Origin of the sequence: Bacillus cereus group sp. MYBK5-2 (assembly GCF_051915685.1) — a bacterium.
Classification (GTDB): domain Bacteria; phylum Bacillota; class Bacilli; order Bacillales; family Bacillaceae_G; genus Bacillus_A; species Bacillus_A cereus.
In genome coordinates, this window is the sequence record NZ_JBQAFE010000002.1 from 346,030 (window position 1) to 403,700 (window position 57,671).

Below are 57,671 nucleotides of genomic sequence, written 5' to 3' on the forward strand. Positions count from 1 at the left end.
ATAAGATAATTTATTCAATTACAAATGTAATAACATGTATGAAAACACATGAAGACTTAAGGGGCTTCGTGTGTTTTTTTATTGAATAATGTATGAAATAATATTGGATCATTTCATGGTATTTCAAAATTTTTGGTTTTATATTCATATATGCAAAATTACATATATTTAATGATTGATAATCACGAGTTAATGTAACTATAATAATTACACTGATAAATAACTTACTGACGACAGTTATAAGTGAAGAAGGAGGGTTTTATTGTATTTTGTATATGAAAAATAGAAAAGGAGATATGCAAATGAAAAGGTTACTTGTTATAGGCCTAATGTATACAATGTTTTTCCTCATAGGAAATATACACCTGCATGCTGATGAACGAACAAATGTAAAAGAAATTACTAGTTTAGAAGAGCCTACTTGGATATTTCAGGCGGGCATAAGTAAGGGGAAATATCACGATCGACAAGATTTAGGATTTATTTTGAAGAGAAATACACCATTAAAGGTAAGACAAACGAATCCTAATTTTAAAGACAAATTAACATTACGTTTATTGTCTAATGACTCAAAAAATGAAAAATCCATACAAGTAGGAAATGAATGGGTTACTATCCAAGGTGATACGCCTTTAGTTCCTTTCATAGATACTCCGTATGGTGAAGAGCACGCTGTACTTGAGTACCAACTAGGGAATGAAAGTGTTACTAAACCTCTTCCGATTTATAAACAACAAGGAAGTGTATCTCAATTTTTTAGTACATGGGATCAATTTGATGGAGAGTATGCGTTAATTCAAGGGGAGAGTTTTCAATTATTTGTACCTAAAAAAGATAAAGAGTTAGTAAGATCTTTAAAAGATTTTCAATCGTTGGATGAGTTAATTGCATATTATGAAGATATTTTTGCGATGTATGATTCAATTATTGGTTTAGATGGCTCAACGGTTGAAAATAAAAAAAGTCAAAATCGTTATTTCTTAAAAGCAGATATATCTGGTGCTGGCGGTGCCTATTATGGCGTAAATTGGACAGCCAATAGTACAGATAGTACAAAGATGTGGTTAGATAAACTAAGTTGGGGAACTTTACATGAAATCGCTCATGGATACCAAGCTGGTTTTGATAATCAAGGAATATTTACAGGAGAAGTTTCTAATAATCTATTTGGTGTTCAATATCAATATAGTAAATACGGCAAAAAAGCAGATCAAGTTGGTTGGTTATTTAATTTTGGGAAGAAGGAACAGGTAGAACGGAATTTATACAATGCTTTAATGAAAGAAAATAAAAATTATGATGACTTAGATTTACGACAAAAACTTATTCTTTTAACGATGGCGAAACAAAAAGCTGGCAATGAAGCTTTTGCAAAAATGTATCAAGGTTATCGAAAACTAGCTAGTAATGCTACTTTTAAAAAAGGTGACCATTCTTTACCAGATTTAATGAATCAGTATTATAGCGAGAATGTACAAGTTGATTTTACACCCGTTTTTGAAAGATGGGGCTTTAAGCTTAATCATAAACAAATAGAGATGAATAGGGCGAAAGGTTATCCGGCAGTTACTTCTTTAGCGTATATAGTGCCTGAATCACAATTAGCTAAGGCGAGAGCTCTAATTGATCCTGATATTCCGATAAACTCTAACTTTGAAATAGTTACGAATCAGCAAATTGCTTCACTTGGGTTAAAAGGGAATTTGCATATCCATTTAAATACAAATGAAATAGATACATTGAAAGGAGGAAAGATTAAATTAAAAGAAGGGAATACAGTTATTCAAGAAAAAACAATTGAAACAGCAGATATCAATTTACAAGACGTACCAAATGGAATCTATACGGTTGAGATTTCAGGTGGGAAAACGGATAGTATGTACCATTTCAGTACGTATTATGCCTATGTAAAGGAAAAGGATAATAGTTTAACGATTGATGTTAACGAAATGAAAGTGAGCAATTTGGTAAATGAAACGATTCAATTCCTAGGATTAGGAGATGATCAGTTTGCCGAATTAAATACAGACTTAGAGCAAAAGCGAGCTGTTTTTACGGTTACTACTAAAATGCCTCATAGCTATTATGCAGGTGAAAAATATGCATCAATAGAGGTGTTTAATGAGAAAGGTGAAAAAATTTATACGAAGGAAATGGAAGGAACAAATGTAACCGTTGTAAAAGATATCATCCCACTAAAAGAAGGATATAGAATTAAAATCTATCATGATGAAGTAAAAAAACGATTAACTAGTAAAGCTACTATTATTAATCCTATGAATAAAACAAATGAATTTATAATGACAAAATGGGGATTGAAAAATACTTATTTGCAAAATAATCCAGAAAAAAATCTTATACAAAGAATTGATGAAGAAATGGAAGCGATTATAGGCAATCCGTTTTTAAAAGAGATACCAATGCAAAAAGTAGAAATGAAAAAGAATGTGTGGATGGCAATAAATATGTTATCAGAACCACAAAAAATAACGTATATAAATAAATATAAAGATAGCTTATATAATGAGTAATTTTTGAGAAATGAATTGAATCTAAAAAGTAGCAAACCAATCTATTAGCCTATGTATATAGAGGTATGTAAAAACGATTGGCTATAGTTACAATTTTTATCTAAGCTTAAAATTGTAAAATACATTTATTTAATTCGATAATACGATTATAAAGGAGTAAAAATATGAAGAATTTCGTAAAGGTAGGTTTAACTACAGGAGTGGTGTTATCGGCGATTATGCCTTATGGAGGAGTACATGCGGCAAAAGAAGATTTAAAAATGGAAACAAAGGAAGATACGTTCCGAACAGGTAATTTAACAGCACCTTCTCAAAAATCGGCAGAAAATGTAGCAAAGGATGCACTAAAAGGAAAAACAGAACAAGCATTATCATCAAAGCAAGTTAATACGGAATCCAAAGTTAATTATAATGTTACGCAAAGTCGTAAATCTTATGATGGTACTACATTGGTACGTCTTCAACAAACGTATGAAGGACGTGATGTATACGGATATCAACTAACAGCACATATTAATGATGATGGTGTACTTACGAGCGTTTCGGGGGATAGTGCCCAAGATCTACAACAACAGGAAGATTTGAAACAACCTATTACTTTATCAGAAGAGGATGCAAAGAAACAGCTTTTCAACATCTATGGAAATGATCTTACATTTATTGAAGAACCAGAAATTAAACAAGTAGTATATGTAGATGAAAATACAAATAAAGCTACAAACGCATATCAAATTACTTTTAGTGCATCTACACCTGAATATGTATCTGGTACAGTATTAATTGATGCTTTTGGTGGTACTCTATTAAAAGAACTCGTTCAAAAATTAGGTATACAAGTAGATAGTAGTATTGTCCAATCTGCGACAGTAAATAAATCACAAGATCCTTCAAAATTAACAGGTACAGGAAAAGATGACTTAGGTATTAATCGTACGTTTGGAATTACGCAGCGAAGTGATGGAACGTACATGCTTGCAGATTATTCTCGTGGTAAGGGAATTGAAACATATACTGCTAATTATAAAGATTATAATAATTATAGAAGAAATGTATGGGGTTATCTCGATGATTTAGTAACAAGTAATTCTATAAATTTTACTGATCCTAAAGCAGTTAGTGCTCATTATTTAGCAACGAAAGTATATGATTTTTATCAAGAAAAATATGGCCGTAACAGCTTTGATAATAACGGACAAAAAGTAATTTCTGTCGTTCATGGTTGGAACACAAATGGTACGAATAAAGGAAATCCTAAGCAGTGGTTTAATGCATTTAGTAATGGAGCTATGCTAGTATACGGAGATCCAATTGTTAGAGCATTTGATGTGGCAGGACATGAATTTACACACGCGGTTACAAGAAATGAGTCTGGACTTGAGTATGCAGGAGAAGCTGGTGCAATTAATGAGGCTCTATCTGATATTTTAGGAGTAGCAGTTGAAAAGTATGCTAATAACGGAAAGTTCAATTGGACAATGGGAGAACAATCAGGTCGTATTTTTAGAGATATGAAAAACCCATCATCTATCTCTTCTAGATATCCGGAGGACTATAGACATTATAATAACTTACCTATTGATGCTGACCACGATCATGGTGGTGTACACACGAACTCTAGCATTATTAATAAAGTAGCTTACTTGATTGCTAGTGGTGGAAACCATAATGGAGTAAACGTACATGGCATTGGAGAAGATAAAATGTTTGATATTTTCTATTATGCAAATACGGATGAATTAAATATGACTTCTAACTTTAAAGAATTAAAAGAAGCTTGTATTCATGTAGCAACGAACTTATATGGTAAAGACTCATTAGAAGTACAAGCTGTCCAACAAGCCTTTAAAGCAGCTTATATTTAATATTATTGTGATGAATTATAAATTCTTTCATTTTAATATAGTGATTAATTTGTATATATAGACAAAAACCTTGTAGAATTTTTCTGCAAGGTTTTTTTGAATGTTATCCCGCTATTTGCCGGGCAGTAAGACCCCGCCCTAAAATTCAGCGGAAGAAAAGAAGTTAGGTGGGGGTCGGGCTGATTAAAGTTTCACTTTATGTTATATGGTTTTTAGTTAATTAGGATAAAAATAATCCTATAACTGTATGTAAGAATGTGTGATTTTACAACCTTTTCTATGATAAAAAAAGATACTACTTTAGCAAATATAAAGAGTTAGAAATTATAGTTTATAGGGCACTTTTTTGTTCCTATGGAACTTTAAAGTGCGTAATTTTCTTTATCGTTAATATATATCATAATGGTATTTATTAGTTGGTTTTAGCTTTACTCTGCTGTTGATGTGATTTTTTAATATGACAATGATTAGAATCAGAATTATCGAGTAGATCTAAATGCTGATAATTTCGATTTTTAATTCCGTACAGAGTGCAATAGCTACATAATTTTCGTTTATACTCTTTTGAAAAAAGGGTGGATCAGCTTATTTTCTGTTAAAGATAAGAGAAATGAACCAAAATATAAACGTAATTATTTATTCCAACGTAAGTCAATCATGTAGCACATGAATTTGGAGGGATCTATATGCATATGCAATTAAAAGGAAAAACAGCACTGGTTACTGGATCTACGGCAGGCATTGGAAAAGCAATTGCCACTTCATTAGTAGCGGAAGGAGCTACTGTACTTATTAATGGACGCCGTGAAGAAAATGTTAATGAAACGATAAAAGAAATTCGAATGCAGTATCCAGATGCTATCCTTCAACCCGTAGTAGCTGATTTAGGAACAGAACAAGGGTGCCAAAATGTGATTGAAAAGTACCCTGAAGTAGACATTCTTATTAACAACCTAGGAATTTTTGAACCTGTAGAATATTTTGATATCCCTGATGAAGATTGGTTTAAATTGTTTGAAGTCAATATTATGAGTGGTGTTCGACTTACTCGCTCGTACTTGAAAAAAATGATTGAAAGAAAAGAAGGAAGAGTCATCTTTATTGCTAGCGAAGCAGCTATTATGCCATCTCAAGAAATGGCTCATTATAGTGCGACTAAAACGATGCAACTCTCACTTTCTCGTAGTTTAGCTGAGCTGACGACAGGAACGAATGTGACTGTTAATACTATCATGCCTGGTTCGACTTTAACGGAAGGAGTGGAGACTATGTTAAATAGTCTTTATCCTAATGAGCAATTGACAATAGAAGAAGCTGAGAAGCGATTTATGAAAGAGAATCGACCAACCTCTATTATTCAAAGACTTATTCGACCAGAAGAAATTGCCAATCTTGTCACGTTCTTAAGCAGCCCACTTTCTTCAGCAATTAATGGTTCCGCGTTGCGAATAGACGGGGGATTAGTACGTAGTGTATTTTAATAAATTAAAAACAACATAGTATTCTGTAGAAAGTAAAGATGGTAAGACAAATAAGTTGTATTTTACTTATTAATAGAAATATACAAAAAGTAAATTGTGATATGAAAACAGCCGGATTTTCTACTATAAGAAAAATTCGGCTGTTATTTTTTTACTTGTTGTAAAGGTTGGAAAGCTTTTAGCGTTGTGGCATCTCTCATGTTAAATTGGTAATCAAGAAAAAGGTATGCTCCATTTGAAGCATACCTTTTTCGTTTGCAATTTTATTTATTTGTATCTCGCTCGTCTTGATTATCAAATTTCTCTAAAACCTTTAATAAAATAGTTAAGATAATTGTGGATACGATTGCTATAATTAAAATGCCATGAGGTGATAGTTGAACCGAAGTTAATCCAACTTTAGCTATGCCAAAATATCCTACATAAATAGCTAAGAATGATGTAACCACTGAAATCGTAAATCCTAAAAATCCTAATTCATCTAATTTCTTTTCAGGTAATCCACAAACACTTAAAATCTTAGTAAAAATAGCAGCTACTATGAATAACTCAATGGACAGAATAAATAATGACATGACTCCAGAATATACAATTTCATCTGGCATCCATTTCCCTAATGCTAGCATTAGAAGAGCAGGAAGGAAGAGTGGTAAAAATAGTCCTAAAATCATGACTACGATTTCCATTTTATTTGGTGCTTCATTATTATTTTGATTGCTCATAAATCCTCCTAAATAGTAATATGAATGATAGTCTCATGAAGAGTTCAATATATACTATCACATTAAATTAATGAATTTAATATTATTTTTTATTCAGAAAATGGGGTACGATTGAGGTCCTTAGAATAGGGTTATTTTCGTATTTTAACTGTAAGAAATTATATAGTTGGATTCAGCTGGGGTTTTCAAGGATTACATAGTTCAACAGTAAATTTTAGATATGTAGGTACTTATGGAAGAGGGACAGCAATTTGGAGTTTTTATAATTCAGATATATCAATAATCTTTCCGTTAGATATGTATGTAGCATATATGTAGAGGGAATTAAAAACTATAATAAATAAAGTTGCATAAATTGACCTTTATGCAACTTTATTGTTCTTCCTACAATCACTGGCATCATGAAATTTGATAAATGATGTTAGCAATAAAGGAATCTTATTTATTCTGTTACTTTCTAGCAACGAGCAATCATTATTTTTATCGGACTATAATTACCAAACGTTTTTCAACACTATTTTTCCTATTGCTTTATTGGATTCCAAATAATCATGTGCTTGTGCGACTTCATCAAACGTAAAAGATTTAGAATCTAGCAATGGACGAAGTTTTCCTTCTTCTACAATTTGCGTTATTTTCGTTAAGATTTCTCCGCAATCATTACGCTTATCTGTATGTAATATTTTTAACGCCATAAAAGTAACGTGTAGCGAGAGTCCTTTTGCGTGTAAAGGAGAGAGGTCATGGGTTGAACGAGCTGCAATTGTTACGACGGTTCCATTGACTGCAGCAGCTTCAAAAGAATTATCGAGATTCTTGCCACCTACTGTATCAAATATAACTTCAAATCCGTTTCCGTTCGTATGTTTTTGTACATATTCTTGAACAGATTCTTCTTTATAATTAATAGCTATGTCGGCTCCTAGACGATGGGCGATGTCTATTTTGCTTTGCTGAGAAGCGGTTGTAAAAACTTTAGCGCCTGCCCATTTAGCTAGTTGAATGGCTACGTGTCCTACGCCACCAGTAGCTCCATGAATGAGAATATTTTGACCAGGTTTAATATTTGCACGATCAAATAAAGATTCCCAAGCTGTAATTGCAACTAATGGTAGAGCAGCTGCTGCTTCCATTGTTAAATTTTTAGGTTTGTGAGCAATTAATCGTGCATCAGCAAGCATAAATTCTGCAAGTGCACCTCCAGTTTCTTTAAAACCTCCGGCACATCCGTATACTTCATCCCCACATTTAAATTTCGAAACACCTTCTCCTACTTCAATAACAATACCAGCTACATCGCTGTGTAGTATAGCTGGAAACTCAGGAGCGACTGCTGAAACGGCACCACTACGCATTTTTGTATCGATTGGATTTACACTTGTTGCTTTTACATCGATTAGAACATGACCTGGTAAAAGTTTTGGTTTTGAAACTTCTTCTAATTGAAATACAGATGAACCCCCAAAAGAATGGATAATTTGTGCTTTCATAGTTTATACCTCCTGTTTGTGGTTATAGCATAGCAAAGTACGAAAAATAAGTATAATATTTTGAATTTGGTTAGTAACAATTTTATATAAAGAAAGGGAAAGTACGTGAAATAATGAAACGTATTTGCAAAAGCAACAGTACAGCTTTTTGAAGAAAGGATAGATGTTATTTTTGCAGCACGATTTATTCATTATGTTTATTACTACTCACTTAGTATAGGTACTTTAAAGTGCCTACATCACTTTAAAGTACGTACTGTTATTCATGTTATGGCCGATTTATAATAACACTCGTAGCACAAAGAAAGTTATAACGATTACAATCGGCAACAATGTGGTGTTGCAGTGTTGCTTATAAATTTTGAGAAGAAATATGAAAAGTATAGATTTATATGAATGAGGGAAAGTGAGTGAAACACATGGAAAAGTTTGCGAACCATTTTGGATATAATCGTATGTTTGCGAAAGATCAACTTACGTTAGGAGTTCACATTCCGATTGAAAATTATCAGTTTCATGCTCCAACGATGGAAAAACAAGTAGAGTTAGTACAAAAAGCGGAACAATACGGTTTTACAGGTGTATGGCTTCGCGATGTATTGCTGCAAGACCCTGATTTTGGTGATCCTGCAACAGGTCAAATTTACGATATGATGATTTATTTGACGTATTTAGCAAGCAAGACAGAGAAAATCGCATTTGGAACGTCGGCAACAGTGTTGTCACTTCGTCATCCATTGCGTGTAGCAAAAGAAATTGCTACATTAGATCAACTATTTCCAGAAAGAATTATGCTTGGCGTTTCATCCGGTGACAGACGTGCCGATTTTAAAGCGTTAGGTGTTAGTCATGAAACACGAGGTGAAAAGTTTAGAGAAGCATTTGCTTACTTGGAAGAAATTTTGTATAAAAACTTCCCGTCTATCCAGTCGACACTAGGAGAAGTGCATGGTGCGAATTTAGTTCCAAAACCGTCTAAACGTGTTCCAACCTTTATTACAGGTTTTAGTCAGCAAAATATGGAATGGTTTGCTGAACATGGAGATGGATGGATGTATTATCCACGTAGTCCGGTGCATCAGGCGGGAGCAATTGGACAATGGAGAGAACTAGTAGAGGATTATCATCCAGATGTATTCAAACCATTTATACAACCGATGCATTTAGATTTATCTGAAGATCCAAATGAACGTCCTACACCGATACGTTTAGGTTACCGTACAGGGCGTAAGGCACTAATTGAATTACTTGATATATATAAAAGTATTGGTGTGAATCATTTATTCCTTGCTCTATTTGATGGTCAACGTCCAGCTGACGAAGTATTGGATGAGCTAGGAGAAGAAGTGCTGCCGCATTTCCCAGCCTTGTAAAGGAGTGAAAAGAATGAAAGCAATAGGACTTATGCAATATGGAGATAAAAGTGTACTACAAGAGATTGAAATGCAGACACCGCTATTGGGAGACAACGATGTACTGATTGAAGTATATGCAGCTGGTGTAAATCCTGTGGATTGGAAAATACGTGAGGGTTTACTTCAAGACGTAATTTCTTATGACTTCCCGCTCGTTTTAGGATGGGATGTTGCAGGTGTAGTTGCTGCTATAGGAAAAAACGTTACCGCATTTAAAGTGGGGGATGAAGTATATAGTCGTCCAGATATTGAACGAAACGGCACGTACGCAGAGTACGTGGCTGTAGATGAAAAATATGTGGCGGAAAAACCGAGAAATCTATCTTTTGAAGAAGCGGCATCAATCCCTCTAGTAGGTTTGACAAGTTGGCAAAGCTTAGTGAAGTTCGCAAATGTTCAAAAAGGTAATAAGGTTTTAATTCATGCTGGATCTGGCGGGATTGGTACGTTTGCTATTCAACTAGCGAAAAGTTTCGGTGCACATGTTGCAACTACGACTAGTACGAAAAACATGCAATTTGTAAAGGATCTAGGCGCTGATACTGTCGTCGATTACAAAACGGAAGACTTTTCTTTGCTTTTGCATAATTACAATATTGTATTTGATGTGTTAGGTGGGGATGTACTAAAGAATAGTTATAAAATACTTGCACCAAATGGAAAGTTAGCGTCTATCTATGGTCCGAAAGGTATGAAAATTCCGCAAACCGAGATATCAAGAGAGAAAAATATTGAGAGTGACCATATATTTACTGAACCTAACGGATATGAACTTTCTCTTATTACAGAATTAATTGAGAGCGGGAAGATTAAACCTGTTGTCACGCATGTGTTGCCTTTACATGTAGAAGGTGTAAAAAAAGCACACCACATAAGTGAGTCAGAACGTGCTCTTGGGAAAATTGTATTGAAGAAACATTGGTAAAGTATGAGGTTTTAGAGACAGTATGGTGCTAAGTAGCGAATGAACTTATATATTCTATTCTAGCAATTGTTTTAAAAGGGAGAGAACAAATGGATTCAATGACATTTCTTTTACCACGCATTAACAGGCAGTAAGACCCCCACCTCAAAATTCAGCGATATCATAGAAGTTAGGTGGGGCAACTGCCTGTAAAAGCTCGATTGGTTCAACTAATAATCAGTGGGGATGAACAAAACCCCCACTGATTAAAGTTTCACTTTATCCGGAGCGACAGGGGGATTTAGCGAAACGCAAAATTTATCCTGCTTTATATAAGCTATTTAGTAATCAAAATATACCGCAATCTATTTCGATTATCGGTATCGGCAGAAGGGTAATGTCAGATGTGGAATTTCAAACAAAGGTAGAACAATCCCTTGCTACATTTTCTAGAATATCTACTGATGACGAATCAGGAGTAGAAGAATTTATTAGTACATTTCGTTATTGTCAATTAAATACAGCGAATATAGAGGACTATCCAGATTTGTTGCGCCTTGTAAAGATGCGTGAAACAGAATTAAACATTCCTGAAAACCGTATGTTTTATCTATCTGTTATACCAGAAGTATTTGATGTGATTGCTTTAAATATTAAAGAGAGTGGATTGTGGGCTACAAAAGGATTAAACCGTCTTATTATAGAGAAGCCTTTTGATTATAATGTAACGTCTGCTCGCGAGTTTAACGGAAAATTAATTGAAGATTTTGACGAAACTGATATTTATTATATCGATCATTATCTTTGAAAATGAATGGTAATTAGGAATACACTTAGAAAAGCATTACGAAATAAATAGTATGTAATGCAAGACATTTTTATTGACGATAATAATTTATATGGTTAATATACTAGACATAAGATTATTTAATTACTAAAAGTAATCGAATATATATTTGTTTGTTAGGTTCGATAAATAAGTAATCTGTGGTAGAAATGCTTTGAATTGCCACTATTAATATTGGGGACAATTAGAAAGCGAAAGGTATAAAAGGAATTGGAATTTGATAACTCTTTGTTTTTTTATAAAAACAGGGGATTCTGTACAATTCATTTTTAAAATATTGACAAGGATTATACAACAAGAGGGGGACTGAAATTGGAATCAATGACCTTTGTTTTATTTGGAGCGACAGGGGACTTAGCGAAACGCAAAATTTACCCCGCACTATATAACTTATATAGAGATCAAAAGCTTCCAAAGCAAATATCTGTTATCGGGCTTGGGAGACGTGAAGTATCTCATGTAGATTTTCAAAAAAGAATAAAAGAATCAATAGAGACGTTTTCTCGCCATAGAGAAGAAGGGACTTCAGATCTCGAAGGTTTTTTAGATAACTTTCGCTATTGTCCATTAGATGTGAGTAAGCCGGAAGACTATGAGAGATTATTACAAGTCGTTCGCGAAAGGGAAGAAGAACTACATATAAAAGGTAATAGAATGTTTTATCTTTCCGTTGCTCCTGAATTTTTCGAGACAATCGCTTTAAATATTAAGGAAAGCGGACTTGATAAAACGGATGGATGGAAACGCCTAATGATTGAGAAACCGTTTGGGCACGACCTTACATCTGCTCGTGAGCTGAATGATAAGCTTAGTCGCACGTTTGAAGAAGACGAGATATACCGTATTGATCATTATTTAGGTAAACCGATGATTCAAAATCTTGAAGCACTAGAATTTGCAAATCCTGTTCTCCAGTCTATTTGGAATAAAGAACATATAGCGAATGTACAAATCACAGCTAGTGAAACAGTTGGGGTTGAAGAAAGAGCAGGATATTATGATCAGGCAGGAGCCATTCGAGATATGGTTCAAAATCATATGTTACAAATATTAATGATGACTGCTATGAATCTGCCGGAAAAGGTTAATGCATGTGAAATTCGAGAGGAAAAGCGAAAGGTAATGGAGACGCTTCGTAAAGTGAAAAAAGAAGACGTTCAAAACCATATCATTCGCGGACAATATGCTTCAGGAGAGATAAAAGGCGAGCAAGTTGTAGCATATAAAGAGGAACCAGGAGTAAATCCTTCTTCTAACATAGACACATTTGTTGCTGCTCGATTGTGGATCGATAATCCGTTTTGGACTGGCGTTCCATTTTATATACGAACAGGTAAACGAATGAAAGAAAAGTCTACTCGTATTGTAATCGAATTTAAAAATACGTTAAAACAGCAATATCAAGATAGTAATCCAAATGCAGCACCTAACTTATTAATAATTGAAATTAGCCCAGGTGAGAATGTTTCATTACAGTTAAATAGTAAAAATCCATTGAAAAATGGAGAAATTGAACCGATGCGTATTAACTTTACTTGTGAGCAAGCGGATGTGGGAGTACCTGAAGCGTATGAAAGACTCATTCATGATGCTGTGAGTGGAGACGCTACATTCTTTGCACATTGGAGAGAAGTTGAATTGTCATGGGAATGGGTACAACCAATTCTTGAAGCATTCGAGGAAAACTTATTACCACTTCATGAATATGAGTCTGGTTCATATGGTCCAGATGCGTCGAATGAATTATTGCAAGAAAGTGGATTTAAATGGTGGTTAGATCAAGAGACGGAAAAATAAGTACTTTCTTTCATGAAAGCATTTAAGGGGACGATTACTATGACACAAAACATAAATCAATTAGCAGTGAATACACTTCGTACGTTATCGATTGATGCTATTAATGCGGCAAATTCAGGTCATCCAGGTCTTCCAATGGGAGCAGCACCGATGGCTTATGCATTATGGGCGAATCATTTAAGTCACAATCCTAATCATCCGAAATGGTTTAACCGTGATCGATTCGTTTTATCAGCGGGACATGGATCGAGCCTACTGTATAGCTTACTTCATTTAGCTGGATATGACGTTTCAATTGATGACTTGAAAAGCTTTAGAAAGTTAAATAGTAAAACACCAGGACATCCGGAGTTTGGTCACACTTCTGGAGTTGAAGCGACGACAGGCCCGTTAGGACAAGGAATTGCGAATGCTGTCGGAATGGCAATGGCAGAAGCTCATTTGGCAGCGAAGTTCAATAAGGATGGTCACTCTATTATAGATCATAATACGTACGCTTTAGTTGGAGACGGTGACTTAATGGAGGGTGTCGCTTATGAAGCGATGTCAATGGCAGGACATATGAAACTTGGCAAGTTAATTGTACTGTATGATTCAAATGAAATTTCACTTGATGGTGAATTAAACATTGCTTTTTCTGAAGATATTCAGAAAAGAGTAGAATCTGCACATTGGCAATATGTAAGAGTTGAGGATGGAAACGATGTTGATACGATTACAAAAGCGATTCAATTAGCGAAAGACAATACGGATCAACCTACTCTTATAGAAATTAGAACCATTATAGGTTATGGAAGTCCAAAAGTTGCTGGAACGAACAAAGCACATGGTAATCCGCTTGGGGTAGAAGAAGCGACAGCGACAAAACAAGTGTATGGTTGGCATTATGAGGAAGACTTCTTTGTACCTCAAGAAGTAAAAGCTCATTTTAATGAACTGAAACAAAAAGGTATTGAAAAAGAAAATGACTGGAATGAGCAGTTCAACTCATACAGAGAAGCGAATCCTACACTGGCAGATGAATTAGAAAAAGCGATTACAGGTGAGGTTTTAATTGAAGCGAAAGACATTCTATCCTTTGATACTGAAAAAACGATTTCTACTCGTGTTGCAAGTGGGGAAGCTATTAATCATTATGTGAAATCGATTCCTTCTATTTTCGGTGGAAGTGCAGATCTTTCTCATTCTACGATGACAGATATAAAAGGTGAAGCAGTATATGCAGTAGAATCATATGCTGGACGAAATATATACTTCGGCGTACGTGAACATGCAATGGGCGCGGCAGCGAATGGATTGGCGCTTCATGGAGGAGTAAAACCTTTCGTAAGTACATTCTTTGTATTTAATGATTATCTTCGTCCATCGATTCGACTGGCTGCACTGCAAAAGTTACCTGTTACTTACGTATTTACACATGATTCGATTGCTGTAGGAGAAGATGGTCCAACGCATGAACCAATTGAACAATTGGCAGCGCTTCGAGCAATTCCTGGTCTAACAGTTATCCGTCCGTCAGATGCAAATGAAACAGCAAGTGCGTGGGCGTATGCTTTACAGCAAACGGATGGTCCAGTCGTTTTAGTACTGAGTCGTCAAAATTTACCGGTGTTTAATGAAACGAAAGCGAACATAGATAATCTCTCTAAAGGAGCTTACGTATTAACACAAACAAATGAAAATCCGGATGTAATTTTAATTGCGACAGGTTCTGAAGTATCCTTAGCTGCTAGTGCGAAAGCAAAATTAGAAGAAGATCAAGTTTCTGTTCGCATCGTTGCAATGCCGAGCTGGGAGTTATTCGATCGCCAATCGAACGAATATAAAGAATCCGTTCTTCCGTCTTCTATAACGAAACGAGTATCTCTTGAGATGGGTGTATCTCTAGGTTGGGAACGTTATGTAGGACAAGAAGGAAAAGTACTAGCAATTGAAACATTTGGAGCTTCAGGAACTGGAGCTGAAGTCATGAATCTATTTGGATTTACGACAGAAAATGTTGTTCAAATTACAAAAAATGTGTTGAATTCTTAAGCTATGACTGTGAATACCTTTCTAGATTTATCAATACTGAAGGGTATTCAAAATCGTAGTGATATGAATTTTTAATAAAAGATAATCTGAGGAGGAATTATATTATGCAAGTAGGATTAATTGGGTTAGGTAAAATGGGATTAAATTTAGGGAAAAATTTAATGGATCATAAACATGAAGTAGTAGCATTTGATTTAAATGCAAGTGCAGTAGAAGAAATGAAAGAGTACGGGGCAACGGGTACATCTAGTTTAAGTGAACTTGTTCAGTCATTACAATCACCAAGAATTCTTTGGGTAATGGTACCACACGCTGTTGTTGATTCTGTTATTGATGAGGTTACACCACTTTTATCAAAAGGAGATATTTTAATTGAAGCGGGTAATTCACATTATAAAGAGTCAATTCGCCGATATGAGCAATTAAAGAAAGATGGCATTCACTTTATGGATGCAGGAACTTCTGGCGGAATGGAAGGCGCTCGTAATGGTGCTTGTTACATGATCGGAGGAGATCAAGAAGCTTGGGACATCGTTGAACCTATCTTCCGCGATACTGCTGTAGAAAATGGATTTTTATATGCTGGAAAAGCTGGTAGTGGTCACTTCTTAAAAATGGTTCATAACGGAATTGAATACGGTATGATGGCTGCTATTGGTGAAGGATTTGAGATTCTAGAGAAAAGTGAATTTGACTACGATTATGAAAAAGTATCAAGAGTATGGAACAACGGTTCAGTCATTCGCTCTTGGTTAATGGAATTAACAGAAAATGCATTTTCTAAAGATGCAAAACTGGATGAAATTAAGGGTGTTATGCATTCTTCTGGTGAAGGAAAATGGACAGTAGAAACAGCATTAGACCTTCAAACAGCAACTCCTGTTATCGCAATGTCTCTATTAATGCGCTACCGCTCATTAGACAATGATACATTTACAGGAAAAGTAGTAGCAGCTCTGCGCAATGAATTTGGCGGACATGCAGTAGAAAAGAAATAAAGTGAAACTTTAATAAGTAGGGGCTTTATTCCACATCAATCGGGCTTTTACGGGATAAGCATATTAAACATGTAACTCATCAACGTTTAAAAACTGGAGGGAATTGATCATGAAATTTTTTATTGATACTGCAAATCTTGAGGACATAAAAAAAGCATATAAACTTGGAGTTTTAGCTGGTGTTACAACAAATCCTTCTTTAGTAGCAAAAGAGGGCATTAAGTTTGAAGACCGTATTGCAGAAATTTGTCAGGCAGTGCCGAAAGTTGAATCTGTTTCGGCAGAAGTAACGCCAGATGCTGTTACAGCTGAAGAGATGATCGCTCAAGCAGAGGAACTGATTAAGATTAACGGCGGCGATGAAAAAGTTACAATAAAACTTCCGATGACGCTAGCAGGATTAGAAGCTTGTCGCTATCTTACTGAAAAAGGTGTAAAAACGAACGTTACACTTATTTTCACCGTGAACCAAGCACTTTTAGCAGCTCGAGCAGGTGCAACGTACGTTTCTCCATTTTTAGGGCGCTTAGATGATATTTCTGAAGATGGCGTATTATTAGTTGCTAAAATTGCTGAATTATTCGATGTTCATCAATTAGATACACAAATTATTGCGGCTTCTGTTAGACATCCAGATCACGTAACTCGTGTAGCGATGGCAGGTGCTCACATTGCAACAATCCCTTATAAAGTAATTGAACAACTTGCTATGCACCCATTAACAGACCAGGGTATTGAGAAGTTTGCTGCGGATTGGGCGAAAGCTCCTAAATTATAATGCATAAAAGTGAAGGGGCTTTCCGAAAATTGCTTTTCATGAGAGGACAAATCCTAAGTAACTTCATCGTTTAAACTGGATCCTGAGTTTGTAGTCTTACTACGTGAAAACAGCAGAGAAGAAAGTGTCATTTACTTTTGAAGAAGGAAAATATGCTCGTATGAAGCATGTATAAAATAACATTATAATTATGAAAGAGAAATCCCCTTATCAGAGAGAGTAGTTAACATGTATCTCTGATAAGGGAGATTCTTTTTGTATAAATTATTATTTTGTGAAGATGATTTGTATATCGATATATAAATTCTTACTCATGAAAGAACTATATAGGTTCTCTTAATTGTATAGTAATTTTGAAAGGGTTTACATAAAGGGGTGGAACTGAGTATGAATATGTACCTTTTAATGATTACATTATTATCAATCGTAATTGTTATTTTAGGGGTGTCGTGGTGGAGATGGCATGCGTTTATTAGTTTAACGGTTGCAAGTTTGTTTTTAGCAATTATGTCTGGAATGCCAATGGATAAAATAGTGAGTGCTTATGAAACAGGAGTGGGGAGTGTTCTAGGGCATTTAGTAGGTATTTTAGTATTAGGTACAATTTTAGGGAAAATGATGGCAGAGTCAGGTGCTGGAATGCAAGTGGCAGAGTTCTTTATTAAATCCTTTGGGATAAAAAACTTACCATGGGCTATGTTAATTGCAGGTTTTATTATTGGAATCCCGGTGTTTTTTGAAGTAGGCATTTTAATATTACTGCCGTTAGTAATTTCAATTCATAAAACAACGAAACAAAATATTTTATTAATAGCATTACCAGCAATTGCTGGGCTATCTGTCGTGCACGGTCTTGTTCCTCCGCATCCAGGGGCCATAGTTGCAATTGGTATTTATAAAGCGAATCTTGGGAAGGTACTAATGTATTCACTCATTATTACATTTTTTGCAGCGATTATTGCAGGTCCTATATTTGCGAAATGGATTCACAAACGTGTAATTCCTGAAAATGAGCCAGAACTGATTCGTGTAAATACAAAATCAACGAAATTACCAGGAATAGGAGTTTCATTTTTAGTTATATTGTTACCTGTTATGTTAATGGTTTTAGCTGCAGCAGCTCCTTATGTGCCTCTTTCTAATACTTTGATGAAGATTATCACATTAATCGGTAGTCCTATCATTGCACTATTGATTGCATGTTTTGCAGCGTTTTATTTTCTTGGATTTCGCCAAGGTATCGATAAAAAGGCTATTAAGAAGGTAACAGAAGATAGCTTATTACCAATCGGTTCAATTGTTGCGATTATTGGTGCTGGCGGGGGATTTAAGCAAATTCTTATCGATAGTGGTGTAGGCAATGCTATTGCTCAAATGTCTGAGCATTTAGCTCTATCCCCAATTGTATTAGCATTTATAGTAGCAGGACTAATTCGAATTGCGACAGGGTCAGCGACAGTCGCTTTAACAACAGCAGCGGGTATCGTTTCGCCAATCGTTGAAAATACAACAGGTGTGAACTTAGAATTACTCGTTATTGCAACAGGTGCAGGAGCATTAATGTTTTCACACGTAAACGATGCTGGTTTTTGGATGGTAAAAGAATACCTAGGTTTAACAGTGAAAGAAACATTTAAAACATGGACAGTATTAGAAACGTTACTTTCATTTATCGCTTTTGGAGGCGTTTTACTACTCGATATGTTTGTTTAAGATAAAGATGTTTCTATTTAGATAATTGTGGCATACAACGTTATCAATAGATAAAAGGAATGTATTTTTATGGTGGGATACTGTAACAATTTTTTGTTAGGAGGAAGAAATGGTGAGCTCAAAATATATGATTGGTGTAGACATTGGGACAACTAGTACAAAATCAGTTCTATTTTCTACTGATGGATCTGTTATTGCTAGTCATGGAATTGAATATCCTTTATATTCTCCTACGCCTGAAACAGCAGAACAAGACCCAGAAGAAATTTTTCGTGCAGTAATACATACGATTAAAGAAACTGTACGATCAAGTAGTGTACAGCCAAGTGATATTCTTTGTGTCTCTTTTAGTTCGGCAATGCATAGTATCATTGCTGTAGATGAAAAGGGAAAGCCGTTAACGAGATGTATCACTTGGGCAGATAATAGAAGTGCAAGCTGGGCGGAGAAAATAAAGAATGATATGAATGGTCACGAGATTTACCTTCGTACTGGGACACCAATTCATCCGATGTCACCACTTTCGAAATTAGTTTGGCTACAGAATGAGAAGGCAGAGTTATTCGCAAAAAGTTATAAATTCATTTCTATTAAAGAATATGTTTTTTACAAGTTATATAAAGAGTATGTAATTGATTATTCTATAGCATCAGCAACAGGGATGTTTAATTTGAAATCTTTAAAATGGGATGAAGAGGCTTTACATGTTGCGGGAATTACAGATGAAAAGCTTTCAAAGCTTGTTCCAACAACGCACAGTTTAACAGGATTAGATGAAGAGCTTGCCAAAGAGATGAATGTACTTGTTTCTACGCCTTTTGTAGTAGGAGCGAGTGATGGAGTACTATCTAATTTAGGTGTAAATGCAATAGATCCTGGCGTTGTGGCTGTTACAATTGGTACAAGCGGTGCGATTCGTGCTGTAACAAATCGTCCTGTAACAGATCCAAAAGGGAGAATCTTTTGTTATGCGTTAACTGAAGACCATTGGGTAATCGGTGGTCCAGTTAATAACGGTGGTATGATTTTCAGGTGGGCTCGTGACCAATTGGGTACTTCAGAGATTGAACTTGCGAAGCGTTTAGGAAAAGATCCATATGAAGTACTTACTGAAATAGCAGCAAAAGTGAATCCTGGATCTGACGGTTTATTATTTCACCCGTATTTAGCAGGGGAAAGAGCTCCTTTATGGAATGCAAATGCACGAGGATCTTTCTTTGGACTCGGATTGCATCATAAGAAAGAACATCTGATCCGTGCTGTTTTAGAAGGAGTAATTTATAACTTATATACAGTTCTTCTCGCTTTAAAAGAGCTAATTGGTGAACCGAAAAAAATTCAAGCGACAGGTGGTTTTGCAAGATCGGAACTTTGGAGACAGATGATGGCAGATATTTTCCATCAAGACGTATATGTTCCGGAAAGTTTTGAAAGTTCTTGCTTAGGAGCTGCAATCCTCGGTTTATATAGTTTAGGTGAAATAGATACGTTGCATGTAGTTTCTGAAATGGTAGGTGCAGATTTTCATCATGAGCCAAATATGGAAAGTGTGGAAAAATATAAAGATTTAACGCCAATCTATATCCGTTTGTCCCGTCAATTGGAAGAAGAATATGAAAGTATAGCAGCGTATCAAAAAAAGTGGGTTTAAAAGCTATTTACCAAGAAAATATGGTAACGTATAAAGAGGTACTCCGATTTTTTAGGATACTCTTTCAACATAAAATATTTTAAGAAGTATGATGAATGAAAAATATAGGGAGAGAGGGTTATGAAAATGAAGGATAACAAAGAGTTTATCGGATATGTTGGAACATACACGAAAGAAAATAGTGAAGGAATATATAAGTTTACTTTAGACACAGAAGCAAAAAAAATTAGTAATGTAACACTTGCCGCTAAGCTGGATAACCCTACATATGTAACGATTAACCGAAATAATGAATATCTCTATTCTGTTGTTAAGGAAGGCGAATCTGGCGGTGTAGCTGCTTATTCCATTGATAGTCATACTGGAGAACTAAAAGCGAAAAATAGACAAGTAGTAGAAGGTGCTTCTCCTTGTCATATTAGTGTTGATAGTGGGAATCATACAGTAGTTACAGCGAATTACCATAAAGGAACGATTGAGTCTTTTGAAATAAATGAAGAAAATGGAACTGTAAATCCTGCTTCATCTATTATGGCACATGAAGGTTCAGGTCCGAATAAAGAAAGACAAGAAAAACCACATGCACATTACGCGGGGTACACTCCTGATGAAAAATATGTAGTGGGCGTTGATTTAGGGATAGATAAAATAATTACGTATGAAGTAAAAGATAGTACATTAATAGAAGTGAATAGCCTGTCTGTGAATCCGGGAAGTGGACCAAGACACATTGCTTTTCATCCAAATGGAAAATACGCTTATGTAATGACGGAGCTTAGTTCAGAGGTTATTGCGCTAACATATAACTCGGAAGAAGGATCCTTTACAGAATTACAGTATATTTCTACTCTTCCAGAAAAATTTGATGAAAATAGTCAAGGCAGTGCTATCCATATTTCTTCTGACGGCCGCTTTGTATATGCAGGTAATCGTGGTCATAATAGTATCGCTGTTTATAGCGTAGATCAAAACTCAGGCCAGCTTACATTTGTGGAACATACATCTACAGAAGGAAATTGGCCAAGAGACTTTGTATTAGATCCTACTGAAAAGTTTCTTGTTGCTACAAATGAAAAGTCACATAATCTTGTGTTATTTTCAAGAGATGAATCTACAGGTAAGTTAACACTTTTACAATCTGATGTTGTTGTGCCAGAGCCTGTTTGTGTGAAGTTTTTAAATATATAATTTCAGATGCCTAAACAAAAGCAAAGCGATATCGCTTTGCTTTTTATTATTTCTTTTTCGGTCTACGTACTAATTCGCCGCCGCAGTTTGGACAAACGTTATGTCTTTCTTCTGTACATGGTGCGCAAAATGTACATTCATATACACAAATGTATGCTTCAGAATCTTGTTCGAGCGATTGATCGCAAATTTGACAGTTTGTTTTCATTTCTAGTGCCATAATAAGTCTCCTTTTTAGTTAGAAAATTTATAATTTAATTATAATTCATTAAATAGAAATAGTCCTTTTCAATTGAAAGGAAATCGAATGATAAAGTTATGAATTGAAACGAAAGATGCTGGTTTATTTTAAAATTGATTATTTATTACAGTTGGAATATTATGAAATAGTCAAAAGACAACAGGGGGTATAGATTTTGACTAATCATAACGATCATTTAAAAGCAAACTGCGAAAAATGCTTCGGTCTATGTTGCGTTGCATTACCGTTCGCAGCATCGGTAGATTTTGCAGTGAATAAAGATGGTGGTAAACCATGTTCCAACTTACAATCAGATTTTAAATGTAGTATACATAAAAATCTTAGAGGAAAAGGTTATAAAGGTTGTACAGTATTTGAGTGTTTCGGTGCTGGACAGAAGATTTCTCAGGGTACGTTTAAAGGGATTGATTGGCGGAAAGATGCAAAGCATGCAAGAAAAATGTACGATGCTTTTCCAATTATGCATCAACTTCATGAAATGCTTTGGTATTTGAATGAGGCGATTCTTTTAAAGGCAACACAGCCAATTCATAAAGAGCTGGAGAACGCAATTGAGGAGACAGAGCGACTTTCGAATTTAAATCCAGATGAGTTAATGAAAATAAATGTTCCAATGCATAGGGCAGAGGTGAACATTCTCCTTTTAGAAACGAGCGAACTAGTATGGAAGGAAATGAATACTGCGCGTAAGAAACGAATCATTCACCGCGGAGCAGACCTTATGGGAGCGAATCTGAAAAAGAAAAATTTACAAGGTGCAAATTTAAGAGGAGCTTATTTAATTGCGGCTAACTTAAATGGTGCAGATTTAAGAGGAGCAGATCTCATCGGAGCAGATTTGCGAGATGCAGATATTCGCGGGGCTGATTTTACTAATAGTATTTTTCTGACGCAAGTTCAAGTTAATGCTGCGAGAGGGGATAAGCATACGAAATTACCGAAATTATTGTCTCGTCCATCGCATTGGAGTGCGTAAAGAGTGAGGAGTGTTTAGTGTGGATATATTTCAGTATTTAGAAGAGATGCAAGAGGATGTCTTTTCGTTAGCAGTAGAGCAAATAGAAGCGAAGTATTATGATATATACCGATTTGTATTGGTTTTCACGACCAAGATCCAATAATGCGAACAGGCAGAGACTAAGAATCTCTGCCTGCTTTTTATTTCTTTTCAAAAGTAGTAATTAAAACGCTACATATAATAAGAATACCACCAATAAAAAAGTTACTATTTAATGTTTCATTTAATAAGAGCCAACCAAGTAACGATCCAACGATAGGTTGGAAGAAGAAAAATAAGGAACCTATGCTTGCATCCAGTAATTCTAATCCTTTATTCCAAAGGAAAAAGGCACCTGCTGTTGAGACGATTCCTAAGTATAATACGCCTAATATTACGTACGTATTTACTGTTCCGATAGAGGCCGCTTGTAGCTCCCATATCATAAAAGGTGTAATAAAAAAGAGTGAAAAGAAAATTGCGTACGTTGTAATAACTAAGGATGAAAATTGGATTGAAGCGATTTTTACATAAATAGATAGTAAAGCCCACGTAATAGCGGCTCCAACTAAAATGATTGTTCCAATAAAATAGGAGCCAATTTCAATATCCCATCCGATTACGATAATGACACCGATTGTCGCTATTATAGTAGATAAAAGTCTACGAGCAGTTAGTTTTTCTTTCAAAATGAGCGCTGCAAATATAACCATAAATGCAGGTGTAGCTGATGTAACTAACGAGCCTGTATGAGCGTCGGATAATTTTGTTCCGATAAATTGGCATGTGATCGAAATGAAATAGCCGATAAATCCAATCCAAGCGAATAGGAGCCAATCTTTTTTGCGAATGGTTACTTTTTTCTTTTGCTTTTTCTCAGCTAGTTTCAAAATGCCATATAAAACAACAAAAGCGATAATAAAGCGTAGCCAAACGAGTGTTAGTGGTGGAATGAAATCGAGTACGTATTTGCTAACAACATACATACCGCCCCATATACTTGCTGCTAGTGATAAGCATATAGCTCCTAAAATTGTTTGTTTCATTTGAAGTACCTCCGTCTATTTTTAGGGTAATATGAGTTCCCTAAGATGAGGCATAGTGTATGTGTTATAAGCCCGTCTTAGTTTATAGACGGCCTACAGGTTGATCGTTTTCGAATGAAGTGTTGTAGTACATGAGTGCATTCCTCCTCTTTAAGTTATAATGATATTATAACTTAATTTTCTGATTATTGGAGGTTGTTATGAAATATATCGTTATAAAATCACATGTTAGCAATTATCCTAATCCAATTCGCTTAGAAGAGGGGGATGTAGTGAAAATGATAGAGAGTTACGCTGGTCCGGAAAACTGGGAAAACTGGATGTTTTGTCACGAAGAGAAGTATAACCGGAAAGGATGGGTTCCGGAGCAAATTATAAGAAAAGATATGAATGGAACAGGAATTATTATAAAACAATATACTGCGAAAGAATTAAATGTGAATATTGGAGAAAGATTGATCGGATTAGAAGAATTGAATGAATGGGTTTGGTGCGAAGGAAGAGATGGTGAGAAGGGCTGGGTACCAAAGGAAAACTTACAAAAATATTAATAATAATATTTGATCAATAATTAGGAAACATATTTTTGCTTATGAGTATATTGGTTGTAGGATAAAAAGTAGATTAATAGAGAAAGAGGAGGAGATTATTATAACTACAACCGTTATTTCACATTTTTACAATGAAGAGTATTTATTGCCATGGTGGCTTATGCATCATACGAAACTTTTTGATCATGGTATTTTAATTAATAAAGGTTCAACAGATCGTTCCGTTGAGATTTGTAAAAAATTCGCACCGCATTGGGAGGTGCGAGATTCTGTAAATCCAGAGTTTGATGCATATGCGACAGATCATGAAGTGATGAGGATAGAACAAGAAGTACAAGGATGGAAAATGATTTTAAATACGACTGAGTTTCTTTGCGTGCAAGATAAAAATCAGTTTTGGAAATCGCTAAATGAATTGGGGGGGAGGATGTATTGGCTGGACGGGCTTATTATGGTTGATGATCCTAACTACAACTATCCTGACCTTAACTTTGGAATACCTTTAATGAAACAGCGATTTCATGGTTATTTACCAGAAGATTGGCCGTTATGGAGAAGAGGTAGATTTATTCATAATCATGAGCATGGAAGTTATACGGTTGGAAGACATTTATCTGCGCATGAATCGATGATTTATCCACCTCTTGCTTGTATATTATGGTTTGGATTTAGTCCGTGGAACGATGTGATGAGAAAGAGAAAGTTACAAATTGGTCCGACTCTTTCTGAAGCTAGTAAGCATGGGGGAATGGGGACGCACCATATTATTACGCCGGAAAGATTAGAAGAATGGTATAAGGAATTAGCGAGAGGAACGAAGGATTTACGTTTTAGTGACGTATATCGTTATGTTTTTGTATAAATGATTCCCACCATAAAATTGTTTCTTCTATTCCTGTATTTAAATCGTATGTTGGTTTCCAGTTTACTTCAGTTTTTAAACGTTCTACACTAACGCCGACGAATAAAGGTTCATCCTTAGAGAAAGGAATCGCGTCTAGTTTAATTAAATGTTCTTTTCCTATCTTTTTAGCGATGATAGAAGCTAGTTCTTTAATTTGTACAGATTGACCTGAAGCGATATTGATGGTGCCTGTAACGCCATGTTCTAATACTGTTACGAGAGCGTCTGCGACGTCACTCACATGGAGGAAATCTCTCGATTGTTTTCCATGTGTACATAGTGCTTCCTCATTTTTTAATAAGGAAGTGATAATATTAGAAACGAGCCGATTACCTTGTTCGTGAGGTCCATACATATGAAAAATGCGGCCCCAACACATGCTGAGGCCTGTTTGTTGTGCATACGTTTCTAGCCAGGAGTGCAGTGCATTTTTACATAAAGAATACGGGGTTTTATAGGAAAGGAGCGATGAATCTTCAAATAATACGCCGTTAAACCATTCGTACTCTGCGCCAGTACCTGCAACGACAACACGCTTTCCGCCGCATGTTGTGAAGTGTTGAATCAATGAAATACTAGACTTTAGCCAATAGTAATTATTAATAGATACATAGCATGCTGGTGGCACTGCTTCCCAAGCAAGGTGAATGAGATGGCTAGGCTGAACATCCGAAATGAATTGTTTTACTTCGTCATCGCGAAGCAAGTTTACTTTATGCCAATGGCAAGGGAGGTGAGAGGGGTTATTTTTATTATACGTGGCGTGCACTTCATATCCCTTTTGTATAAGTGAATGTACAACATATTTACCTATCCAGCCACTACCACCTGTTACAACAACTTTCTTCATGGCTCGATCACCTCAATTTCTGGAACCGTCACTAAAAATTTACCGCCCCATTCACGAATGAAAGAGCATTCTTTCATAATTTCGTCTTTCAAATTCCAAGGAAGTATAAGAATGTAATCCGGTTTTGTACGTTTAATTTCTGCTGGAGATTTTATTGGAATACGAGTTCCTGGTAAAAGGAGATTTTGTTTGTGAGGATTTTTATCCACTGTATAAGCTAGAAATTCTTTACCTATCCCGCAATAATTCAAAAGGGTGTTTCCTTTAGCTGGAGCACCGTAACCGATAATTTGTTTGTTTAAAGCTTTCGCTTCAATAAAAAACTTTAAAATATTTATTTTCAATTGTTCGATGCGTTTAGAAAAAAGGAGATAGCAATCTAAAGTATCTAACCCGTGGTCGACTTCTTTTTGAATTAATTTTGTAACATTGGAATGGATAGTTGATTGGGCACTTAGATGGTTTACAAAAATCCGTAAGGAACCACCATGCGTTGAAAGTTCTTCTACATCAACAATTTGTAAATGATGATAACTTAAAACTTTTTGAAGGCTTATAAGTGAGAAGTAGGAAAAGTGCTCATGGTAGATAGTATCGAACTGTTTAAAGGATATGAGGTTTAATAAGTGTGGGAATTCAATTGTTATCGTGCCATCTTGTTTTAATAACGTTTTTAAACCGGCAACAAAATCATGCAAGTTTGGAACATGTGCTAATACGTTATTTGCGACGATTAAATCAGCTTGTGGCAATTTTTTTGCTAAGTCATTACTGAAAAAATTCACATGAGTAGGAATTCCTTTTTTGATAGCAATTTCTGCTACGTTTTTCGCGGGTTCAATTCCCAATGTCTCGATATTTTCTTTTTTAAAGTATTGTAATAAGTACCCATCGTTACTTGCGATTTCAATCACTTTTGAATGTTTCGTTAAGTTGAAACGCTTAATCGCCATTTCTACATATTGTTTAGCGTGTAGTAGCCAACTTGAGGAGTAAGAGCTGAAGTATAAATAGTTATGAAAAATATTTTGTGGGGATTCAAATTCATCTAGCTGTACGAGTAAACAAGAGTTACAAACAAATGTGTGCAGCGGATAAAAAGGTTCCATTTTATATGAGCTTTCAGGAGCTACAAATGAATTAGCAAGAGGGGAAACGCCCAAATCTAAAAAAGTGTTGGTTAGTAATGAGTGGCAAAAACGGCATTTTTTCTGTTCCATTTTATAGCCTCCTTATAAATTTTTGAATGCATCGATTTGTTGTCGTGTGAAAGATTCTATATTTTCACCAGATGCATATTTTTTGTACCAATCAACAGTCCAAGCGATAGCATCATCTGTTGATAACTTAGGAGTCCAGCCGAGTTTGTTTACTGCTTTTGTACTATCGAGTGTTAAAACAGGTGATTCATAAGGAGTATTTGTAGAGGAGGAAATGATTGTTAGTGAGTTATTCCATAATTTTATTACAGATTCAATGACATCATGAACGGTTCTGTTAGGTTCATTCATTGGGCCGAAATTCCACGCTTCTGCATATTTAGCATCATTCCAAAGTTTCTCAGCTAAAAGGATATAGCCATGTAGAGGATCTAAAACATGTTGCCACGGACGGACGGCATATTTGTTTCGAATACACAAAGTATGATTGTGCAAATATGCCCGAATGATATCAGGGAATAATCGGTCTTCTGCCCAATCACCACCGCCGATGACGTTACCAGCTCTGACTGAGGCGAGTTTCTGGGTATTAGTGCGGAAGAATGATTTTTGATAGGATGTTGCCGCTATTTCAGCGCAAGCTTTACTAGCGCTATAAGGATCGAAACCTCCTAGTCGGTCATTTTCCACGAACGCTCGGTCGCCACTACCGTCATTCTCATAACATTTATCGCTTGTCACATTAATAATGGCACGTACGCTTTCGACGGACTTTGCTGCTTCTAGCACGTGGACAGTACCTAAAACATTCGTTTTGAATGTATCGATAGGATTTTTGTATGAAGCGGTTACGATTGGCTGAGCTGCTAAATGAAATATTATGTCAGGTTTATGCTGCTTCATGGCATGAAATAAAGAATGGTAATCTGTAATATCGCCTTTCATTGTCGTGCACTCTTTTGCTACGTTACCTTGTTCAAAAATGTTAGGAATGGATGGGGGATGAGAAGAAAAGCCTACTACTTCTGCACCTAAAGAACTTAAGAAAAGGGTGAGCCAGGAGCCTTTAAATCCAGTATGTCCTGTAATAAATACTTTTTTCTTATTCCAAAAAGATGATGAAGCCATATTACCAAACCTTCCACGGAGCGTTATTACTTTCCCATAGCTCGACTAATTTATTTTTATCGCGCAATGTATCCATCGGATGCCAAAAACCAGAATGTTGATATGCGGCCAATTCATTTTTGTTTACTAACTGAACTAAAGTGTCTGTTTCAAAAACAGACTTATCTCCACTAATGTAATTGAAAACTTCAGGATTTAAAACGAAAAATCCACCGTTAACCCATCCGCCATCACCTAATGGTTTTTCTTGAAAAGATGTTACAGACTGTTTATCTAATATGAGAGAACCAAATCTACCAGGAGGTTGTACGGCAGTAACAGTAGCCATTTTTCCATGTTTTTTATGGAATGTAATAAGTTCTTTTATATTTACATTACTTAATCCATCACCATAAGTGAGGCAGAAAGGTTCGTCTCCGACATAATTTTGAATCTTTTTCACTCGGCCACCCGTTTCGGTATTTACACCAGTATCGATTAGTGTAACTTTCCATGGTTCTACACGATGAGAATGGCTAGTAATTGTATTATCGTTTAACTGTATTGTGAAATCAGACATGTGTAAGTTGTAATTTAGAAAGAACTCTTTAATTGCATATCCTTTATAGCCTAAGCAAATAATAAACTCAGTAATCCCGTAATGACTATACAAACTCATAATGTGCCATAGAATGGGCTTTGTTCCAATTTCAATCATAGGTTTCGGTTTTAAATGTGTTTCTTCCCCAATTCTTGTACCGTACCCACCAGCAAGAATAACAGCTTTCATTTTTTCCTCCTAAAATAAAAATTTATTATTTATACAGTATTCATGTTTTATGCAAATGAGATTGTTTTTGATTAAGTGAATGAAAATGTTTGAGGTGATGACGATGCAGAAAATATTACGGTTTGAATTTTGGAAATAATTCTTGATATTCAGGGTTATGACGGAGGTCTTGTGTTAGGTTACTAAGCTCTAAAAAACGTATGTCCAGTACTTCAGGAGATTGACCGTAATGTGTTTGAAGTCCCATTTGAACACCCCTTTTTGAAAGGGTAGGTGTAATTTGTAATTTTCTTGCCTTTGATTGTTCATTCCAAGGGCTAAAATAAAATTTTAAAATAAATGAAGGATAGTCATAAATTATATATCCGTGCCGCGAATGATGTCTACCAGGTAAATATGCACCGTCTAGATGATTGTGAATAAATCTCCAAGCACATCCGAGATTTGGGTTATAAGGGAAGACACCGTGGTATCGCTGTTCTACTAAGGGGATAGAATATCTAGGCTTTGAATAATTATAATTATGATTATCTATCATTAAAATCATTCTAATCGCATACATGTTTTGGCCTAGTGTATGAAGAGATGAAAAAAATTCTTCAGTATTATTACAACAAAAGAATTCAGTAGTATTTAAAACGATTTTCCAACCTGAAACTTCTCTTTCAATTTCCATCACTTCAATATCAGTATTAGTTGGATCAAACTCAAGAAATCTTGAATTTCGTACTTCCCAGTGGGGTGCTAATAGTTTACAAATCTCTACGGAACGATCTGTAGACCCTCTATTAATTAAAATGCCGTGATCGAATATTTTCGTGTGATGCATAAGCCACCATGGAAGTAGGTATTCTTCATTATAAAAATGAGAAATGATTGTCTTTTTCATATTAATTCCCTCCTATACAAGCAATCATTATTAGTAGGATATGCTTTTAAATAAGAAAGGTTAAAAGTGGCAGACAATGTAGTGATTAGGTAGTAGTTTAGTAATTTTATTGTATAAGTGTAGATTACTCGTATTGAATCATCATAGGAGGAGATTGGAATTTTGTATAAATTGTGAATAATAAACCGTCACGTTTGACTGTACAGTTTATGTGTTGTATGATGTAAGTAATATAAACAAGGGGGGAAGATCGTTGGGAAGGTGTATCGAATCGGACAGTTGGCTCTCATGGCTCACGTGTCGAAACGAACGATTGATTATTATACGAATCTAGGTATCTTAAAAGCGGAGCGATCTCAATCTAATTATCGCTATTACGACGAAACAGCATTTGAGACATTACAATTTATTGAGAAGTGCAAAGAAATGCATATGCCGCTTTGTGAGATTAAAGAGAAAATCGAGGAGAAGAAGAAGCTGCTCGGTATCAATGAACACGTTTCGAAACAAGTGAATGAAGTGACAGACCATATTCATCAATTAGAAGTGGAGCTTACTGAGTTAAAGCCGCTTTTAGATGGATTGACTGATTCACAACGTGAAAAAATATCGAAATCTTTATCTGGTCAAACGACAGCTTTAATACAGACACTTGCTCTATTATTATAGAATAAGTGAAATCCGACCTCTTTAATTTTTGTATCGGGCTATGTTTTCTAACAAACAAATAAGAAAACATTATAGTATACAGGAGGTGGACACCTTAGTTTTTTAACTAAGGGGATTCATTGGAAATATTTAATTTAGTCATGGTTGCGATTTTAATCGCATTTACTGGATTTTTCGTAGCAGCAGAGTTTGCGATTGTAAAGATACGTTCAAGCCGTATCGATCAGCTTGTTGCGGAAGGAAAACGCGGTGCTTTAGCAGCGAAAAAAGTAACAACAAATTTAGATGAATATTTATCTGCTTGTCAATTAGGTATTACAGTTACAGCTATGGGATTAGGTTGGTTAGGTGAACCGACAATTGAAAAGTTATTACACCCGTTATTTGAGAAATGGAACTTAAATCCTTCTATTTCATCAGTATTAACATTTGGTCTTGCTTTTATGATTATGACGTATTTACACGTTGTAGTAGGGGAATTAGCTCCGAAAACGATGGCAATTCAAAAGGCTGAAAGGGTAACGTTATTATTGGCAGGTCCATTAATGATGTTCTATAAAATCATGTATCCATTTATTTGGGTATTGAACGGTTCAGCTCGTGTGATAACTGGTTTATTCGGTTTAAAGCCAGCTTCAGAACATGAAGTAGCTCATACAGAAGAAGAATTACGTCTTATCCTTTCAGATAGCTATGAAAGTGGCGAAATTAATCAAGCTGAATACAAGTATGTAAATAACATTTTTGAATTTGATAATCGTATTGCAAAAGAAATTATGGTACCGCGAACAGAAATCGTTGGTTTCTACCTGGAAGATTCAGTAGAAGAACACATGAAAGTAATCCAAAATGAGCGATACACACGTTATCCGATTTTTGGAGAAGATAAAGATGATATTATCGGTATGGTCAACGTAAAAGATTTCTTTATTCGATATATGACCGAGGATCAAAAAGATTTATCATCTATTCGCTCGTATATGCGTCCGATTATTGAAGTGATGGAAACGACTCCAATTCACGATTTATTACTTCAAATGCAGAAGAAGCGAATTCCGATGGCTGTTTTATATGATGAGTACGGAGGAACAGCTGGAATTGTAACGCTTGAAGACATCTTAGAGGAAATCGTCGGTGAAATTCGTGACGAATATGATGAAGATGAAGCACCACCAATTCAACATGTGAACGAGCAACATATCATTGTTGATGGAAAAGTGCTTATCTCAGAAGTGAAAGATTTATTTGGATTACACATCGAAGAAGATGATGTGGATACAATCGGTGGATGGATTATGATGCAAAATCATGAAATCGAAGAAGGACAACACGTTGAGGCGGAAGGTTATGAATTTAAAGTGTTAGAAAAAGACGCTTACCAAATTAAACGTGTTGAAATTCGTAAGATGGAACAAGAACAAGAAGAAGAGAAAGCAGCAACTGTGTAAGTTGCTGCTTTTCTTCTAAAGTACAAAAAATGAGAACTTAGGAGCGGATATTTTGATTCAAGAAGCCTTACGTGTATATCGATTACAATTGTATGTGATCTTTAGTGGTTTACTACTTATGTGGACGATTACTCCGTTTGGAAAACAAGTGACAGGGTTCGGTATTGGATTAGCAGTAAGCGCCTATTGTCTTTGGTTATTAGCTCGCAGAGTGGAGAAACTCGGAAAAAGTATCGTAATGAAGGAAAAGGCTCCTGGATTAGGAGTTTTAAACCGATTTGCAGCTGCTATTTTAGGAGCTATCATCATGTATGAAATTGAGCATGAAATGGAAATGTGGGCATTCGGTACAGGTATTTTAGGTGGTCACTTTTTAATGATTGCAAATTTAGCGTATGCAAATATGCAGTTAGTGAAAGAAGAAGAGAAGCAAAGAGAACATGCTTCGAAAAACATAGAGCTATGATGAAAGGGACCTAATCAGGTTCCTTTTTTAGTTTAGCGATATGATACAAGTAATCAAATTAATGACAAATATAATACGCTTCTTTTTTGTGTTTTTCAATAGTATGAAAAATAATAAAAAAATTTTAAAAAACCCATCGATTTCTAAAGGTTATGTATGTTATTATGACAAAAGACTTTTTGAAAGAGGTGGATACCAATGTTACAAGCGCTACTTATTTTTGTGCTTCAAATTATTTACGTTCCAATATTAACAATCCGTACGATTTTGCTTGTAAAGAATCAAACAAGATCCGCTGCTGGTGTTGGATTGTTAGAAGGAGCTATTTACATTGTCAGTTTAGGTATTGTGTTTCAAGATTTATCAAATTGGATGAACATCGTTGCCTATGTCATTGGCTTTAGTGCGGGACTGTTATTAGGCGGTTATATAGAGAATAAATTAGCAATTGGTTATATTACGTATCAAGTTAGTTTACTAGACCGTTGTAATGAATTAGTAGATGAATTACGTCACTCTGGATTTGGCGTTACAGTATTTGAGGGCGAAGGTATTAATTCTATACGTTATCGCTTAGATATCGTCGCAAAGCGTTCTAGGGAGAAAGAGCTTTTAGAAATCATTAATGAAATTGCACCGAAAGCGTTTATGTCTTCGTATGAAATTCGCTCGTTTAAGGGTGGATATTTAACGAAGGCGATGAAGAAAAGAGCGTTAATGAAAAAGAAAGATGAACATGCATCGTAAAAAAGAGGAGTAGTGCTGCATTAAAAGCGCAGTATAAGTCCAAATGTAAAAGGGAGGAATCTATTTTGATGTAGATTCCTCTCTTTTTTATTGTTAATTGAAAAACTAAATCGTATAATTATTTTTTCTACTCATCCTCAAATTAATGATTAGCCATATAACTTGAAAAAATACCGGTATGATAAACGCGATTAATATAACGATAAGTGATATGGATTTAATTTCAGGTGTTTGAATAACACCAGCACCATCAACCTCTCGTAACCAAATAATAGCGGCCCATATTCCAAAAACGATAATCCAAAATAGGTTACCAATCCACCAAGAAATCCATCGTTTTTTCATGTTAGCACCCCTTACATTTATCTACTGTTAAAAGTATATTTTCGTTCGTTACATTTATAATGAAACAACTTTAAAATTAGTTTTTAACTGTATATCTAACTTGTTTGAAGGTTACTATTTCTCCATCATCATTATCATCTTTCGTTTGCAAAAGTTGAACTTTTGGTTTGTAGTCTGTCCGATGAGCGTGTTCGATATCTTTAATGTTAAGCTTGTAGGATTCACCATTCTTTAGCTTTTGTTCTAACACTTTTTTATTAGCAACATAAATAAAAGTTACTTTATTTTCATCAATTCCCTCGGTCTTAATTTCTAACTCATTATCTTTTGCTGTGATTGTTGGTGTTAATAATTCCATACTGCCTTTCCCGCTTTCTAAAGAATTCTCTGCTATAGTTGAACATCCTGATAGTATGATTCCGGTGAATAGAAGAACAAGTAATTTCCTTTTCATAACATCCCCTCCGATTCTATGTGATTTTTGATTTTGGCATTGTTAGACTGCTAGTGTGGAGCGTAAATGTTTAGCTAGTACTCTTTTTATTGTACCATAATATGTAAATTAAAAAAGGCTGTATATCCAATGTAAGAGAGACTGAAAAATTTACTTATTGTTGTAAATTCGTGTGTTTTAGCTTCTAGTTCAATCGAAATGTAGACAGGAGAAAGAAATTTTTTGTGGGAATTACAATTTTTACATTTTACAATAATGATAGGGAATAGATGAATTCATTCACTTCGGAGGTAGTTATTTGAACATTAACGAGAGGGCAATTGAAATGTTTGAACAAAATAAATATGAGGAAGCAATGGAACTGTTTCAACAAGCAGTACATAAATCTAGAGGTGTACAATCTCTCAATAATCTTGCTTGGATGTATTTTTATGAGGAAGAGAATGATGATAAAGCTCTTGAATTAATAAGAGAAGTTGTTAAGTTGAATCCTTCTTCATACTTTCCTTATAACATCTTAGGGGACATTTACATGAAACAAGAAAAATGGACAGAAGCGAAAGAAGCATTACAAAAGTTTATTTCAAGCATATCATAATGTAGCTGTAGCGCATTATAACCTTGGAGAGCTGGAAAAAGCTTCAGAATTTTTCTTGCGAGTTGCAGGGGATTCGGACTATATCATGTATAGCTATGTAAAATGTTTAATTGAGGAATATACAGAAGAGAATAATTGTTATAAAACAATGGTAGAACGTATCAAATCTGGATACGTTCCAGGATTAGAGTTTGAAACTGATTATATAGGGGCTTGCTATTTATTTGGTTGTAAAAGACATAATCACCTTGAATATGAAAAATAAAAAGATTCGACTGTCACATATGATGGTCGAATCTTTTTCGTTATAGGTCGCTTGTATTACATAGGTGTATATCCTCTTTAGAGGCCACTTTTTTTATATTTAAAATATGTAGTGATATAAAACCAATAAGTCCTATTCCGCCAAAAATAAGCCATGGTGTATACATTCCGCTTAAGTTGGATGTAAAAGATGTACCGGTATAATTACCAATGATAAAACCAAATGCGAGTGATAGTTGATAAAATCCGAAGAAAGTGGCTGTATATGATTCATTACTGTAATTTGCAATAGCGATATCAGCGTTAGGTAATACGAGTGTTTCACCGATTGTAAATAAAATTATACAAATAAAGAGCCAATATGGATGTTCGAATAATGGTATGAGTAAAAAGGAAATACCCATGAATAAAACACCGTATTTAATAAATGAAAGTGTGTTGTATTTATGAAAGAGTTTTCGGAATAACACCATAAATATGACGCCAGTTATTGCATTTATCGTAATAACTAATGTAGCAAGCTGATTGCTATTACTAATGTTTTTCATATGAAGTGGAAGGGCGACAGTAAGCTGAGTAAACATAATATAGAAGAAAATCATGATAAAGGAAAACAGAAGGAAAAACTTGTTTTGTAAGATGGCCTGTATTCCTAATGTAATAGACGTGTTTTCAGTAGTGACTTGGAAGTGATTTTTAAGTAAGTAAAAGATAAAAGCAAATAACAGCATAAGAGATCCTGTTAGAGAGAAAGCGTAGAGTGGATCGAGTAAGAGTAAGAACCCTCCTGCAATTGGTCCGATTATTGCACCGCAATTAAAGCTAAGGTTTAAATATGTAAATAAATTTTTTCTCAAATGAGCTGGTTGTGAACCGAATATGGCGCGCGCAGCAGGTTCGTAAAATGCAGTTCCGAAGCCAATAAGTGCAGAAGAAATAGAAATTGTATAGAAATCAGAGCATATTCCTAAAGCGATAAATCCGATTCCTCTCAAAAATAAACCGGCTATCATCATAATGATATAGCCTATTTTGTCAGCAATTAACCCTGAGAATAATGGGATAACTCGTGATGTAATTGTCATAACCGTCAACACTGTTCCTACTTGGACAGCAGAAAAATGAAGAAAGGTTAATAGATAAATAGCTAAAAATGCGTATACTGCAAAATACCCAAAAGACATAAAAAATGAAGAAATAAGCATGAAACGTATCGGTGTTGAGAAACTTTTCATAGAAATCCTCCTAATTATGTAACCAGTAAAATCATTTGATGGTTAACTATTTTATACTATAATTATACATAAAGTCAGAAAAAAGTAAATTTTAAGAAGAAGGTGGATCGAATTGAATCAAAACGCTCCAAATGAACTAGAATATATTCGGGAATTTTTAAATACATGGAGAATACCAAACGATACGAGAGAGCCAATTGATTTGCTGCAAACAGAAGAAGACATAAAGCTTTTTATGAAAGAATATTTTGATGAAGAGTTTCCATTTCATACGATAGAGGAATTAAGAGGTTTTCGAGAAGATATTCGGATGACAATTGAAGGCGAAGGATCATTGCAAAAATGGTTAGAGAAATACCCATTTCATGTACATATAAAGGATGATATGAAAGGTATTACATATGAACCGGTATATGAAGAGAATGTGTATACAAAAGTGTTAAGCATTGTGTTAATGTCAATTCAAGAAAATGTATGGGGAAGGTTAAAAGCATGTCCAGATTGTCGCTGGGTATTTTATGATCATTCGCGAAATGGAAGTAAAAGATGGTGCGGTATGTATGCTGGAGAAGAAGGAGGAAGAGCATGCGGTACGATTGCGAAAGTGAAAAACTACCGGGCGAAGAGAAAAGGGCGATCTGGTTATGATATGTAATTAATATTAGAGAAAGAAAAATGGATGGGGGAATGTAGAATATGAAAGGTACGCAAATGTTAGCTTTAAATAAAAAGTGTTGGGAGACAGTTGCACCTTATTTCTTTCAAGTGGATTGTTTACCTAAATATGGTCCGTATACGGCGTCTGAAGATGAGATTCGTTTGTTCGATTCAATCAGAAAGAAAAAGGTTCTTGATATTGGCTGTGGAAGTGGGCATTCGTTGCAATATATGGCGGAACAAGGGGCAGAGGAATTATGGGGGCTTGATCTTTCAAGTACACAAATTGAAATAGCGAATAAGACGTTAAAGGATTGGAATCCAAAGTTAGTATGCGGAGCAATGGAAGAAGAAGGCGATATTCCGAAAGGATATTTTGATATTGTATATTCCATTTATGCATTAGGTTGGACTTCGGATTTAAGAAAAACGTTGGAACTGATTTATTCATATGTAAAGTCAGGGGGAAGTTTTATTTTTAGTTGGGAGCACCCGGTATATTCAAACTTACAGTATGGTACGGAAGAAGTTGCTATAAAGTCTTCTTATCATGAGGAAACGCCCATTACGTTTGAAACATTTAAAGGAGAAAATGTACAAGCGACATTATATAAGAGAAAAATAAGTACATACATAAATGAGTTAAATAGAGTGGGATTTAAAATTGAGAGAATAGAAGAGCCTGAACCATCAAGCTCGTTTGATGGAGAACTAGCTGAGCCGTCTACGAAGTATTATTCTTTATATAAAGCTAGAATGGTGCCGACTACTTTTATTATTAAAGCTAGAAAGTAAAGTGTTTTTATAAAAGAAGCCTATGATTTCAAATAGATGAAATCATAGGCTTCTTTATTTTAAAAAAATGAGGTCAAAGGTGTACTTTTCTTATAAAAATGCATTTCATATAAAAGGTGTAATTATTTTGGGGAAGGGGGATTGTTGTGCGTCATCATAGAAAGTGCAAAAAATTTGGAGTGGCACTGCCTCTTCCGCTTATAGGAGCAACGGGTCCGACAGGTAATAGTGGTCCAATCGGTCCAACTGGAGGGCATGAAGGTCCTGTTGGTCCTACAGGGGTGACTGGACCGACGGGAGCAACTGGGCCCCAAGGTCCTCAAGGTATCAGGGGAATACAAGGTCCCCAAGGGACAACAGGAGCACAAGGAATACAAGGGGCTATTGGTGATACAGGAGAGCAAGGTATAACTGGCCCGACTGGTCTCCAAGGTGCTCAAGGATTAATCGGTAACCAAGGTCTAATTGGTGATATTGGAGTACAAGGATTAGAAGGAATACAAGGAGCAACGGGTCCTGCTGGTAGTCAAGGTATACAAGGCACACAAGGAATACAAGGGGAAATAGGCGAGCGAGGACAAACAGGGGCACAAGGAATGCAAGGAGAGAGAGGCATAACTGGAGTCTCGGGTGTAACTGGTCCACAAGGCCCTCAAGGTGTTCAAGGAATACAAGGAGAGCAAGGGGCTATTGGTATACAAGGAGAAGACGGCTTCCAAGGTATACAAGGAATTACTGGAGAGGAAGGCCCGCAAGGAGCTCAAGGAATACAAGGGGAAGTGGGTCCAACTGGTTCTACTGGAATGCAAGGTGCCCAAGGTATAAGTGGAATAAAGGGGATAACAGGTGCAATAGGTTTACAAGGACCACAAGGTGTGCAAGGAATACAAGGTATAACGGGAGCAACAGGTTTTCAAGGGATAAAAGGAATAAGAGGTATAACGGGAGCGACAGGTAGCATTGGTATTCAAGGCTCAGAAGGACCACCGGGCGGTCCGACGGGAACAACTGGTCCAATTGGTCCATCTAGTGGGGTGACTGGACCAGCTGGACCACCCGGTCCACCAGGAGGTCCAACAGGTCCAACGGGTGCGACTGGTTCAACAGGTGTAAGCGGTGGGATAGGACCAATTGGAGCGCAAGGAGTGCAAGGTATAACCGGTCCAACAGGTCCTCAAGGTGTAAGAGGAGCGCAAGGTTCCCAAGGTGTAGTTGGAGCAGTTGGAGTACAAGGGGCACAAGGTCCTCAAGGTAACCAAGGTATAACCGGTCCAACGGGTGCAGAAGGTTCTCAAGGAATACAAGGTCCGCTGGGAGTAATCGGTCCAACAGGTGCAGAAGGCCCTAAAGGTATTCAAGGTATTCAAGGTGTAATCGGTCCAACAGGTGCACAAGGAATGGTGGGAATACAAGGTGTAGCTGGTCCAGCTGGTGTTACAGGAGCGGAAGGAGCTCAAGGTGCACAAGGAATCCGAGGAATAACCGGTCCTGCTGGATCACAAGGTATACAAGGAGTTCAAGGGATACAAGGAGAAACAGGAGCAGCTGGAATACAAGGTCCTCAAGGTGTTCAAGGGATACAAGGGACTACCGGATTGACAGGCACACAAGGTGCACAAGGTCCTCAAGGAGTGCAAGGAATAATAGGACCGACTGGAGCTATTGGCTTGCAAGGTTCTCAAGGATTACAAGGAATAACGGGTCCAACAGGAGCGCAAGGAGTGCAAGGAATACAAGGAGTGCAAGGAATTATCGGTCCAACAGGTGCACAAGGAATTATCGGTCCCCAAGGAAGTGCAGGGGAAGTCGGTATAACAGGCCCACAAGGAGTCCAAGGAGCGCAAGGTAGTCAAGGCCCACAAGGCCCACAAGGAAATGTTGGAATTACAGGTGCAACGGGTGAAACTGGGGCTACTGGAGCAACCGGGGCAACTGGACCACAAGGTGTGCAAGGAGTGCAAGGGATTACGGGAATACAAGGAATAACGGGAACGACAGGCAATACAGGTGCAACGGGTCCGCAAGGAATACAAGGTATACAAGGGATTCAAGGGTTGCAAGGCCCAATTGGAGCAAGTGGGGTGACAGGTGCTAGTGGTAGTATAGGCCCAGTTGGAGCACAAGGTAGTCAGGGCCCAAGTGGTGTGGTGGGACCGACAGGAGCAACTGGTAGTGCAGGTTCAATAGGTTTCTTGGGAATAGCGGGAGCGACAGGAGCGACTGGCTTACCTAGCGGGGGCGGTTATTTCTTTTCTACTTCAACGAGTACAATTGCAGCGAATGCGTTAATACCAATTAATTCTGGATCTACAGTTTTTGGTTCTGATGTCAGTTTAACAAATGCAACAACTGTAACGTTAAGTACGCCGGGAATTTATTTAGTAAGCTATTATTTTCAAGGCGATCCAACTGGGGGGAATGAAACGATTTCAGTGAGGCTTACTTTAAATGGAACACAAGTCACAGGGAGTTTTATTCTTTATGTTACAGGAGGTACTTTTGTATTAGAACCAGCGATTTCTAATACGATGGTCATAAATGTTGTTTCTTCAAATGCTACTTTATCTTTACAAAATGGCCCATTAGCTATTGGGCATGTAACGACATTATCTGGTGTGATAACAGCTAGTTTAAATGTATTAAAAATAGTTTGATACGTTAGTTATAACGGGGGAGATGCTTGTGAAGAATCAAGATAAGTGTAGTAAGTTTCAAGCACCTATTCCTTTTCCACCGCCAGGTATTACGGGGCCCACTGGTCCAACCGGTCCAACTGGTGCTTTAGGTGGACCAACTGGACCGCAAGGAATACAAGGCGTACAAGGTCCAATCGGTCCAACCGGCTCACAAGGAATACAAGGAGTGCAAGGGGTGCAAGGAGAAAATGGTCCAACCGGCCCAACTGGTTTAACTGGACCACAAGGTTCTCAAGGTAATCAAGGACCTATGGGAGAACGAGGCCCACAGGGAATACAAGGTGTTCAAGGAATACAAGGAGAAAGAGGTCCGACTGGTCCAACTGGTATTCAAGGGATACAAGGAATTCCTGGCCCAATCGGTCCGACCGGTCCAACAGGAATACAAGGCATACAAGGAATGCAAGGAGAAATCGGTCCAACCGGCCCAACAGGAGTACAAGGAATACAAGGAGTGCAAGGGGAAATTGGTCCGACTGGACCAACTGGAAATACTGGTATACAAGGTGTGCAAGGTAATTTAGGAGGTAGTGGTTTACAAGGTGTAACCGGAATACAAGGAATACGGGGTCCGATTGGTCCAACAGGGCCAACTGGTTCTCAAGGAATTCAAGGGGAGCAAGGACCAATGGGTCCACAAGGGGAAACTGGTGTTCAAGGTTTACAAGGTCCCCAGGGAGAAATGGGGCAGGTAGGTCCAACAGGAATACAAGGAATACAAGGAGTGCAAGGTGTAATCGGTCCGACTGGTCCAACCGGTTTACAAGGTGATCCAGGTCCAACCGGCCCAACAGGAGCCACTGGGATAACTGGTCCGACAGGTTCTGCAACTGGCCCGACTGGAGCAACCGGTCCAACTGGTCCACCAGGAGGTCCAACTGGTCCAACCGGTCCAGCAGGATCACCAGGGGGTCCAACTGGTCCGACTGGAGCAACAGGGGCAACAGGAGCGACCGGAGCAACAGGAGCGACTGGAATTCAAGGGGTACAAGGAATCCAGGGACCGACCGGAGCAACTGGTGTAACAGGTTTGCAAGGAGTACAGGGACCAATGGGGGCAACGGGTCCAACGGGTGATCAAGGCATTCAAGGTCCACAAGGGATACAAGGAGTAACCGGTCCGACTGGTCCGCAAGGTCTACAAGGAATCCAGGGACCGGTAGGAGCAACCGGTCCGACTGGTCCACAAGGAGTGCAAGGGGCACAGGGGCCAATCGGTCCAACCGGCCCTCAAGGTCTACAAGGCATACAAGGTGAGCAAGGAGTAAGGGGAGCGACCGGTCCAACTGGTTTACAGGGGCTACAAGGAATCCAAGGTCCGAGTGGTCCAACCGGTCCTCAAGGAGTGCAAGGCGTACAAGGTCCGAGTGGCATAACCGGTCCAACTGGTCCTCAAGGAATACAAGGTATTCAGGGACCACAAGGAAGTATAGGCCCAACCGGTCCTCAAGGAATACAAGGAGTGCAAGGTCCACAAGGCCCAACCGGCCAGACGGGAGCAACGGGTCCTCAAGGAATTCAGGGAATACAAGGTCCAATTGGTCCAACCGGCCCCCAAGGAATTCAGGGGATACAAGGCGTGCAAGGTCCACAAGGCCCAACTGGTCAGGCAGGCCCTCAAGGTCTACAAGGAATAACTGGCCAGGCGGGCCCAACTGGTCCAACAGGAGCAACCGGACCTACTGGTGCAACGGGTCCCCAAGGTCCTCAAGGAATTCAAGGACCACAAGGAGCAACGGGGCAGGCGGGAGCAACCGGACCTACGGGAGCAACGGGTCCTCAAGGTCCACAAGGAATCCAAGGTCCACAAGGGGTAACGGGGCAGGCGGGAGCGACCGGCCCTACGGGAGCAACAGGTCCACAAGGAATCCAAGGAATCCAAGGGCCACAAGGTGTGACGGGAGCAACCGGAGCAACCGGAGCGACTGGAGTGACTGGTGCAACCGGACCGACCGGAATACAAGGCATACAAGGAATAACTGGAGCAACAGGGGTAACGGGGATAACGGGCCCAACAGGTGCCACGGGTCCAACAGGCTTAACTGGAGCAACAGGATCATCTGCTATATCGACAGGTGGCGGATATTTCTTTTCTACATCAACAAGCACAATTGCAGCAAATGCCAACATCCCAATTAATTCTGGATCCACTGTATATGGAACTGGTGTATCTTTAACTAGTGCTACGACAGTCACAGTAGCGACGCCAGGAATATATTTAGTAAGCTACTATTTTCAAGGGGATGCGACTGGTGGGAATGAGACAGTATCTGTTAGATTGCTATTAAATGGAACGCAACTAACAGGGAGTTTTATACAAAACGTAACGACATCAACTGTAGTAATCGAACCAGCCATTTCAAATACACTTCTTGTGAATGTGACGAGTGCCAATTCAACATTAATATTACAAAATGGCCCGTTAGGTGTAGGGCATGTGACTACTATAGCAGGTGCGATTACAGCAAGCTTAAATGTAGTGAGAATTTTATAAAGAATATAAAAAACACAAGGAATGTCTTTGTAAGACACACCTTGTGTTTTTTAATATTAAATAAACATTTTCTTCATCTTTTCGGTTGAAAAATATGCTGAAAGAAGTATTTGTGATGTAAGTTATCTACAACCTTATTTGCTTGATATGTGCGTTGTTTTTCAATTCGAAGTCTTTGCTCCATCATTTTAATTGCGTGATCAGATAAACGTAACATAATACATTCTCCTTTTCTATAAATATAGGTGACTATTTGATATCGATCCCATATTTATAATTAAGGAGGCAAAATGTGTAACATAGGCAAAAAGCACCTTCCTCTCCCATTACGCTTACGAGGTTAGCTGTCGGACTCGGGAAGTGAGAGTTTCCCTACTTAAAAAAGATTCGCCCCAAGTAGCATAGCTACAAAAATGGTTCCCCCGCTCCAAAATTTGGACTCAGCAAAAGGTTTTATAAAGTAAAAAATAACATAAAGGAGCGAACAAGTCAAATTATTTTGTGTATTCTGTCTTTTTTAATTGCGTAAGAATCATACCGTCAGGAAGTATTGTATCTGATACTGTAATGAATCCGTGTTTTTTATATAAAGTAATAGCAGGGGTATTCGCTTTACCTGTTTGTACAATATATGTCATTGGAGAGGGAAACATGTTAAATATATAAATTAGGAGTTTCGTTGCGATTCCTTTTTGAAAAAAATCGGGCGATACAACTAGCCTATGGATATCGATTAGTTTTTCTTCTTGTACAAAAGAAATAAAACCGACAAGTTTATTTTCAGAAAAATATCCATAGAATGTTTCAACGCAATTTTGAATATCGTTTACAGTATCATATAAACGAGGTATGGCAGTACTATTTAAGTAGTCTGCTTCAACTTTATAAGCTGGAATTTGAACCTGTAAAATGGATGTTGCTACTTCAAAAGAAGTGGAATTTAACTTAAGAATCATAGATAATGAAGCCTCCTTTAAATATGGTATATGAATATAATTGCTTTATGGGTGAGTTTGACAATATTTTTCTTTTTTGCATATAATATATGTATCTCCATATGTAAAATAGTAGTAAATATATTTCTATAGTGAAATATGATTAGCAATGATAAATACATATGTTTGTATTGAATCATACAAACTATAATAGAAATGGAGGACTAAAAATGGGATGGATTATCACATTAATAGTTGGTGCTATTATAGGTGCAATTGCTAGTTCTATAACAGGTAAAAATTTCCCAGGTGGTATGTTCGGAAATATTATCGCAGGTTTATTAGGTGCTTCGTTAGGTGGTAGATTATTTGGATCCTTTGGGCCATCATTTGGTGGGATTCATGTCGTGCCGGCATTATTAGGTGCAATCGTGTTAATTCTTATTGTATCATTTGTAGTGAAAGCTGCAAGGAAATAGAGATATAGATTATGATGAAGAGCCCTGAATAAGGGCTTTTCATCATTCGAAGAGGTGGTTTCATTGGAGAAAATAAATATAAGAAAAAGAGATAAGTTAAGAAAGTTTTTTAGAGAACAAAATTATTTGGCGGTATTACTTGGATTTGCGTTATTGTTCATTAATATTTTATTGCTAACAAAAATATCATTTGTTTTTACACCGTTTATCGTATTTTTAAAAACAATTTTCTTCCCAGTACTATTAGCAGGCGTGCTATTTTATATTTTGCATCCATTCGTTTCGCTTTTAGAAAAGAAAGGTGTTTCAAGAATCGTATCGATAGCTTCCATATATTTAATCGTACTAGGATTATTTGTATTTTTAGTTGTAACGGTTATCCCTATTATTAAAGATCAAATTGATGCATTAATTGATAACTTACCGTATTTTGGCCATGAGATTGAACAAGCAGCACGTAGATTCGGGGAAAGTAATTTACTCGGTAAAATTCAGGAGAATTTAAATATTAATGTTGCGAATATGGTAAAAGAATACACAGTTGATTTTACAAAGTCATTATCATCAGTAACTGGGAATGTAACTGGATTTTTGAGTACTGTTACAGAGGTTGTTTTGACATTTGTAATGGTTCCATTTATATTGTTCTATCTTTTAAAAGATGGTGAGCAATTGCCGAATCACTTTTTAAAGTTTATTTCAGAGCAAAGACAACCAGCAGCAATGAGAATACTAGATGATATGCATTATGCGATTAGCTCGTATATTAGAGGTCAAATTATCGTCAGCTTATTTATCGGTATTATGCTATTAATTGGTTATCTTATTATTGGTATTAAATATGCGGTATTACTTGCGATTTTAGCGATGATTGTAAATATCGTTCCGTACGTAGGACCAATTATCGCGATTACACCAGCGTTAATTATCGCATTTATCGACTCGCCAGCAATGGTGTTAAAAGTAATTATCGTTATGATGGTTGTACAATTAGCAGAAGGTAAATTTATTTCTCCGCAAGTTATGGGTAAAAAGTTAGATATTCATCCGATTACTATCATTTTTATCATTTTAACTGCCGGAAACTTATTCGGGATTATGGGCATTATTTTGGCCATTCCAGGATATGCGATATTAAAAGTGTTAGTTACACACGGTTATAGATTTGTTAAGTTGAATACGTGAAAAAAAGCGCTAAAACAGTGGGAACTGTTTTAGCGCTTTTTTATTAACAATTCATTTGCATATTGGCGTGCCCATTGATCCGCTTCTAATATAGCATCTAGTGAAGGATCTTTTACGTTATGATGAGCTTCAACTGTTTTGTAAATTGTTTTTTCAATATCGAAAAAGGCAATTTCATTTTTTAAGAATAGCGCATTCGCAATTTCATTTGCTGCATTTAATACAGCGGGAGTAGTACCACCGATTTTGCCACATTCATATGCGTATTGTAGACAAGGGAACTTCTCTAAATCTGGTTTTTCAAAATGTAAACTACCGATTTCTAATAAATTTAATTTTTCATAGGAAGAAGGTAGCCGAGTAGGATAGTGAAACGCATATTGAATCGGCATTCTCATATCAGGAGCACCGAGCTGTGCCATAACTGATCCATCAATAAATTCTACTAAAGAATGAATGATACTTTCTTTATGAATCATTACATTAATTTTTTCATATGGAATATCAAATAGCCATCTCGCTTCCATTACTTCGAACCCTTTATTCATTAATGTGGCAGAATCAATCGTTAGTTTTGCGCCCATTAACCAGTTTGGGTGCTTTAAAGCATCTTTTGCTTGTAATGTTTGCATTTCATCACGTGTTTTATCACGGAAAGCACCACCGGAAGCTGTTACAATTAACTTCTCAATCTCTTTATTATTTTCTCCTTTTAAACATTGGAAAATAGCTGAATGCTCACTATCTACTGGAATTAAGCGACATCCGTTTTGTTTCGCTAGTTCAGTTACGATATGTCCAGCTGCAACCAAAGTTTCTTTATTAGCAATAGCGATATCTTTCTTCGCTTTTAATGCTTCAATTGTTGGAAGTAATCCTGAAACACCTACAACAGAGCTTAATACAAGATTTGAATCAGGGTGAGTAGCTACTGCAATGAAGCCATCAGTCCCGTGTGTGATTTTTGTATTTGCTGAAATACGCGTACGAAGCTTGTCTGCTAAGTCTTTTGTCGCAACGCTTACAATACGAGGTTGAAACGTTTTGATTTGTTGCTCAAGAAGATCGATATTATAATTTGCGGTTAAACCGACGATTTTAAAATGTTCAGGATGAGCTGAAACGACATCTAATGCAGATGTGCCGATGGATCCTGTTGAACCTAAAATTGATATATATTTTACCATGAAAAAACCTCCAAAGTTGTTTCGAATATTTCAACAAACCTATATAATATTAGACAATTGAAGTGGAAATTCCTGCTATATAAAATAGAAAATTAGGGTTTGTTTGGAAGTGAAATGTGATAAACTGTAAAAAATAACGAAAAAGCAATGAAAGAGAAGAGTACATATTCGAAACTTTTCAGAGAGCTGATATGTGGTGAGAATCAGTAAGGGATGAATATGGAATGGACTCTGGAGCTTCTAACTGAAATGAGTAGGTAAAGACGGTTACTTCACGTTATTGAAGTATGAAGTGAGCTAATGATAGCTAATTAAGGTGGTACCGCGGGAGTCTCTCGTCCTTTTTTAAGGATGAGGGGCTCTTTTTATTTTGCGAAAGGAGGAGTTAGTGTGAGTGAAAAAATAATGTTAACAGGAATTAAGCCGACAGGTTATCCACATTTAGGAAATTATATTGGTGCGATTAAACCTGCATTACAAATGTCAAAGAATAATGAAGGAAAAGCATTGTACTTTATAGCTGATTATCATGCATTAAATGCTGTGCATGATTCAGAAAAGTTCAGCAGTTATACGAAAGAGGTAGCAGCTACTTGGTTATCGCTTGGACTTGGGGAAGATGTTGTTTTTTATCGGCAAACAGAAGTACCGGAAATTCTAGAATTAGCTTGGATTTTAGCTTGCCTAACTCCGAAAGGTCTTATGAACCGTGCACATGCGTATAAAGCGAAGGTGGAGCAAAATAAAGAAGCAGGGTTAGAGGTCGATGCGGGAGTGAATATGGGGTTATACACGTACCCGATTTTAATGGCAGCTGACATATTATTATTTCAAGCTACTCATGTACCAGTTGGAAAAGACCAAATTCAGCATATTGAAATTGCGCGTGATATTGCGACGTATTTTAATCATACATTTGGCAAGACATTTACACTACCGGAGTATGTAGTGCAAGAAGAAGGAGCTATTTTACCTGGTCTTGATGGAAGGAAGATGAGTAAAAGTTACGGAAATGTAATCCCATTATTTGCAGAGCAAGAAAAACTACGAAAATTAATATTTAAAATCAAAACAGATTCTTCACTTCCAAATGAACCGAAAGAATTAGAAACATTATTTATGATATATAAAGAGTTTGCGACAGAAGACGAAGTACAGTCATTACGTGAAAAATATGAGACTGGAATCGGATGGGGCGATGTGAAAAAAGCGTTGTTTCGCGTTGTAGATCGAGAGTTAGCTGGACCTCGTGAAAAGTACGCAATGTATATGAATGAGCCGGATTTATTATATGAAGCATTAGAAAACGGTGCTGAGAAGGCACGCGCTATTGCGAAGATAAATTTAGCTGAAATTAAAAAACGGATTGGATTTAAGAGGGAACGTTAAGCGTTCCCTTATTTTTTTAGATAATCTGTAATAATCTTCTCGATAACAGGAGGAAGATTATTAGGTAATTCATCAAGTGAAAAGAAGCGTAGTTCTTTTGATTCACTTTGATCGCATACAAGTTCACCATAAAATTCTCGGCAAATATAAACAACGAGTACACCGTGTACTTGATCACCATTTGGATAGATTTGAAAGAAATCTGGTCCTGAGTATGTACGGAATAGTTCTGGATTTTTAATAATAAGTCCAGTTTCTTCAAACACTTCTCGTTTTAAAGCATCTTCTAACGTTTCGTTATATTCTAAGGCACCGCCAATAATGCCCCAGCGGTTAAAATCTGTACGGAGCTGCAGCAATACTTCATCTTTTTCATTTAATATAATGGCGTGTGATCCTATTAGAATAAGTGGATGATTTCCTACTAGATTTCTCATATCTTCAATATAACCCATGTCATTGCTCCTTGTATTTAATAATAGTTAGGAAGTTCTTTTAACATTCTTTCTGTTTTACGTGCTGTAAAGGCTAAGTTATGGTCATCTTTCGTTCTGAAAAATAATGTGCGTAAAAAGGTTTTAATATTGGCACATAAAATACAATACTCATTAAGCGAAAGGCGTTTTCTAATTTGAGGAAGCCTTTTTATTTTTTTATGAATAATAGAAATTAAATCGTTCTGAGGAAAATCATGATACAGCATTGCTAGTAATGGAGTAACAATGCGTTCATCTTCGTTATTATGAAAAAGGTCAGATGGAATAAAGATTTTATTTAATAAACAATGAATTAATTCTTCGTACCATTCAAAAGTTGTATACGTATTATGAACAATTTCAGTAAAGGCATCAGATACATGAGCAAGACAATGAGCCCATCCTTTATTTTCAATATAGCCCCGAAAATCCGTTTCTAAGTTTGTGTATGTAATGAGTTTATTTTTTATTTCTTCGATATCCTCCTCTGTACAAAAGTAGTGCGAATTAGCGAATTGGAGTATTAACGCAATTAACGAAACAGTGTAAGAACGTGTGAAAACCCCATCTGTATGTGGGGAGTAAATGTCACAATATAAATACTCATCACTTAAACAAGTTTGCAGAAGTAATTTCAGCTGATCGTCCATAAGGAATTCATGATGAATGAAATGCGCAAAACATTTATATATAAGTTGGTAACGAACGTAGCTATCAGTCGTTCCGATATACTGAAGCATGTTCAAAGTTAACTCATTTACGTCTATATGTTGCAGTTGCGTGTAGTCATTTTGTTGTATAAGCTCTAACTGTTGTTGCAATGCTGTAATATCCAATGGAGAACCTCCTCCGCACTTTAAAGATGCGATCTTTTCTAGTATTCTATATATTCAAGGACAATCCTGCTCATGCAAGGAGAACGATTAGAAATTCGAGTATGATATAGATGAGGGAAGAATATGACGACGATAGAACAGTTAGAAAAACATTTTAAAATAAGGAGAAGTGCTTCTTCTATTATGATAAAAGAAAATAATGCAGAGGTTTTTACAGAAGAGCAATTAGAAGAGATGGTGCAATATTACGTTGCTGAAGCTGAAAAAGATGGATTAGAAAAACTACATTTTGAAGTCTCTTCAAAAAGTCCAAATTATGATGTGTATAAAAAATGTTTTGAAACGTATTCATTTGAATATGTTACTGAAAATATGATTGTATTTAAAGATATATATGAAGTAGAAGATGTAGAAAGTGAAATTGATTTTAAGCTTATTGAAGAAGTTGGAGAAGAGGCTTTTTATTCACTGTGGAATGAAGCAACGGGAGAACCAGTCGCTCATGATCAATTTGTGCATATGATGCTAGAAGAAATTGGTGAGCAGTGGAAAGAACATTGTTTAATAGCGAGTGTAGGTGAAGAGCTGATAGGAATTGTAATTCCACATATTGAAAGAGGTGCGTTAGAAGAAGGGAAACTTATGTACTTCGCAGTTACTCCAAATATGCGTAATAAGGGATATGAAGCTGCGTTATTTGCAGGTGCGATGTTTGTCTTAAAGGAAATAGGTGCATCTTATTATATTGGTGAGACAAATATACAAAATGAGTGGATGAAGGATGTTTTTGAAAAGAACGGATGTCAGTTGTTTAGTTCAACTGAGAGATATGTGAGAAAGTTTTAGGAGTATGAATGATGTATACTCTCGAACTCGTATAGCGGGAGGGGACTATATATGTTAAAGCAATCCATGCATTCATTCGTGTTATTGTATCCAAATGTATTGTTAGAAGGCTGGAATGTTGAAAAAGTTTCAGAACGTTATGAAGGTGAAAAGTGGGGAACTTTTTGGTTTCAGGTTGTTACTCCAACTGGGATGTTTCGAGTAAAGGAATTTTTTCTCGATATAATGGAACCAGTATTTCCGGATAGCTGTATTTCTCAAGCAAAAGGAGATTGTTTTCAATATAAAGGGCTTGTGTATTGGAAAGGTATAAATTATAAAGGAAAAGAAAGTTACGTTACATCTATATGGAAAACACAAGTTGAAATTTCTGTTGATCATGGATATGTAAACCAAGACGAAATGGAACGATTTCTATTTGAATTACAACCAGTAAATATGGAGCTTGGGAAAACGATATTACATACATCATTTCACTTATTAAGCTTTCAAGCGAAGAGAAGTGAAATGGGTGAGATAGGAAGATGTAGAGAGTGGAATGCTCCAGATGACGTATCCTATGTAAATTTGTTAATTCATGAAAAACTAAATTGGAAACTTGAATCGGTCGGTTTCGGAAATGACGAAACGCAGTATGTATACTGGGACGAAGTTAATAAACTATATGCACTTTGGGTTTGTAGACATAAAAACAAAGCGTATTATCCTATTTCTTCATGGACAATGAACTATGGCCCAAAACAAATTATAAACGGGTTAGAGTTTTATTCGCACCCTAATCGCGGAACAGTTGTATACGAAGATTTAGGTAATGAACAAATCGCATACGTATTTCGCGGTAATCCATGTACAAATTTTGAACAAGTAAAAGAACTTTTCGCCTGTTTGTAAGATAAAAAGAAAAATGAGAACGACAAAATGGATATTCCCATAATACAATAGGGTAAGATTCAATTATAAGAGAAAGCGTTGGTGAAAGAATGGAGCAGCAAAGAAATTGGCTACAAGCAACTGTAGAAAGAATTGAAGATAATACGTTACAAATAAAGTGGGAAAATAATATAGAAGAAGTTCGTATTTATTGGAGTACTTCGCCAGATCATATTGAAGAAAATGGAGAATTACTTTCAACTGTAAATGGAGAATTATCATATACAATTGAAAACCCGAGCGACAATGAGCGTCCATATTTTAGACTAGTAGGTAGTAATGGACAAGCAGTGACAGTAGCTGAGCGTAGATTGCCATTACAAGGTGCGTTTAACTTCCGTGATATGGGTGGATATGAAACGACAGATGGACGTAAAGTGAAATGGGGCAAATTATACCGTTCTGAAGAATTAGCAGGACTAACAGAGTGGGATATCGACTATTTACAAAAGTCTGGTTTAAAGTTAATTTGTGACTATCGTACAGACTTTGAGGTAAAGCATAAGCCCAATCCTGAGATTACAGGTGCTCGTCAAGTGTGCTTACCAGTTATGCAAGACTTAGCGAAAGACTTAAATATAAATGAGTTTTTCCAAGTTGGTGACCTTTCTATGTTAGGAAAACCAGGTGAGTATCTTGTGAAAATGAATCAAGATTTCGTAAGTGGTAACGAGGCATTCGTGAGCTTCTTAAACTTAGCGCAAAACCCGGAAAACTTACCGTTAGTAAACCACTGTACAGCTGGAAAAGATCGTACTGGATTTGGTTCAGCATTATTACTACTTTTACTAGGTGTACCAGAAAAAACAGTAATGGAAGACTACTTACTAAGTAACGGATTCCGTGAAAAGCTAAATGAAAAAATGATGGCCTTTTTAGGTGCGAAATTACAAAACGATGAGAGCAGAGCGATATTAGGTGCAATGTTTGAAGCACGTGCTGAATACTTGCAAGCTGCGATTGGTGAAATTCAAAAGCAATACGGATCAGTTGAAGCATACGCTGAAAGGGCTCTTGGCTTTACGAAAGAGTCGTTAGAGAAAATGAAAGAGTTATTACTAGAAGACTAATAAGTAAAAGGAGGCTGAGCGGATTAGCCTCCTTTTACTATTGTTGCTATAATTTTGTTAATGAGGATGTTGTGCACCGAGGAGAAAATGGATGAAAAGAACTTAAGAATCGGGGGATAAAATGATTTATACACGTGTAAAAGCAGAGGGGTTAAGAGAAAAGCTGGCAACAATACTAAGTCAAGAGTATAAGGAACTAGCTATTCAAGATTTAAAGGTGATTGGAACGGGAGTGCAAAATATTGTTTTTCAAGGAGATTCAGAAAAGGGGTCTTTGGCATTTCGAGTACCGTGGGAAAGAGAAGTGGAAAATATAAATGAAGACTTATTTAACAGTCGGATTTCGTTGCAAAAGGAAGCGGAGCTGTCTAAGTATTGTCATTCAAAAGGTATTCCAGTACCAAGGATACACGGATTGCATCTTTCAACCGAACTTGATTTTTTAATTTCGGATTGTGTATATGCTGATCATATGCCAATTTCCGCATGCAAAATAGGGGAGTTAGTGAGCAATCTTCATAGTATGCCAATTGATGGTTTGTATTACAAACAAAATATTAGAGAGCCCATTAGTAAGTATATAGCAGAACGAATTGTAAAACGGATAGAAGGGTTTAATACAATCACGAACTGTAAAATTAATCTTCCGGATACAAAAACAATTGAATATATTCTTAGTACAGCAGATCATGTAAAATGTTTATTACATATGGACATTCGACCAGCCAATTTAATCGGGTATAATGGAGAAGTTAAAGCAATAGTTGATTGGGATAACGCTTTAATTGGTCATCCATTGCTGGAGCTTATGAGAATAGCTGAAACAAATGAGGTTAGTTGGGATGAATTTAAAGATGGATATAAGAATGATAGTATCTTTAATGTTACTCCTCATATTGTTAGTTTATTTTATAGACTAGATACAGCAGTCATGCTAGCAAACTTATTTATAGCACATTTGAAAATAAAAGATAAAGGTGTATTCTATAAAGAGCGGGTTAAAGCGCTTCATCACGAAATATATAAAAATTTATAAGCAATGAGAACGAAGCTTTTAAAATAGGAATTGAGGAGAACATCATGAAATACAAAGTTATATTATTCGACGTAGATGATACATTATTAGATTTCCCTGAAACGGAAAGACACGCATTACATAATGCGTTTGTACAGTTTGATATGCCTACAGGGTATAATGATTATCTTGCAAGCTATAAAGAGATTAGTAATGGATTATGGAGAGATTTAGAAAATAAAATGATTACGCTAAGTGAATTAGCAGTAGATCGATTTAGACAATTATTTGCACTTCATAATATAGACGTAGATGCACAGCAATTTAGTGATGTATACCTTGAAAATTTAGGGAAGGAAGTACATCTTATAGAAGGCGCAGTACAATTATGTGAAAATCTACAAGATTGCAAGTTAGGTATTATTACGAATGGATATACGAAGGTGCAACAATCAAGAATCGGAAATTCACCTTTATGTAATTTCTTTGATCACATTATTATTTCTGAAGAAGTTGGTCATCAAAAACCAGCACGTGAGATTTTTGATTATGCGTTTGAGAAGTTTGGGATTACTGATAAATTAAGCGTACTAATGGTTGGAGATTCGTTAACTTCTGATATGAAAGGCGGAGAAGATTACGGCATTGATACGTGTTGGTATAATCCGAGTTTGAAAGAAAACGGGACAGATGTTAACCCGACTTATGAAGTGGAGAGTCTGCTACAAATTTTAGAAATTGTAGAAGTGGCGGAAGAAAAGGTAGCTTCATTTTAATCATGCTGATATTTGTCGAAAAATCGATATATTGAAAAAATCGTTGATATATTGTAAGTTGTGATAGATATATTTGAAAAATCGTTGATATATTGTAAGTTGCGATAGATATATTTGAAAAATCGTTGATATATTGTAAGTTGCGATAGATATATTTGAAAAATTGCTCATGTAAATTCATATACTAAGATATAGAACAAAAAAATAGAGCTACTATACAAGGTCATTCACGTGTTATAATGCGTGAATTAAATATGCGTATATAAATAGTTTCCTAGCGTGATGCGATGTCATGTATGATTAGTGTAACAACTAGAGGTGAATAAAGGATGTTAAAGTTTTTATTTGAGTTAGACAAGAATCTCCCGCAGAAGGATGAGCCACGGTATGATGCTTATTCAAAGGGCTTTATCGAAGGAGATGTAACGATTTGCGCGAGTGACAGCGTATTTTTTCAAAAATCATGTATGAAGGTTGCAGAGCTGGGGATTTATTTAGGTCAGTGGATGGAACAAGTTCAACATGGGCAGAACGTGCCTATGAAATATGAAACGGCTGACCGTGAAGAGGTAATTCTTGGTTTCTTCTATGAAGAGGATCATAATCAATGGAATGTTTTTTCCAGCTGGCAAGAATTTGAACTTCAAGAGCGTATAGCTACTACAACATTAATAGAGAGTGTTCAACGCTATTTGTATGAGTTAAATAAAGAACTGCGCATGATAGAATATCCTGTGACGTTTGATCAGTACTTAAGAGGAGAGCGAATGATGCAGCTCTCTTACAAACGACCGTGTGATAGTAAAGCAGATACGACACCGATAGAGGTTTATAATGGAATTGAGCAAGTAGGTGTAGTAAGGGGCTATTATAAAAATACGCTGATGAGAGTGCTGGATTTTATTCCGAAAATTGGTAGTAATATTATTTATGAAATAAAGGATAGTAAGGACAATATTCGCGTCATTGCAAAGGATGTAAGTAGGCAGCGCCAAAGAAGGATTTTAGTAATGTACAAAGATAATCATGATGCAGAGCATGAAATACTTGTATGTGACGGAAAGTTATTGGATGCAAATTTCTTATTTACCTTTACATATAAGGCAGAAGAATACGTTGTTCATAAAACTTCATTTGGAATGGGAAAATTATTACGAAAAGGCTATGTAATTGCAGATTGGAATATTCGTCTTGAGGAAGATATGTATTACATTGAGATGAATGTATATGATGGAGATTACATGGAGGATCAATACTTACTATTAGGCGTATTTCATGCGGTTTTATATGGATAATCAATGAGAAATACCGTCATTCTTCTTGGAAAGAATGACGGTATTTTTTTATTTATCCTCAAAAATAAAAATCTCATCAATCGTACTATGTAGTGCCTTCGCTATATCGTGAGCAAGTTGTAAGGAAGGATTGTATTTACCTTTTTCGAGATGACTAATTGTTTCACGTCGCACACCAACGCTCTTTGCTAAATCTTCTTGTGTCATGTTCAATTTTGCGCGGTATTCTTTTATCTTCGTTACGAACGCCATGGTGCATCTTCCATTTCATCAACAGGTTTATCATAAAAGAACATAGAAAAACCGAATGTAAGAATGAGTGTGCCGAAAATAAGAGCGATATCAATCTCTTGTAGCGTAGAGTTTGGAAATAACATTTCAATAAATATAATGATAGCAGTAGTTAGTAAAGTAACGATAAATGCATTGCGACACGATTTATTGACAATTTGTTCAAACAGTTCATCGTGTTGAACTGTTCTATACGATGTGAAAAAGGAGAAGAAACAGAACATAGTAAACAATCCTTTTTCATAAAAAAATCCGAGGAAACCGAAGAAACCGAGAAATCCTAAATATTTTATCCAAGTTGTTTTCATGATAGGTCCTCCTTACGTTGTTAGAAATAAGTCACGTTATGTTACAAATATATCACAATTGGATAGGAATGGTAATAATAGTTTTCCAGTTTGCTTCATAATAATAGTAAAAAGAGGAAATATGCTGCGAAACAAAGAGGATAATATTGTAAAATGGTTGTAAGGAGGGGGAGGAAGGTATGCTAAATTGGATTATGATCGTTGTATTACTTGTAGTCATTACTGTAGTCGCGACGGTGTTAATTGGGCGAAAGGGTGATGCAAACTATAGTAAAGCGACAAAGGGGAATATTAGAAGGCTTACGATGATTTATATTATACTAGCTGTCGTTTTGATTGTTGGATTAGGTCTGTATATTTATTTCAAAGGTTAAAAAACTGAAAAATACAAAAATCTAAAAATAGAAGTATGCTATAATATCAATATAGTTATTTGGTAATTAAGGAAAGGATTGGATGGAATGATTGAAATTACGAATGTGTCAAAAAGTTATAATGGGTCTACCTATGCAGTAAAAGACTTAAGTTTATCTGTACCTAGCGGCGAAATCTTTGGATTTTTAGGACCGAATGGTGCGGGTAAATCAACGACAATTAAGATGATTACTGGTATTCACGGGGTGGACAAAGGGACTATTACGATTAACGGAAAAAATATTATGGAAGAGCCGATGGAAGCGAAGAAGACGTTTGGTTATGTACCAGATAGTCCAGATATGTTTTTACGATTAAAAGGAATTGAATATTTAAACTTTATGGCCGATATGTATGAAGTGCCGAAAGAAGTACGACAAGAACGAATAGAGTCTTTAGCGAAGAAGTTTGATCTTTATAATGCTTTATCTGATCAAATTCAAAGTTATTCGCACGGTATGAGACAAAAAATCGTTATTATTGGTGTGCTCGTACATGAGCCAGATGTATGGATTTTAGATGAACCATTAACTGGGCTTGATCCGAAATCTGCATATATTTTAAAAGAAATGATGAGAGAACATGCGGATAAAGGAAAGATTGTATTCTTCTCTACACACGTATTAGAAGTGGCAGAAAAATTATGTGACCGCGTCGCGATTATTAATAAGGGAAACCTTCAGTTTAAAGGGAATTTAGATGAAATGAGAGATCATTTTAAATCCAATGAATCACTTGAAAAAATGTTCTTGGAGATGACGGGCAATGAGTAAAATTTGGACGTTAACGAAAGTATTATTGAAATTAAATTATGCAGATTTTATAACAGATAAGAAGAAGCGATGGGCGTATGTATTTTCATTTGCAGCTATTTTATTTGTCGGCTTTTTACTGTTTGGTTCTATCACGCATGCAATGTATGAGGGAATGATACATTTAGGGCAAGATCCAGGAATGATTATCGCAATGGGACTTGCGATTGCGAGTATATGGGTATTTTTAATGAGTATTACGAACATTTTAACTGTATTTTACTACAGCAATGACATTGAAATGTTATTACCATTACCATTAAAACCAGCGCAAATTATTTCAGCCAAATTTTTAACAGTATTAATTACACAATACGTAATGAGTTCATTTATTTTATTACCGATCTTTATTACGTACGGTTTAAAAAGTGGCGCATTTATTACATATTACATATATATGATTTTCATTTACTTACTCTTCCCAATTGTGCCGTTAGTACTAGCTTCGTTACTGATGACAGTTATTATGAGGTATACAAATATAGCGAAAAATAAAGACCGAGGAAATATATTTATTGGAATCGTAAGTATACTATTTATTGTAGGAATTAACGTATTTTTGCAGTGGAAAAATAAAAGTTCGTTTTCTGAA

Annotated in this window: 57 protein-coding genes, 1 pseudogene, 1 riboswitch and 1 other annotated feature (2 of these 60 only partly in view); of the genes and pseudogenes, 39 read left to right on the plus strand and 19 right to left on the minus strand. The window is 36.3% G+C overall.

Going from position 1 to position 57,671, the window contains the following annotated elements:
* The 4 genes from ACTFP3_RS10040 to ACTFP3_RS10055 all read left to right on the plus strand — a co-directional run.
* Positions 1-4: the final stretch of a methyl-accepting chemotaxis protein gene (locus tag ACTFP3_RS10040; protein ID WP_086385133.1), read on the plus strand. 1,712 nt of this gene lie to the left of the window's left edge; 4 of the gene's 1,716 nt are visible here — the last part of the coding sequence; its start codon lies beyond the left edge, outside the window; the stop codon is at positions 2-4.
* A 298-nt stretch (positions 5-302) separates the two neighbouring features.
* A complete protein-coding gene (locus tag ACTFP3_RS10045) occupies positions 303-2,531 on the plus strand; it encodes a putative mucin/carbohydrate-binding domain-containing protein (RefSeq protein ID WP_326035960.1) in 2,229 nt (742 codons plus the stop codon).
* 164 nt (positions 2,532-2,695) lie between these two features.
* The gene (locus tag ACTFP3_RS10050) at positions 2,696-4,393 is read left to right on the plus strand and encodes a M4 family metallopeptidase (protein ID WP_326035959.1); all 1,698 of its coding nucleotides are present in this window, start codon (positions 2,696-2,698) and stop codon (positions 4,391-4,393) included.
* A 686-nt stretch (positions 4,394-5,079) separates the two neighbouring features.
* Positions 5,080-5,874 (plus strand): SDR family NAD(P)-dependent oxidoreductase, encoded by a 795-nt coding sequence (locus ACTFP3_RS10055; RefSeq protein ID WP_242555216.1) that lies wholly within the window; start codon positions 5,080-5,082, stop codon positions 5,872-5,874.
* Between the two features lie 263 nt (positions 5,875-6,137).
* On the opposite strand, the gene ACTFP3_RS10060 is transcribed toward ACTFP3_RS10055, so the two are convergent.
* Positions 6,138-6,596, minus strand: coding sequence for an epimerase (locus ACTFP3_RS10060; RefSeq protein ID WP_152121554.1), 459 nt, complete (start codon positions 6,594-6,596; stop codon positions 6,138-6,140).
* 494 nt (positions 6,597-7,090) lie between these two features.
* Complete coding sequence (locus ACTFP3_RS10065) at positions 7,091-8,086, minus strand: zinc-dependent alcohol dehydrogenase family protein (protein WP_440010277.1); 996 nt, start codon at positions 8,084-8,086, stop codon at positions 7,091-7,093.
* A 419-nt stretch (positions 8,087-8,505) separates the two neighbouring features.
* On the opposite strand from ACTFP3_RS10065, the gene ACTFP3_RS10070 reads away from it, so the two are divergent.
* The 10 genes from ACTFP3_RS10070 to ACTFP3_RS10115 all read left to right on the plus strand — a co-directional run bounded on the left by ACTFP3_RS10070 (position 8,506) and on the right by ACTFP3_RS10115 (position 21,411).
* Positions 8,506-9,459, plus strand: a complete 954-nt coding sequence (locus ACTFP3_RS10070; protein WP_002195683.1) for an LLM class oxidoreductase — start codon at positions 8,506-8,508, stop codon at positions 9,457-9,459.
* Positions 9,460-9,472: 13 nt separating this feature from the next.
* The gene (locus ACTFP3_RS10075; protein WP_440010280.1) at positions 9,473-10,426 is read left to right on the plus strand and encodes an NADP-dependent oxidoreductase; all 954 of its coding nucleotides are present in this window, start codon (positions 9,473-9,475) and stop codon (positions 10,424-10,426) included.
* A 295-nt stretch (positions 10,427-10,721) separates the two neighbouring features.
* Complete coding sequence (locus ACTFP3_RS10080; RefSeq protein WP_440010631.1) at positions 10,722-11,213, plus strand: glucose-6-phosphate dehydrogenase; 492 nt, start codon at positions 10,722-10,724, stop codon at positions 11,211-11,213.
* A 351-nt stretch (positions 11,214-11,564) separates the two neighbouring features.
* Positions 11,565-13,049: a glucose-6-phosphate dehydrogenase gene (gene zwf / locus ACTFP3_RS10085; RefSeq protein WP_086385139.1), complete on the plus strand. Its 1,485-nt coding sequence runs from the start codon at positions 11,565-11,567 to the stop codon at positions 13,047-13,049.
* Positions 13,050-13,088: 39 nt separating this feature from the next.
* Positions 13,089-15,083, plus strand: coding sequence for a transketolase (gene tkt / locus ACTFP3_RS10090; protein ID WP_326035957.1), 1,995 nt, complete (start codon positions 13,089-13,091; stop codon positions 15,081-15,083).
* Positions 15,084-15,187: 104 nt separating this feature from the next.
* Entirely contained in the window at positions 15,188-16,081 is an 894-nt protein-coding gene (gene gnd / locus ACTFP3_RS10095; RefSeq protein WP_163092780.1) for a phosphogluconate dehydrogenase (NAD(+)-dependent, decarboxylating), read from the plus strand.
* A gap of 109 nt (positions 16,082-16,190) precedes the next feature.
* Positions 16,191-16,859 (plus strand): fructose-6-phosphate aldolase, encoded by a 669-nt coding sequence (fsa, locus tag ACTFP3_RS10100; protein ID WP_000667676.1) that lies wholly within the window; start codon positions 16,191-16,193, stop codon positions 16,857-16,859.
* Between the two features lie 387 nt (positions 16,860-17,246).
* Positions 17,247-18,572: a gluconate permease GntP gene (gntP, locus tag ACTFP3_RS10105; RefSeq protein ID WP_163092779.1), complete on the plus strand. Its 1,326-nt coding sequence runs from the start codon at positions 17,247-17,249 to the stop codon at positions 18,570-18,572.
* A gap of 109 nt (positions 18,573-18,681) precedes the next feature.
* Positions 18,682-20,223 (plus strand): gluconokinase, encoded by a 1,542-nt coding sequence (gene gntK, locus ACTFP3_RS10110; protein WP_163092778.1) that lies wholly within the window; start codon positions 18,682-18,684, stop codon positions 20,221-20,223.
* Positions 20,224-20,343: 120 nt separating this feature from the next.
* A complete protein-coding gene (locus ACTFP3_RS10115; protein ID WP_440010286.1) occupies positions 20,344-21,411 on the plus strand; it encodes a lactonase family protein in 1,068 nt (355 codons plus the stop codon).
* A gap of 46 nt (positions 21,412-21,457) precedes the next feature.
* Here the strand turns inward: ACTFP3_RS10115 and ACTFP3_RS10120 are convergent, their stop codons facing one another.
* Positions 21,458-21,631: a DUF1272 domain-containing protein gene (locus ACTFP3_RS10120; RefSeq protein WP_001162788.1), complete on the minus strand. Its 174-nt coding sequence runs from the start codon at positions 21,629-21,631 to the stop codon at positions 21,458-21,460.
* A gap of 196 nt (positions 21,632-21,827) precedes the next feature.
* Here ACTFP3_RS10120 and ACTFP3_RS10125 point away from each other — a divergent pair, with 196 nt between their 5' ends.
* Both ACTFP3_RS10125 and ACTFP3_RS10130 read left to right on the plus strand, forming a co-directional pair.
* On the plus strand, positions 21,828-22,649 hold the full coding sequence (locus tag ACTFP3_RS10125) for a pentapeptide repeat-containing protein (protein WP_326035955.1): 822 nt from the start codon (positions 21,828-21,830) through the stop codon (positions 22,647-22,649).
* A 19-nt stretch (positions 22,650-22,668) separates the two neighbouring features.
* Entirely contained in the window at positions 22,669-22,794 is a 126-nt protein-coding gene (locus ACTFP3_RS10130; RefSeq protein WP_254909184.1) for a hypothetical protein, read from the plus strand.
* Between the two features lie 37 nt (positions 22,795-22,831).
* On the opposite strand, the gene ACTFP3_RS10135 is transcribed toward ACTFP3_RS10130, so the two are convergent.
* Positions 22,832-23,716 (minus strand): DMT family transporter, encoded by an 885-nt coding sequence (locus tag ACTFP3_RS10135; protein WP_000814733.1) that lies wholly within the window; start codon positions 23,714-23,716, stop codon positions 22,832-22,834.
* 200 nt (positions 23,717-23,916) lie between these two features.
* Between ACTFP3_RS10135 and ACTFP3_RS10140 the strand changes: the two genes are divergently transcribed.
* Both ACTFP3_RS10140 and ACTFP3_RS10145 read left to right on the plus strand, forming a co-directional pair.
* Positions 23,917-24,267, plus strand: coding sequence for an SH3 domain-containing protein (locus tag ACTFP3_RS10140; protein ID WP_000875287.1), 351 nt, complete (start codon positions 23,917-23,919; stop codon positions 24,265-24,267).
* 61 nt (positions 24,268-24,328) lie between these two features.
* Positions 24,329-25,129 carry a glycosyltransferase family 2 protein gene (locus tag ACTFP3_RS10145; RefSeq protein WP_075678122.1) on the plus strand — a complete coding sequence of 267 codons (801 nt, stop codon included), beginning with the start codon at positions 24,329-24,331 and terminating at the stop codon, positions 25,127-25,129.
* Here ACTFP3_RS10145 and ACTFP3_RS10150 read toward each other — a convergent pair.
* From ACTFP3_RS10150 to ACTFP3_RS10170, 5 genes are all read right to left on the minus strand, one after another.
* On the minus strand, positions 25,098-26,021 hold the full coding sequence (locus ACTFP3_RS10150) for an NAD-dependent epimerase/dehydratase family protein (RefSeq protein ID WP_000758377.1): 924 nt from the start codon (positions 26,019-26,021) through the stop codon (positions 25,098-25,100). The genes ACTFP3_RS10145 and ACTFP3_RS10150 overlap by 32 nt on opposite strands.
* The gene (locus ACTFP3_RS10155) at positions 26,018-27,241 is read right to left on the minus strand and encodes a class I SAM-dependent methyltransferase (RefSeq protein ID WP_000435776.1); all 1,224 of its coding nucleotides are present in this window, start codon (positions 27,239-27,241) and stop codon (positions 26,018-26,020) included. Before ACTFP3_RS10155 ends, ACTFP3_RS10150 begins: the two co-directional genes overlap by 4 nt.
* A gap of 12 nt (positions 27,242-27,253) precedes the next feature.
* Entirely contained in the window at positions 27,254-28,309 is a 1,056-nt protein-coding gene (rfbG, locus tag ACTFP3_RS10160) for a CDP-glucose 4,6-dehydratase (RefSeq protein WP_006922515.1), read from the minus strand.
* 1 nt (position 28,310) lies between these two features.
* Complete coding sequence (gene rfbF / locus ACTFP3_RS10165; protein WP_000648807.1) at positions 28,311-29,078, minus strand: glucose-1-phosphate cytidylyltransferase; 768 nt, start codon at positions 29,076-29,078, stop codon at positions 28,311-28,313.
* 115 nt (positions 29,079-29,193) lie between these two features.
* Entirely contained in the window at positions 29,194-29,967 is a 774-nt protein-coding gene (locus tag ACTFP3_RS10170; RefSeq protein WP_000750973.1) for a glycosyltransferase family 2 protein, read from the minus strand.
* Between the two features lie 261 nt (positions 29,968-30,228).
* Between ACTFP3_RS10170 and ACTFP3_RS10175 the strand changes: the two genes are divergently transcribed.
* From ACTFP3_RS10175 to ACTFP3_RS10190, 4 genes are all read left to right on the plus strand, one after another.
* Complete coding sequence (locus ACTFP3_RS10175) at positions 30,229-30,636, plus strand: MerR family transcriptional regulator (protein WP_000285635.1); 408 nt, start codon at positions 30,229-30,231, stop codon at positions 30,634-30,636.
* A gap of 119 nt (positions 30,637-30,755) precedes the next feature.
* Positions 30,756-32,084 carry a hemolysin family protein gene (locus ACTFP3_RS10180; protein WP_002183782.1) on the plus strand — a complete coding sequence of 443 codons (1,329 nt, stop codon included), beginning with the start codon at positions 30,756-30,758 and terminating at the stop codon, positions 32,082-32,084.
* Positions 32,085-32,136: 52 nt separating this feature from the next.
* On the plus strand, positions 32,137-32,550 hold the full coding sequence (locus tag ACTFP3_RS10185) for an ATP synthase subunit I (protein ID WP_000613876.1): 414 nt from the start codon (positions 32,137-32,139) through the stop codon (positions 32,548-32,550).
* Between the two features lie 198 nt (positions 32,551-32,748).
* The gene (locus ACTFP3_RS10190; protein ID WP_000938438.1) at positions 32,749-33,297 is read left to right on the plus strand and encodes a DUF2179 domain-containing protein; all 549 of its coding nucleotides are present in this window, start codon (positions 32,749-32,751) and stop codon (positions 33,295-33,297) included.
* Positions 33,298-33,402: 105 nt separating this feature from the next.
* On the opposite strand, the gene ACTFP3_RS10195 is transcribed toward ACTFP3_RS10190, so the two are convergent.
* Both ACTFP3_RS10195 and ACTFP3_RS10200 read right to left on the minus strand, forming a co-directional pair.
* A complete protein-coding gene (locus tag ACTFP3_RS10195; protein ID WP_000747695.1) occupies positions 33,403-33,642 on the minus strand; it encodes a DUF3923 family protein in 240 nt (79 codons plus the stop codon).
* A gap of 76 nt (positions 33,643-33,718) precedes the next feature.
* Complete coding sequence (locus tag ACTFP3_RS10200; protein WP_000823781.1) at positions 33,719-34,096, minus strand: hypothetical protein; 378 nt, start codon at positions 34,094-34,096, stop codon at positions 33,719-33,721.
* Positions 34,097-34,394: 298 nt separating this feature from the next.
* Here ACTFP3_RS10200 and ACTFP3_RS10205 point away from each other — a divergent pair.
* Positions 34,395-34,959: pseudogene (locus ACTFP3_RS10205) on the plus strand (tetratricopeptide repeat protein).
* Positions 34,960-34,999: 40 nt separating this feature from the next.
* On the opposite strand, the gene ACTFP3_RS10210 reads toward ACTFP3_RS10205, so the two are convergent.
* Positions 35,000-36,193, minus strand: a complete 1,194-nt coding sequence (locus ACTFP3_RS10210) for an MDR family MFS transporter (RefSeq protein WP_163092772.1) — start codon at positions 36,191-36,193, stop codon at positions 35,000-35,002.
* Between the two features lie 112 nt (positions 36,194-36,305).
* Here ACTFP3_RS10210 and ACTFP3_RS10215 point away from each other — a divergent pair, with 112 nt between their 5' ends.
* From ACTFP3_RS10215 to ACTFP3_RS10230, 4 genes are all read left to right on the plus strand, one after another.
* A complete protein-coding gene (locus tag ACTFP3_RS10215) occupies positions 36,306-36,848 on the plus strand; it encodes a CGNR zinc finger domain-containing protein (protein WP_001072930.1) in 543 nt (180 codons plus the stop codon).
* Between the two features lie 41 nt (positions 36,849-36,889).
* The gene (locus tag ACTFP3_RS10220) at positions 36,890-37,645 is read left to right on the plus strand and encodes a class I SAM-dependent methyltransferase (RefSeq protein ID WP_163092771.1); all 756 of its coding nucleotides are present in this window, start codon (positions 36,890-36,892) and stop codon (positions 37,643-37,645) included.
* Between the two features lie 146 nt (positions 37,646-37,791).
* On the plus strand, positions 37,792-40,299 hold the full coding sequence (locus ACTFP3_RS10225; protein WP_440010295.1) for a collagen-like protein: 2,508 nt from the start codon (positions 37,792-37,794) through the stop codon (positions 40,297-40,299).
* Between the two features lie 22 nt (positions 40,300-40,321).
* The gene (locus tag ACTFP3_RS10230) at positions 40,322-42,835 is read left to right on the plus strand and encodes a BC_3345 family exosporium-associated protein (protein WP_440010298.1); all 2,514 of its coding nucleotides are present in this window, start codon (positions 40,322-40,324) and stop codon (positions 42,833-42,835) included.
* 73 nt (positions 42,836-42,908) lie between these two features.
* On the opposite strand, the gene ACTFP3_RS10235 is transcribed toward ACTFP3_RS10230, so the two are convergent.
* Complete coding sequence (locus ACTFP3_RS10235) at positions 42,909-43,052, minus strand: hypothetical protein (protein WP_000945243.1); 144 nt, start codon at positions 43,050-43,052, stop codon at positions 42,909-42,911.
* Between the two features lie 96 nt (positions 43,053-43,148).
* A riboswitch (cyclic di-AMP (ydaO/yuaA leader) is annotated at positions 43,149-43,291 on the minus strand.
* Between the two features lie 38 nt (positions 43,292-43,329).
* A complete protein-coding gene (locus ACTFP3_RS10240) occupies positions 43,330-43,791 on the minus strand; it encodes a GNAT family N-acetyltransferase (RefSeq protein WP_000601226.1) in 462 nt (153 codons plus the stop codon).
* Between the two features lie 209 nt (positions 43,792-44,000).
* On the opposite strand from ACTFP3_RS10240, the gene ACTFP3_RS10245 reads away from it, so the two are divergent.
* Positions 44,001-44,249 (plus strand): GlsB/YeaQ/YmgE family stress response membrane protein, encoded by a 249-nt coding sequence (locus ACTFP3_RS10245; RefSeq protein ID WP_000539733.1) that lies wholly within the window; start codon positions 44,001-44,003, stop codon positions 44,247-44,249.
* Between the two features lie 63 nt (positions 44,250-44,312).
* Complete coding sequence (locus ACTFP3_RS10250) at positions 44,313-45,434, plus strand: AI-2E family transporter (protein WP_000411484.1); 1,122 nt, start codon at positions 44,313-44,315, stop codon at positions 45,432-45,434.
* 29 nt (positions 45,435-45,463) lie between these two features.
* Here ACTFP3_RS10250 and ACTFP3_RS10255 read toward each other — a convergent pair whose 3' ends face one another.
* A complete protein-coding gene (locus tag ACTFP3_RS10255) occupies positions 45,464-46,621 on the minus strand; it encodes a 1-deoxy-D-xylulose-5-phosphate reductoisomerase (protein ID WP_000241784.1) in 1,158 nt (385 codons plus the stop codon).
* Positions 46,622-46,759: 138 nt separating this feature from the next.
* Positions 46,760-46,967: a binding site (T-box leader), on the plus strand.
* Between the two features lie 44 nt (positions 46,968-47,011).
* On the opposite strand from ACTFP3_RS10255, the gene ACTFP3_RS10260 reads away from it, so the two are divergent.
* A complete protein-coding gene (locus ACTFP3_RS10260; protein ID WP_440010301.1) occupies positions 47,012-48,010 on the plus strand; it encodes a tryptophan--tRNA ligase in 999 nt (332 codons plus the stop codon).
* Positions 48,011-48,018: 8 nt separating this feature from the next.
* Here the strand turns inward: ACTFP3_RS10260 and ACTFP3_RS10265 are convergent, their stop codons facing one another.
* Both ACTFP3_RS10265 and ACTFP3_RS10270 read right to left on the minus strand, forming a co-directional pair.
* Positions 48,019-48,465: an NUDIX hydrolase gene (locus ACTFP3_RS10265; protein WP_000540459.1), complete on the minus strand. Its 447-nt coding sequence runs from the start codon at positions 48,463-48,465 to the stop codon at positions 48,019-48,021.
* Between the two features lie 17 nt (positions 48,466-48,482).
* The gene (locus ACTFP3_RS10270) at positions 48,483-49,322 is read right to left on the minus strand and encodes a DUF2785 domain-containing protein (RefSeq protein ID WP_000355451.1); all 840 of its coding nucleotides are present in this window, start codon (positions 49,320-49,322) and stop codon (positions 48,483-48,485) included.
* A gap of 123 nt (positions 49,323-49,445) precedes the next feature.
* On the opposite strand from ACTFP3_RS10270, the gene ACTFP3_RS10275 reads away from it, so the two are divergent.
* The 6 genes from ACTFP3_RS10275 (at position 49,446) to ACTFP3_RS10300 (ending at position 55,254) form a co-directional block, all read left to right on the plus strand.
* Positions 49,446-50,168, plus strand: coding sequence for a GNAT family N-acetyltransferase (locus tag ACTFP3_RS10275; protein ID WP_016122878.1), 723 nt, complete (start codon positions 49,446-49,448; stop codon positions 50,166-50,168).
* Between the two features lie 51 nt (positions 50,169-50,219).
* On the plus strand, positions 50,220-51,059 hold the full coding sequence (locus tag ACTFP3_RS10280; RefSeq protein WP_011110255.1) for a hypothetical protein: 840 nt from the start codon (positions 50,220-50,222) through the stop codon (positions 51,057-51,059).
* An 89-nt stretch (positions 51,060-51,148) separates the two neighbouring features.
* Positions 51,149-52,168 carry a tyrosine-protein phosphatase gene (locus tag ACTFP3_RS10285; RefSeq protein WP_440010306.1) on the plus strand — a complete coding sequence of 340 codons (1,020 nt, stop codon included), beginning with the start codon at positions 51,149-51,151 and terminating at the stop codon, positions 52,166-52,168.
* 121 nt (positions 52,169-52,289) lie between these two features.
* Positions 52,290-53,204 (plus strand): phosphotransferase family protein, encoded by a 915-nt coding sequence (locus tag ACTFP3_RS10290; RefSeq protein ID WP_152121533.1) that lies wholly within the window; start codon positions 52,290-52,292, stop codon positions 53,202-53,204.
* Positions 53,205-53,248: 44 nt separating this feature from the next.
* Positions 53,249-53,959 carry a YjjG family noncanonical pyrimidine nucleotidase gene (locus ACTFP3_RS10295; RefSeq protein ID WP_440010309.1) on the plus strand — a complete coding sequence of 237 codons (711 nt, stop codon included), beginning with the start codon at positions 53,249-53,251 and terminating at the stop codon, positions 53,957-53,959.
* Between the two features lie 329 nt (positions 53,960-54,288).
* Positions 54,289-55,254, plus strand: coding sequence for a tubby C-terminal domain-like protein (locus ACTFP3_RS10300; RefSeq protein ID WP_440010311.1), 966 nt, complete (start codon positions 54,289-54,291; stop codon positions 55,252-55,254).
* Positions 55,255-55,302: 48 nt separating this feature from the next.
* On the opposite strand, the gene ACTFP3_RS10305 is transcribed toward ACTFP3_RS10300, so the two are convergent.
* Both ACTFP3_RS10305 and ACTFP3_RS10310 read right to left on the minus strand, forming a co-directional pair.
* Positions 55,303-55,506 carry a helix-turn-helix transcriptional regulator gene (locus tag ACTFP3_RS10305; protein WP_000896302.1) on the minus strand — a complete coding sequence of 68 codons (204 nt, stop codon included), beginning with the start codon at positions 55,504-55,506 and terminating at the stop codon, positions 55,303-55,305.
* The gene (locus ACTFP3_RS10310; RefSeq protein ID WP_000859210.1) at positions 55,494-55,853 is read right to left on the minus strand and encodes a DUF3796 domain-containing protein; all 360 of its coding nucleotides are present in this window, start codon (positions 55,851-55,853) and stop codon (positions 55,494-55,496) included. The genes ACTFP3_RS10305 and ACTFP3_RS10310 overlap by 13 nt, the downstream gene beginning before the upstream one ends.
* 179 nt (positions 55,854-56,032) lie before the next feature.
* On the opposite strand from ACTFP3_RS10310, the gene ACTFP3_RS10315 reads away from it, so the two are divergent.
* The 3 genes from ACTFP3_RS10315 to ACTFP3_RS10325 all read left to right on the plus strand — a co-directional run.
* The gene (locus ACTFP3_RS10315; protein ID WP_000935861.1) at positions 56,033-56,227 is read left to right on the plus strand and encodes a hypothetical protein; all 195 of its coding nucleotides are present in this window, start codon (positions 56,033-56,035) and stop codon (positions 56,225-56,227) included.
* A gap of 87 nt (positions 56,228-56,314) precedes the next feature.
* Entirely contained in the window at positions 56,315-57,040 is a 726-nt protein-coding gene (locus ACTFP3_RS10320) for an ABC transporter ATP-binding protein (RefSeq protein ID WP_000570206.1), read from the plus strand.
* Positions 57,033-57,671, plus strand: the beginning of a protein-coding gene (locus ACTFP3_RS10325; RefSeq protein ID WP_000036884.1) for a putative ABC transporter permease subunit. The gene runs 1,020 nt beyond the window's last position; the window shows 639 of its 1,659 coding nt (coding positions 1-639); it begins with the start codon at positions 57,033-57,035; its stop codon lies off the right edge, out of view. Before ACTFP3_RS10320 ends, ACTFP3_RS10325 begins: the two co-directional genes overlap by 8 nt.

Coding starts and splice junctions, on each gene's coding strand:
- ACTFP3_RS10045 (WP_326035960.1), top strand. CDS start 303: ATGAAAAGGTTACTTGTTATAGGCCTAATGTATACAATGTTTTTCCTC.
- ACTFP3_RS10295 (WP_440010309.1), top strand. CDS start 53,249: ATGAAATACAAAGTTATATTATTCGACGTAGATGATACATTATTAGAT.
- ACTFP3_RS10200 (WP_000823781.1), bottom strand. CDS start 34,096: ATGAAAAGGAAATTACTTGTTCTTCTATTCACCGGAATCATACTATCA.
- ACTFP3_RS10310 (WP_000859210.1), bottom strand. CDS start 55,853: ATGAAAACAACTTGGATAAAATATTTAGGATTTCTCGGTTTCTTCGGT.
- ACTFP3_RS10305 (WP_000896302.1), bottom strand. CDS start 55,506: ATGGCGTTCGTAACGAAGATAAAAGAATACCGCGCAAAATTGAACATG.
- ACTFP3_RS10220 (WP_163092771.1), top strand. CDS start 36,890: ATGAAAGGTACGCAAATGTTAGCTTTAAATAAAAAGTGTTGGGAGACA.
- ACTFP3_RS10065 (WP_440010277.1), bottom strand. CDS start 8,086: ATGAAAGCACAAATTATCCATTCTTTTGGGGGTTCATCTGTATTTCAA.
- ACTFP3_RS10055 (WP_242555216.1), top strand. CDS start 5,080: ATGCATATGCAATTAAAAGGAAAAACAGCACTGGTTACTGGATCTACG.
- gntK (WP_163092778.1), top strand. CDS start 18,682: ATGGTGAGCTCAAAATATATGATTGGTGTAGACATTGGGACAACTAGT.
- ACTFP3_RS10075 (WP_440010280.1), top strand. CDS start 9,473: ATGAAAGCAATAGGACTTATGCAATATGGAGATAAAAGTGTACTACAA.
- ACTFP3_RS10195 (WP_000747695.1), bottom strand. CDS start 33,642: ATGAAAAAACGATGGATTTCTTGGTGGATTGGTAACCTATTTTGGATT.
- ACTFP3_RS10290 (WP_152121533.1), top strand. CDS start 52,290: ATGATTTATACACGTGTAAAAGCAGAGGGGTTAAGAGAAAAGCTGGCA.
- gntP (WP_163092779.1), top strand. CDS start 17,247: ATGAATATGTACCTTTTAATGATTACATTATTATCAATCGTAATTGTT.
- ACTFP3_RS10320 (WP_000570206.1), top strand. CDS start 56,315: ATGATTGAAATTACGAATGTGTCAAAAAGTTATAATGGGTCTACCTAT.
- ACTFP3_RS10315 (WP_000935861.1), top strand. CDS start 56,033: ATGCTAAATTGGATTATGATCGTTGTATTACTTGTAGTCATTACTGTA.
- ACTFP3_RS10235 (WP_000945243.1), bottom strand. CDS start 43,052: ATGTTACGTTTATCTGATCACGCAATTAAAATGATGGAGCAAAGACTT.
- ACTFP3_RS10135 (WP_000814733.1), bottom strand. CDS start 23,716: ATGAAACAAACAATTTTAGGAGCTATATGCTTATCACTAGCAGCAAGT.
- ACTFP3_RS10275 (WP_016122878.1), top strand. CDS start 49,446: ATGACGACGATAGAACAGTTAGAAAAACATTTTAAAATAAGGAGAAGT.
- ACTFP3_RS10140 (WP_000875287.1), top strand. CDS start 23,917: ATGAAATATATCGTTATAAAATCACATGTTAGCAATTATCCTAATCCA.
- rfbF (WP_000648807.1), bottom strand. CDS start 29,078: ATGAAAGCTGTTATTCTTGCTGGTGGGTACGGTACAAGAATTGGGGAA.
- ACTFP3_RS10120 (WP_001162788.1), bottom strand. CDS start 21,631: ATGGCACTAGAAATGAAAACAAACTGTCAAATTTGCGATCAATCGCTC.
- ACTFP3_RS10150 (WP_000758377.1), bottom strand. CDS start 26,021: ATGAAGAAAGTTGTTGTAACAGGTGGTAGTGGCTGGATAGGTAAATAT.
- ACTFP3_RS10280 (WP_011110255.1), top strand. CDS start 50,220: ATGTTAAAGCAATCCATGCATTCATTCGTGTTATTGTATCCAAATGTA.
- rfbG (WP_006922515.1), bottom strand. CDS start 28,309: ATGGCTTCATCATCTTTTTGGAATAAGAAAAAAGTATTTATTACAGGA.
- ACTFP3_RS10210 (WP_163092772.1), bottom strand. CDS start 36,193: ATGAAAAGTTTCTCAACACCGATACGTTTCATGCTTATTTCTTCATTT.
- ACTFP3_RS10265 (WP_000540459.1), bottom strand. CDS start 48,465: ATGGGTTATATTGAAGATATGAGAAATCTAGTAGGAAATCATCCACTT.
- ACTFP3_RS10050 (WP_326035959.1), top strand. CDS start 2,696: ATGAAGAATTTCGTAAAGGTAGGTTTAACTACAGGAGTGGTGTTATCG.
- ACTFP3_RS10190 (WP_000938438.1), top strand. CDS start 32,749: ATGTTACAAGCGCTACTTATTTTTGTGCTTCAAATTATTTACGTTCCA.
- ACTFP3_RS10255 (WP_000241784.1), bottom strand. CDS start 46,621: ATGGTAAAATATATATCAATTTTAGGTTCAACAGGATCCATCGGCACA.
- ACTFP3_RS10285 (WP_440010306.1), top strand. CDS start 51,149: ATGGAGCAGCAAAGAAATTGGCTACAAGCAACTGTAGAAAGAATTGAA.
- ACTFP3_RS10060 (WP_152121554.1), bottom strand. CDS start 6,596: ATGAGCAATCAAAATAATAATGAAGCACCAAATAAAATGGAAATCGTA.
- ACTFP3_RS10240 (WP_000601226.1), bottom strand. CDS start 43,791: ATGATTCTTAAGTTAAATTCCACTTCTTTTGAAGTAGCAACATCCATT.
- tkt (WP_326035957.1), top strand. CDS start 13,089: ATGACACAAAACATAAATCAATTAGCAGTGAATACACTTCGTACGTTA.
- ACTFP3_RS10155 (WP_000435776.1), bottom strand. CDS start 27,241: ATGGAACAGAAAAAATGCCGTTTTTGCCACTCATTACTAACCAACACT.
- gnd (WP_163092780.1), top strand. CDS start 15,188: ATGCAAGTAGGATTAATTGGGTTAGGTAAAATGGGATTAAATTTAGGG.
- ACTFP3_RS10300 (WP_440010311.1), top strand. CDS start 54,289: ATGTTAAAGTTTTTATTTGAGTTAGACAAGAATCTCCCGCAGAAGGAT.
- ACTFP3_RS10070 (WP_002195683.1), top strand. CDS start 8,506: ATGGAAAAGTTTGCGAACCATTTTGGATATAATCGTATGTTTGCGAAA.
- ACTFP3_RS10245 (WP_000539733.1), top strand. CDS start 44,001: ATGGGATGGATTATCACATTAATAGTTGGTGCTATTATAGGTGCAATT.
- ACTFP3_RS10115 (WP_440010286.1), top strand. CDS start 20,344: ATGAAAATGAAGGATAACAAAGAGTTTATCGGATATGTTGGAACATAC.
- ACTFP3_RS10170 (WP_000750973.1), bottom strand. CDS start 29,967: ATGAAAAAGACAATCATTTCTCATTTTTATAATGAAGAATACCTACTT.
- ACTFP3_RS10230 (WP_440010298.1), top strand. CDS start 40,322: ATGCTTGTGAAGAATCAAGATAAGTGTAGTAAGTTTCAAGCACCTATT.
- fsa (WP_000667676.1), top strand. CDS start 16,191: ATGAAATTTTTTATTGATACTGCAAATCTTGAGGACATAAAAAAAGCA.